This is a genomic window from Pseudomonas sp. RIT-562, assembly GCF_026241895.1.
Classification (GTDB): Bacteria; Pseudomonadota; Gammaproteobacteria; order Pseudomonadales; family Pseudomonadaceae; genus Aquipseudomonas; species Aquipseudomonas mandelii_F.
In genome coordinates this window covers 57,200-113,428 of sequence record NZ_JAPJIV010000006.1, presented here as the reverse complement: position 1 = coordinate 113,428, position 56,229 = coordinate 57,200, and the positions used below count along the sequence as shown (strand labels likewise).

Sequence of the window (56,229 nt, the reverse complement as noted above, 5' to 3'; positions counted from 1 at the left end):
CGATGTTGCTGACGAAATTCATGCTGCGCGCCACGCCGCTGGCCTTCACCAGGTCGATGGGGTACATGAGCAGGCTGCTGACGGTCCAGAACGCACCGGTACCCGGCCCGGCCACGCCGTCATAGAAGCCGAGGGTGAAGCCCTGGGTCGACTGCCACTTTTTCTTGATCGGCGCGTTACTGTCCAGCGGCGCCTTGGGTGTACCGCCGAACAGCAGGTACAGGCCGCAGGCGAACACGATCACCGGGAGCATTTTGTTCAACCACTCGGCCGGCAGGTAGTGCGCAACCACGGCGCCGGTCAGTGCGCCGACCAGGGTGCCGACGATGGCATGCACCCACTGGCGCGGGTGAAATAGCTTGCGCCGGTAAAACGTGAAACTGGCCGTGGCCGAGCCGAAAGTCGAGCTGAGCTTGTTGGTGCCCAGCACCAGGTGCGGCGGCAATCCCGCCGTGAGCAAGGCCGGCGTGGTCAACAGCCCGCCGCCGCCGGCAATGGCATCGATGAAACCGGCAATAAAGGCTACGACGGCGAGAATGGCCAGGGTGGTGAGGTCTACGCTGAGTTCGAAAGGCATGGAATCGGCTTATTCGGCGGGGTGCAGGACAGGGCTGCGGGGAAGGGGCGACATATTACCCAAATATTTGGCCGGTTGGGCACCTGCGGGGATTCTGTGGGCAGCTAGCGAGATTCTGTGATGGAGGTCCAGCCGCTGGCGAGATTCTGTGGGAGCAAGCTTTGCTCCCACAGTTGATCAGCAGATCAGCAGATCAGGTGTTCAGGCTGCGCTCCATCCTCGCGATACCTTCTTCAAGCAACGACCTTGGGCAGCCGAAGTTGAGGCGTACGAACTGCTGGTGCTCGTCGCCGAAATCCACGCCCGCACTCAGCCCGACCTTGGCCTGCTGCAGAAAAAACTGCTGTGGATCCGCCAGGCCCAGCGCCGAACAATCGAGCCACGCCAGGTAAGTGCTCTGCGGCACAGTCATGCTGACGCCCGGCAGACGGGTGCGCACGGCGTCCACCAGCCAGTCGCGGTTGGCCTGCAGGTAAGTCTTGAGTTCGGCCAGCCACGGACCGGCTTCGCTGTAGGCGACGCGAGTGGCCTCCAGCCCCAGGGGGTTGACGCTGTCGACCATGCCACACCGCGCGTGATTGACCCGCGAACGCACCGCAGGGTCCTCGATGATCATGAACGAGGTCTTCAGGCCGGCGATGTTGTAAGCCTTGCTCGCCGACATCAGCGTGATGGTGCGCCGGGAGATTTCCTCGCCCAGGGACGCCGTAGGAATGTGCACTCGACCGTCAAAACACAGTTCGGCGTGGATCTCATCAGAGATGATCCAGGCGTCCTGTTCAAGGCAGATATCGGCAATCGCCTGCAGTTCCTCGCGCGCGAATGCTTTACCCAGCGGGTTATGGGGATTGCTCAACAACAGGGCGCCGCCGCCTTGCAGCGACTGGCGCAAGCTGTCCAGAGGCGTGGCATAGGTACCATCCGCCTGCAGGTCAAACCCCAATTCAACCTTGTTCAGGCCCCAATGGCCCGGTGCATGGCGCAGTGGCGGATAGTTGGGCACCTGGACCACGACATTCTGTTGCGCCTGGACCAGCGCCTTCAACGCCATGTTGAAGCCCGATTCAACACCCGGCAGGAACACCAGGGCCTGGGGATCGACACGCCAGGCGTACTTGTTCCACAGATCGGCAACGATCGCCTGGCGCAGATTGTCCTGGCAGACGCTGTAGCCGAGCAGTGGATGCTCGAGGCGTTTTTGCAGGGCCTGGATGACCACCGGTGGTGCGGCGAAATCCATGTCGGCGACCCACATCGGCAACACATCGTCGGGGTAGCGGCTCCATTTGGTACTGCCGGTGGCGTGGCGGTCGTGGACCTGATCAAAATCGAAAGTCATGCAGGTGCTCATAGGAGGCAAGGGTGGTAAGGCACCATGATAAGCCCCCACCCCTGTAGGAGCGAGCCTGCTCGCGAAAATCCCCGGGACGGCGCGGAGCGTCAGGTGTGATCGCACTCGACCATCGCCAGCCCATCTCCAACCCTCTATCGAGCGTCTATGCTGAGCGAACGACCTTCGCCACCCGCATGGAGCCACCCATGGTGCCCACCCCGTTTAACGACAAGGCGTTGACCCGCACCCTGCTCGACGTGTTGATCCGTGCAGGCCTGATCACCGTCCTGGTGCTGTTCTGCTTTGAGATCTTCCGCCCGTTCCGCGACCTGATGTTGTGGTCGTTGATCCTGGCGATCACGTTGTACCCGCTGCAAACCCGGCTGATGCGCAAAGGCGGGCACAAGGCCGGGCACGTCGCGACGTTTATCGTGCTGGTGGCGATCGTGTTGCTCATGGTGCCGATCTACCTGCTGGGCACCTCGATTGCCGATTCTGTCGAGAAGGCGATGGTGCTGGTCAAGGACGGCGGGTTGCACGTGCCACCGCCGAATGCCTCGGTGGCGGACTGGCCGGTGATCGGCAAGCCTCTTTCCGCCTTCTGGTTGCAGGCCTCCACCGACCTGCCTGACCTCACGGCCAAATACATTCCGCAGATCAGGCACTTCAGCCTGGGCTTGTTGAGCAAACTCGCCGGCGTCGGCATGGGCTTCCTGATGTTCATCTTCGCCCTGATCATCGCCGGCATTTTCATGGCCCACGGCGAAGGCGGCAGCCGCAGTGCGGTGCAGATCGCCTCGCGGCTCAGCGGCCCGGTGCGGGGGCCGAAAATTGCCGAGCTGTGCACGGCGACCATTCGCGCGGTAGCCCTTGGGGTGGTGGGCATTGCTTTTATCCAGATGCTGCTGGTAGGCCTGGGGTTTGTGTTCAAGGGCGTGCCCGGTGCAGGCCTGCTGGCGCTGGCAGTACTGCTGCTGGGCATCATGCAGTTGCCCGTAAGTTTGATCACGCTGCCGGTGATTGCCTTCGTGTTGGCCACCGAGGGCGCGACCACCGGCACCATCATCTTCGCCATTTACGTGTTCGTCGCCGGGCTGGTGGATAACGTGCTCAAGCCTTTATTGCTGGGCCGCGGTGTCGATGTGCCGATGCCGGTGATACTCATCGGTGCCCTGGGCGGCATGGTGTCCAACGGGATCATCGGCCTGTTCATCGGGCCGGTGGTGCTGGCGGTCGGGTATCAATTGTTCTGGCAGTGGGTGCACGATCGGCCGGAAACCGAGCCTCAACCGGGGCCGCTGCCCTGAGCAAATACATTCTTTAAACCTTCTGATGACGCGAAGTGTCGATAACTGCAGACCTTACACTTCGCTCATCCGAGGGAACGCCAATGATCGGTGTTGTGATACCCGCCCACAATGAACAACAACACATCAGCGCGTGCCTGGAGTCCATCCTGGTCGCCGCGCGGCATCCAAAGTTGCGCGGCCGTGAGGTCAGCGTGCTGGTGGTGCTGGACGACTGTTCGGATGATACCGGCAGCTGCGTGCGGGCCATGGATGTGCCGACGCTCGATGTCTGCTTCAGGAATGTCGGCAAGGCACGGGCGACTGGGGCCGAAGAGTTGCTTGAGGCGGGGGTGCAGTGGCTGGCGTTCACCGATGCCGATACGGTGGTTCCCGCCGACTGGCTCGCCCGACAACTCGACTGCATGGCTGACGCCGTCTGCGGTACGGTCGAAGTGGACAGCTGGAGTGAGCACGGGGAGGGTGTTCGCGCCCGCTACCTGGAGCATTACCAGTTCATCGAAAATCACCGGCATATCCACGGTGCGAACCTGGGCCTGAGTGCCGCCGCTTATAAAAATGCCGGTGGCTTTCAACACCTGGCGGCCCATGAGGATGTGCATCTGGTGGCCGACCTCGAACGCATCAGTGCGCGGATCGTATGGACCGCGTCGAACCCGGTGGTGACCAGCGCGCGCAAGGATTACAAATGCCGGGGCGGATTTGGCGAGTACCTGGCGTCGCTGGGACAAGCCTTGAGTGCCGCGGCGCTGCCTGCCAGCGTTGACGCAGTGCGATGAACTCATCCAGTAAAACTGTTCAGTGGCACGCGTCGCTGACGGCTTTGGCGGCGCGGCGTAATTCCTGTTTGACGTCGACCGGGATGCGCTGCCGCACCATCCGCTGTTCCAGGAACGTCTGATCGCCCCCGGTCCCCACCTGCGCGTCAATCGCCGCACCCTTGGCCTCCAGCGCTGCAGCGTGGGCGTCGATCACCGCATCGACCTCGGCATCATTGTGCGCAGCATCAAGCTGCTCGATCAGCGCCGCCACTTCGTCCGCTTCAGCCTTGGCATAAGCCTCGACGGTCAATCCGGAGGCTAACGCTCGCGCACGGATCTCCAGGTTCTTCATCGCCTGTTTGGCGTCTTCGCACAGCGCGGCTTTTTTCCGGCTGTCGGCGACTTGCCAGTGAATCAATTGAAAGGACAGAACGCCGACCATGGCAATCACCAGGCCACCTGTGAGCAACGCAATCCTGGAGTTGTGATGTGCCGTCATGGTTCGTCCATGGTTGGGTCTTTAGCGGGTGCTGCAAATAGATTAGAGGGGCGTTTGAAAGTTTGTATTGAGTTGAGCGCATACCGACGACTGGCAGCAATTTTGTGAATATTTGCCGCCGGTCGCCAGCCTCCAATCTTTATCAAATTATCCCGCTGGCGATTGCTTCAGATAACTGTGGGCGGCGCATTCGGTGAACCTCCGGATGAGTAGCGGCGCCTTGAAGGCCTGAGGAGAATTGTCATGTTTCTACATAACAAACGACTTCAATACACCGTGCGTGTAGCCCAACCCAATCCGGGTTTGGCCAATCTCTTACTCGAACAATTTGGTGGAGCCCAGGGTGAGTTGGCGGCTGCGTCGCGCTACTTCACCCAGGCGTTGGCCGAGGAGGATCCAGGCAGGAAGGACCTGCTGATGGACATCGCTACCGAAGAGCTCAGCCACCTGGAAATCGTCGGTTCGATCATCGTGATGCTCAACAAGGGCGCCAAGGGACGATTGGCAGAGGGCGTGGAAGAAGAGGGCGAGCTGTATCGCGCCATTAATGGCGCCGGTAACGACTCGCACATCACCAGCCTGCTGTACGGTGCCGGCGCGCCACTGACCAACTCGGCTGGCGTGCCGTGGTCGGCGGCCTATGTCGACACCATCGGCGAGCCCACCGCTGACATGCGCTCCAACATTGCGGCGGAAGCCCGGGCCAAGATCGTCTACGAACGTTTAATGAACGTGACGGACGACCCTGGCGTGAAGGAGGCACTGGGTTTTCTCATGACCCGGGAGATCGCTCACCAGCTGTCCTTTGAAAAAGCCCTGCACTCGATCCAGCCCAACTTTCCCCAAGGCAAGCTGCCCGGCATGCCGGAATTCACCAACGTCTACTTCAACATGTCCCAGGGTGCCGAGAGCACTCGCGGGCCATGGAACCAGGGTGACGAGTGGGAATACGTGGAAGAACCGACGCCCGCCGTGGATGGCGGCGACGGCACGGCCAGTGTCGAGTTGAGTGCCGAGGATGAAGCGCTGCTCATGGACATGAAGGCGCGCACCATGTCGGACCCCGACAGCGATCCGGTGACGGGTGCTGACCTTGGTTCCGGCGGGCAACCGACCAACGATGCTTGATGTTGACGCCGCATGCCAGACGGCGTGCGGCGTTTTTTATAAAAGACCGAGGGTAAATACAATGAATGCAAAATCCAGGCGCATGGCGCTCGATCCCGCTGAAATTCTGGCCGATCTGTTCGACGCAACGGCGCGGTCCTTCGAATTGGAAGCGCTGCGCATCTCAAAACAGTTGCTACCGGGCGGCTCCCGGGCGCCCAATAAGCGGGCCAACCATCGATAGGAGTTTCCATGTCCGATCCCGTCTCGTCGAGCACCGGTTCTTCGCGATCCTGGCTGGAACTGGCCCGCAACAGCAGTTGGTCGGGCCTGTTGTTCTGGTTGACGTTGATCGTCGTGACCTGCCTGCTGCTGTTCAGTGGCTACAGCGCACTGACCGAGGCCGACTCCAATGTGCTGCACTACGCCATGCTGGGCGGTACCGCCGGGTTCGCGGCCACGGCGCTGGGCGCCTTGCTGGCGTTGGTGCTGCGTGACGTAGCCGTGCGCACCCAGGACATCATGCTTGGTTTTGCTGCAGGAATGATGCTGGCGGCCAGTTCCTTCTCGCTGATCCTGCCCGGCATTGCTGCGGCCCAGGGCATCACCGAGAACAAACTGGCGTCTGCGGCGGTGGTCGTGCTGGGCATGGCGCTCGGCGTGGCCTTGATGGTCGGATTGGATCGTTTTGTCCCCCACGAACACCAGGAGAGTGGCAGGCGCGGCCCCGAGGTCGAACGTCTGAATCGGGTATGGCTGTTTGTGCTCGCCATCACTTTGCACAACTTGCCAGAGGGCATGGCCATCGGCGTCAGTTTCGCCGACGCTGATATGAAGGTCGGGTTGCCCCTGACCACTGCCATCGCGATCCAGGATATTCCCGAAGGGCTTGCCATCGCGCTGGCGCTGCGGGTCACCGGGATCTCGGCTTTCAAATCGGCATTGGTGGCGATTGGTTCCGGTCTGATGGAACCACTGGGTGCGATCATCGGCCTGGGGGTGTCCTCGGCATTTGCCCTGGGCTATCCCGTTGCCTTGGGGTTGGCCGCCGGGGCGATGATATTCGTGGTGTCGCATGAGGTGATTCCCGAAACTCACCGCAACGGTCATGAAACACCGGCCACGCTTGGCTTGATGATGGGCTTTGGGGTCATGATGTTTCTTGATACGGCTTTGGGGTAAGACCCGGCACGCAGGGAGGCTCGATGAACAGCCAAATCAGGTTCGGGATCGAAGAGGAATACTTCATCACCGACCTGCAAACTCGATGCATGGCGGGACAGCCACCGGCGCAGGCCGTCGAGGAGTGCCGGACAGCCCTGGGCGATTGTTTTGCCTATGAAATGTTCCAGGGGCAAATCGAAGTGGCGTCGCCGATCTTCACGGGCCTGGCCCAGGCCGCTGACTATTTAACAGATGCCAGAAGCAAGCTGCGCAGCGCCCTGGAGCCTTTTGGCCTGGGGCTGCTCAGCACCGGCAGTCATCCGCTGGCGGATTGGCGAGCGCAACAGGCCACGGTACTGCCGCACTTCAACCAGTTGTTCGAAGACTTTCAACTGGTCGCCCGGCGCAGCCTGTGGTCGGGGCTGCATGTCCACGTCGAAGTGCCGGCTGCGGTGGATCGCATCCAGGTCATGAATGAGATCTTGCCCTGGACTCCTTTGTTGCTGGCGTTGAGTTGTTCCTCACCTTTTGCAGAGGGCGCCGACAGTGGCTTCATGAGTTATCGCCAGACCGCATGCGATGAGTGGCCGCGGATGGGCATACCCGAATATCTCGAAGACGAGCAGGCTTACAAAACCTACGTCGAATGGCTAATGGGCAATGGCTCGATTCGCCAGGCCAGCGAATGCTGGTGGGGCGTACGGCCGGCCACCCGGTATCCAACGCTGGAACTGCGCATGACCGATGCCTGCCCGCAGCTGGAACACAGCTTGTGCATTGCCGCCTTGTTCCGCCTGCTGGTCGCCTGCGCCATTGAGCAGGCGAACCCCGGCGCCAGCTATTCACCCACCTCGCGTCGGGTGGCGCAGGAAAACCGTTGGCGGGCCAAGCGCTCGGGAGTTCGTGGGGCGTTCATTGTGGAAGGCTTCGATCGGACGTTCTCTGCCGAGCAATGGCTGTTCAGGGCCGAGCAGCTGTACGGCGATGCGGCGCAGCAGTTGCTGATGCCCGATGTCTTCACCCAGGCTCGGCGTATTCTCGAGCAGGGCACCAGCGCCGAACGCCAGCGCGTGGTCTATACGCAAGCCTTGCACCAAGGCGCGGATGCCAATGCGGCGCTGGCGGCCGTGGTCGATCATCTGCTGGCAGAAGCTTCGCTGTAGGCGCGAGCGCGCTGGCGAAAACTGTTCAACATTGCGCTTGGCTCACCCACCACTGACCTTCCAATGCTTGATGTCTTCGGCGAACACCACTTGCCGCATCTCATGAGCGATGCCGTAGGCCAGGGACTCATGGGCGGCGATGACTTTTTCCTCGGCCGACAGGCAGTGGAAGATGTCCAGCTTGGTATCGGCATTGGCGGTCTCCAGCGCGTAGATCTGCACGTAGCGCGCCAGGTCGTTATCGAGGCTCGACAGGTACTCGCGTAAACGCTGGTGGTCTACCGAGCTCTGGCTGAAATACCAGTTCATGGGATGAATCAGGAAGCGCGAATGCGGTGAAGTGATCCGCCGGTCCGCCGCCAGGAACATGATGATGCCCATGGATTCGATGTTGCCGGCGTTGATCGCGCAAAGCGGTACGGGCAGCGACTTGAGGAAGGTATACAGGGTGAAACCGAAGTTGGTGCTGCCGCCGCTGGTCGACAGGTTAAGGAGCAGGGAAGTGGCGCCCTGTTCGATGGCCTCCAGGCAGCAATCGCGAAAGCGCTCCGTGGTCGACTGGTCGATCTGGCAGTGAAAATGAATGATGTGTTCGGTCATCGGATTTCCTCCGGTCGCAATCCCGTCGTGCCCCCAGCGGTTCACCCGGATTTAGAAACTATAGGCCCGGTTCCGTTCGTCGTGAAGCAGGCATATTCATTCAAACTTTCGAATTTCCCTGGCCTCGGAACTATACGAGCCCTGGCGCTCGTAACCCACAATAAGAGGTATGCAGAGATGGCTAACAGCGGAAGTGACAAACCCGGCAACTTCGCAAATGACCGGGATAAAGCCTCGGAAGCCGGCAAGAAAGGCGGCCAGGCTTCGGGCGGACGCCAGTCCGGTGAGGCCGGTAAGTCGACCGGCGGCGGACAAGGCAGTGGTCGCGGCGGCAACTTTGCCGATGATCCCCAAAAAGCCTCTGAAGCAGGCAAAAAAGGAGGACAACAGAGTCACGGCGGCGGCGGACGTAAATCCTGATGCCGTTTGATTGCGATCAAGCCCTGCGGCCATGCGGGGCTTGATTAATTCAGCCGCTTGTTTTCTTGCAGGTCAGTTCTTTCGCCCCGTAACCCCAGGTCACCCGCGCTTCACCCTGATGCTCCCAGAAACTTTCGTTGGCCCCCTGGTATCGCGCACCGCTGCCTGATTGCGCGATTAGCAGCAACGATTGCTGCCCTTTGTAAGTGCCCAGCATCGAAGCCGGTTCGGTCTGGAAAAACGTCGCATCGAGGCTGCCATCTTGGCCACAGTCGAAGGTCACCGGCCCCGTGCCTTTCACCAGCCCATAACCCGCCTGCAACTCGACCAGCCGTTGGCGGTAAGCGTCCTGCACGCAGGCCTGTTTGTCGTCCGACTTCCAACACTCGTCGCGACCCTTGATCCAGCCGCGCTGCTCGGCTTTGAGGGATTTGGCGCGGCTGCCGGCTTTCTTCAGCGCGGCGTCGTAAGTGGCGGCCAGATTGCGATCCTGGGTTGCCAAGTCAGGGTTGTGGCAGATCAAGTCCTCGATCGAGCCCTGGGTTTGTCCGCTGCACTTGAATGAGGGACCTTCCTGGGACGAGGCGTGAGCGGCGACTGCTAACAAGCTCAAGCCGGCGCTGGCCAGCAGCATGCGGTGGCTGAAGATCATGACTGACTCCTGGGTAAAGGTTGTTTTGATAAGGTCAACATACCGGCTCGTCAGCACAGCACCAGCGATTTCTACCCTGTTGCTTGGCGGTGTACAGCTGAGTGTCGGCCGCCTTCAACAGCGCCGCCGGCGTCACGTCTTCGACGCTTGGCTGGCAGCTGGTGATGCCTGCGCTTGCGGTGACTCTGCCCAGCGGATGCTCCAGATGCTCGATGTCGAGTGCCCGTATCGTTTGCAGAATATCCTCGGTCACCTGCTTGGCTCCGGCGCTATCAGTGTTGGGTAGCAAAACGGTAAATTCTTCGCCGCCGTACCTGACGGCCAAGTCTCCAGGGCGCTTGACCGCCTGCTGGATCGCCGTACCTACGGCACTCAGGCAGTCATCGCCGCCGGCGTGGCCATAGCGGTCGTTGTAGCGTTTGAAGTAATCGACGTCGAGCATGATCAACGACAGCCAGGAGCCCTGGCGCCGGGCCAGGCGGAGTTCGTCGATCAGTGCGGTGTCCAGGCGTCGACGGTTGCCGAGGCCAGTGAGGCTGTCCGTCAGCGCCATGTCGCGCATGGCCTGGTGGGCGTGTCGCAGCTCTCTTTCCATGACCATTCGCTGACGCAGCTGGTTGAGGACGATCAGGCCAAAAGTGCCCAGCACGCCAATCAGGCACAGCAGCACCCAGCCGGTCTTCAACAGGTCCCGGCGCCATGCTGCGGTGATCGAATCGCGCGACAGTCCGGCCTCCACTACCAGGGGGTAGGTGGTCAACGCGCGGTAAGCATAGAGGCGCTCCGTGTCATCGACCACGGCTTTGACTTCGGCGATGCCTTCATTGGAATTGGGCAGGTAACCCTTGAAGATCTCGCTGTTGGCCAGGCTCTTGCCGACGACCGAGGCAATGAACGGACGGCGCACCAGGATAGTCCCGCTGCGCATTGCGAGCACCAGCGCGCCCTTGTCGTCGATCTTGAAGTCGCCGTAGTAATCCACGAAATAACTGACCTTGATCGTGCCCAGCAAAACGCCGGCGAATGAGCCATCGGGGTAGTTCAGCCGGCGAGAGATGGGAATGATCAAGTCGTCGGTGGACCGGCTCCTGACCACTTCACCGATGCGCACGCCACGATCCGTATGGGTGCGGTGATATTCGAAGTAATCGCGATCGGCGTTGTTCGCGGTTTCGGGCGTCACTTCCTTGTCGGTGACGATCCACTGGCCGTCCGCCCCGTAGATAAATAGCCCGTGCAACTGCGGCATGATCTTTGATTGCTGGACCAGCAGTCGGTGAATCCGCGGCACGTTGATAGTGTGTATGCCGTCACCTTCCACCCGCTCACCGAGGGCTGCAGTGAGGATGTCGACCTGACGGATTGCATCTTCGGCGTGTTGGGCCGTAGCCCTGGCCAGGTTGGTCACCGAGTCCCTGGCTGCGGCAAAGGCTGCGTGATAGTCACGCCAGGTGCGCCAGCCTTCCACTGCCAGAAACGCCACGATCACCAGGAGCATGAAGCTCACAATGAGCCGGAAAGTAGCACCCGCCCGCCGGGTTTTCGAGGGGGGCTTCTCAATGGCGCCATTAGCCGAGGGCCGAGGCTGTTTGCGTCCGAGCATGCATTTCCCTTATACGGCTATCGACAGCTGCCGTGTACCGTACTCAATTGGTGCATGGATACGTATTCGATTAGTGAGACCTGAAAGCCGCAGTTTAGTGCCTGCACGGCATGATGTGGACGGCGGCTACACGGTCGGCGTAGATTTTTGTAGCAGCTGGCGAAGCCTGCGTTGGGGCGCGAAGCGGCCCTAGGGTTTCCAAGGCAAAAATTCAATCGCCTGGAATAGCGCCTGCTGCGCAGGCGGACGCAGCCTTCGGCAGCTGCTACAAGGTAGACGCAGATTTTTGTAGCAGCTGGCGAAGCCTGCGTTGGGGCGCGAAGCGGCCCCAGGGTTTCCAGGCAAAAATTCAATCGACTGAAATAGCGCCTGCTTCGCAGGCGAACGCAGCCTTCGGCAGCTGCTACAAGGTAGCGCAGATTTTTGTAGCAGCTGGCGAAGCCTGCGTTGGGGCGCGAAGCGGCCCTAGGGTTTCCAAGGCAGAAATTTTATCGCCTGAAACAGCGCCTGCTGCGCAGGCGAACGCAGCCTTCGGCAGCTGCTACACGTTCGTCGGCGCTGGTTTTTGTAGCAGCTGGCGAAGCCTGCGTTGGGGCGCGAAGCGGCCCCAGGGGTTCCAAGGCAAAAATTCAATCGTCGCGAATGGCGATTCCTCAAAATCTGCAGGCAATTTCGTTGAACGCGATCCGGCGGAAGTCGGCGTTGTCATCCAGCGGCGTGATTGCCGCCAGTTGATCCAGGCGCAACTCCCATTGGCGACCGTCCTGCTCGAAAACCATGAATTCTTCCTTGGTATCGCTGGTGCGTGTCGTCACGGCACGGGCGATCAGCCGCTGGCCGTCGATCAACTCGACGTCCAGCAGATAGCCGCGCATGCAGGCGATTTCCAGAAAGTCGTGCAGATCACAGTTCAGTGGCTGATAGCTCTCCATCTCAAACCTCCTTGCAGCCTTGCAGTTCAAGGATGTAGTAACCCTGCCGACTGATCGCCTGGGCGACCTCCGGGTTACCGGGCTCAACGTGACAAAAACGGCACTCGCTCTGGGCAATGTCCTCGTCATTCAAGCCTTTTTCCAGCAGGTATTCCCGGGCGTGAGCCTTGGCTTTGTCGGTGTCGTTACCTTCAATCAGCACATCAAAATGCAGGTAATGACCGGTTTTGGTCCGCACGTGGGTGTCGAATACTTTAATGCTCATTACTTGCTCTCCTCGAGTTTCCAGGTGCCGGGCAACGACAAGTCGCCCGAGGCAATGTCATACACACTGCTGACGCACAGCAACGGGCTGTGCAGATCGGCATTGACCTTGAGGGCCGCGGTCACGCCATCGAAATTGAAGCTTTGCGCATAGCCGACTGCCGCCAACGGTACGCGGATCTGCGCGGCGTTTTTTTCGACGCTGAGCTTGTAGCCCGGGGAGTCGATGTAGATAGGCGCACCGGGCCAGGTCGCTGGCAGCTTCGGTTTGGCATCCTTGGGAATGTCTCGCACCTTGAGACCGCCTGGGCCGCAGCTTTCATCCTTGCTCAAGACCACCCAGTGGGAGTGCCACAGGCCACCGTCATTGTCTTTTTTGCCGTCCTGGTTTTCGTCCGCCTGCGGGGTGTCATCGAAGTCAGGGTGCGAAGTGAGGGCAAGGGCGAGAATGCCGGAATTGGCCTCGAAGCCGACTACGCCGCTGTCGAGATTGGTCGGCCAGACATAGCTATACACTTCTGCCCCCGCGAACGAACCCTTGGCGCTGGGCACGCGGCTCCCGGCTTTGCCATCAACTAGCTGCTCGAATACCAGGTTGTTGCCTTCCTTGAAGACCCTTGTACTCACCAGGTCAAACGCGGCGTCGGTTTTGCCGGTGGTGCTGTGGATGTGGTTGGCTTCGTGGGCCCAGGCTTGCGAAGCGAGGAGGGCGCCGAGGGTGAAGGCGAGTGCGTTTTTCATGATGGCTCCTTACGGTTAATGGTATTGAGTCGATACCAATAGCCTAAAGGATGGACGCCGTTTGTCAATATAGTAGTTATTCGATACTATCTATCGACCCTATTGATCCGGATGTGACTGTGTTATTTGATCTGTTGGAACGACTCTCAAGCCTGACTCGCGTGTGGTTCCGCGAGCATCCCTTGCTCGCCGATCTGCAACCGATCCAGCTCAGCGCGCTGATGTACCTGGCGCGCTGCAATCGTTATTCCAACACGCCATTAGCGGTCACTGAGTACCTGGGGCTGACCAAAGGCACAGTGTCGCAATCGTTGAAGGCGCTGGAAGCCAAGGGCTTCCTGATCAAAGTGCAGGACGTGCGGGACAAGCGCAGCGTGCATTTGCAGCTGACTGCCAGTGCACGAGAGCTGATCGATGCGGTGATGCCACCCGACTTTCTGGTAGCCGCCGCACAAAGAATGGGCGCCCGCGCGGGCGATCTGGAGGGGCTGCTGCTGGAGCTGCTGCGCACTATCCAGCGGGGGGAGGACGTACCCGGTTTCGGCTTGTGCCGCACCTGCCGCTTCCATCAGTCATCAGCGAGCGGAGCGTTCTGCAAGTTGACGGATGAACCGCTGGAGGCAGTTGAGGTGGAGCTGATTTGCCGGGAGCATCAGTTCGACGAAGTATCTGGCTAGTCGTCATTTACTGTTTACGGAGTTCTTTTCATAAATATTCAGGTAGCAGCCGCCAGGTACCACTGAGCATAGGGCGTATTGGCAACTTTAAATCGGTTGTAGTCAGGGCTGCCATCGTCCCACCAGACCGGCCCACGTTCGCCAAGTGCGACTTTGGCCGAGTTGACATTGATGCGCGCGCGTTTCAATTGTGCGACATCGCCACTGGCCTTGGCAGCCTTGACCTCCCGTCGTGCATTCATCAACTCGTTGACCAGGAGTTGCCGCTCATCAACGGCCAGGGACGGGTCGGTACATCGCCACAGCTGGTCTTTGACCACGAAGTAGCGACCGTCCGGAGTGGTCAGCTTCATCGGTGCAGGTCTCCGTCGTTAGATGTCGGCGCGCAATTCTTAACATTCCCCACAACATGGCGGCCGCTATCGCCATCCAGGAGGCGATCATGCTGAAGATTGTCATTACAAGGCTCATAAATTCCTCCGCTGCTTTGGCGTCTTCCTGCTCTCTGAATAAATGACCGCGGGGTGCCTGGGGGATTCAAATTTTCTCGAAATGACAACTAAGTCCGCATCCTACTAATTCAAACTGTGTTTTTTGGTGTAATGTTAGGACACTCATCACGTAGAGATCTCCCATGTCCAAACTCGCAGAATTTCGCCAACTGGAAAAACACCTGGCAGAACAACTCCAGGCGCTGGAAGCATTAAAAGGTGATGCTGGCCTCAAGCAGGAAATTGAATTCGAAACCAAACTGCGCGCCTTGCTGGCCAAGTACGGTTACAGCTTGAAAGACATCGTCAACCTGCTCGATCCGCAAGCCGGTCGTCGTGCGCCTGCTGCCGAAGCCAAAACCGGCACGCGCAAGCCGCGCCAGGTCAAGGTCTACAAAAACCCTGAGTCGGGTGAAGTTGTGGAAACCAAAGGTGGCAACCACAAGACCCTGAAAGAGTGGAAAGCCAAATACGGCTCTGAAAAAGTCGAGTCGTGGCTGGCCAAGTAATTCTGGTTCGCGCCTGACGCGCAAGCTCGTTCAACTTGCAGCAGAAGCCCGCGAAAGCGGGCTTTTGTTATTTACCGCCTGACGCAAGTTTACGGCTGTCGACGGGCGGTTGGTCCGGCTCGGCGGAGTTCAGGGGCAAGGCCACGACAAACTTGGTGCCCGCCTTGTTTTCCGAAGACACTTCAATACGGCCACCATGGGCGCCTACTATCTGGTCAGCAATGAACAGGCCAAGCCCCAGGCTGGAGTACGGCCCGTGATCGATAGAAGACTGGGGGGAGTAACGTCCCATTGGATTGAAGATAAACGGCAAGATGTCTTGCGCAATGGCGCTGCCGCTATTGTGCACACTGAACAGCAATTTATCGGCCGTAACTTCCAGCGTGACGGTCACGGGATCGCGGCCATCACCGTGCTGAACTGCGTTGTTGATCAGGTTGGAAAATACCTGTTCCAGCCGATCCCCATCAAAATGACCAATTGCGCGGCCAACCGAATTCAAATGGATATCCGTGTCGGGATATACGGTGCGAGATTCATCGACAATCCGTTCGCAAATCGGACTTATATCAACCACCACTTTTTTTACCGGAATGCCGGGGCCAACCTGTGACCGGGTGAAGTCCAGTAGATCTCCGACAATCTGGCTGGCCCGTTTGACGCTGGAATATATCCGCGAAGCAATCTTGGTCGGCCGAGCCCCCAGTTCATCCATACGCAGTAAGACATCGGCCCCCAGCAGAATCGCGCTCAATGGCGTGCGCAGGTCATGACCGAGGATGCCCAGGAACACGTTGCGCGAAGCCTGCACAGCTTCGGCATAGCTGTTGATCGACTCCGAGAGCGCCTGGTCGATGGCTTCGTTGAAGCGAATCATGTCTTGCGCCTGGAACTGTGCGCCGGCCTCGACCTGACGCATCCAGTGGCGGATCACACTGGCCCGCAATGCGCGGAACTCTGACACCAGCTGATCAATGGTAAACCCTGACATCAACCGGGTCATTGCATGGGTCTTGGCGGCGGTTTTATCCTTGGATACGCCGTGGCCTTGGGACTTGTTGATTTGCTCTTGAGCAGATTGCTCGGTGCGTAAATCTGCGGCAATGGTGCGCAGCATCAACTCGGCGTGGTCACGTAGCGCTGCGGTGTCCAAGGGCTTGCCGGGGGTGTCCATGGTCCGCGCGAAATTCTCCCACTCCTGGACTATGGGCTCGATGTTCTCAAGGATAAATTCTGATAAACGCATAGCGGTCCAGACCTCAATGGTGAACCGTGCACGGCGCGGGCTCGATTGATCAGTAGATCATCAAACCATCCGGCCAGGGCAAAAAATGCATGGCAGATACACCCTGCGCCTTTCGATGCGAGCGTCTTTAAACTGTACGCTCATGTACATTTCGCCTGTGTGCAGAGTACAGTGACCCGAAATGATCAACACAAGGCGCACCCGCATGCCCCAGGCAGGACGAAGTAAAACCAAGGCTCAGGACTCCGGCTGGCGCGGCTCGGTTGATGTGTGGCTGGACGCCGCCTATGACGCGCTCAAGGAGTCGGGAGTGGACGCGGTGCGGGTGATGCCGCTGGCCAAGCGCCTGAATCTGTCGCGCACCAGTTTCTACTGGTTCTACGAGGACCGTGAGCAACTGCTCGCAGCGCTCCTGACCCGTTGGCGGGACAAGAATACCGGCGGCATGCTCAACCAGTGCGAGAGTTACGCCGAGAGCATTTCCGAGGCGATTCTCAACGTCTTCAAGTGCTGGTTGAACCCGCAACTGTTCGATTCGCAGTTCGAGTTCGCGGTGCGCAGCTGGGCGCTGCAATCGGACGAGGTGTCTGCAGAAATTGCGCTCGCCGATGAGACGCGGATGAGTGCCCTGGCAGCGATGTTCCGTCGATTCGGCTACGACGACGAAGGCGCCGACGTGCGGGCGAGAACGATCTACCTGACGCAAATCGGCTACATCTCGATGAAAACCACTGAAGACATCGTGGTGCGGTTCAAGCGCATTGCGCAGTACGTCGCCGTGTTCACCGGCAAAGCGCCGAAGCGCCGCGAGCTGGACCGCTTCTATGGCACCTTCGGCTACGCGCAGACGGAACCGGGTGTGTTCGTTCCGCTGGTGGAAACGTTCGAGGGAGCCACGAGCGATGACGAGTAGAACCCTGGGCATTATTGGCGGTACCGGTTGGTTGGGGCGTGCCATTGCCGAGGCGCTGCTCGACCGGCACTTCATCAAGCCTGAGTGCCTGTTGCTCTCCAATCGCAGCGGGGGCAGTGGGGTCGGGGCTGGCGTCAGGCTGCTGGCGGACAACCAGCAATTGGTCGACCAGAGCGATATCGTCATGCTGTCGATCCGTCCGGAACAGTTTCGTGAACTGCGGATCAATGCTCGCGGCAAACCCGTGATCTCCCTGATGGCGGGTGTGTCAGCGGCTGCGATCAGCGCGGCGACCGGGGCCGCGACGGTGGTGCGGGCCATGCCAAATGCCGCGGTGGAAATCCGCCAGGCGTACACCCCGTGGTTCAGCACTGCCAGCCTGGATGAACAGGATGCCCAGTGGATTCAAGGTCTGTTCGAGTGCGTCGGCAGCGCCGATGCCGTACCGGACGAAGCCTGCATCGATTATCTCAGCGCGCTGTCCGGGACCGGTCCGGCTTTCCCGGCCATGCTGCAACTGGCGCTGACCCGCCAGGCGATTGCCGCAGGCATTCCACCGGCCATTGCGCAACGTGCTGCCCAAGGCGTGGTAGTGGGTGGTGGGCAGATGCTCACCCGGCATGATCCACAACAGCTGATCGATTCTTTGCTCGGCTACCGGGGCGTGACGGCCGCAGCGTTACAATCCATGGTCGATGACGATATCGACGCGCTGATGGGGCGGGCAGTGGAAGCCGGCGCGCAGATCGCGCGCCGGGGTATGTAGCAGCCGCCACTGCCTGCGCGGTCAGATATCCTTCACCAGCCGCAGTGCGTCGTAGATTGCCGCGTGGGTGTTGCGCGCAGCGACTGCATCGCCGATGCGGAACAGCTGGAAGCGTCCATCGGGATGGGTGACGATGTTCTGCGCGTTGCCTGCTATCAGGTCATGCTGCTCTACCGCACCACCGTTGCGCGAGTGTGGTCGCAACTCAAAGTACAGATCATCCAGGGGCAGGGTGCCATGGTTCACGACTACCTGGTCGACCACGCGCTGCTTGTGCACCTGCCCGTAATCGCTGCCGAAAGTCGCTACCAGCGTTCCATCACGCTTCTCCACTGTCTCCACTCGATAGGTCACGGTAAAGGTCACGTCCAGATCCTGCAGGCTGCGCATGTAGGGCACCAGGTTCATGGCCATGACTTCCGGCGCAAATGATCGGTCCGGCGTGACGATTTCCAGGGTTGCGCCGCTCCTGGCGATGACCTCGGCGGCCTGCAGCGCGGCATGATCCCCGGCGTCGTCGAAGATCAGCACGTTGCGCCCGGGCTTGATATCGCCAGAGATGATGTCCCAGGTCGAGACCACCAGTTCGTTGCCCGCGCGCAACACCTCGGTGTGGGGCAGGCCGCCCGTGGCGACAATCACCACGTCGGGCTCGAAGGCCAGCACGGTATCGGCTTCGGCCCAGGTGTTGAAATGAAACTTGACCCCCAGCCGCGCACATTGCGCCATGCGCCAGTCGATGATGCTGATCATCTCGCGGCGCCGCTCGCTCAGCGCAGTCAGGCGAATCTGCCCGCCGGGCTGATCGGCCGCCTCCAGCACAGTCACGTCATGGCCACGTTCCGCGGCCACTCGCGCGGCTTCCAGTCCCGCCGGGCCGCTACCCACCACGACCACCCGGCGCTTGATGGTCGCCTTGGGAATGTCATGGGGCATGGTGGTCTCGCGACCGGTCGCCGCGTTATGAATGCAATAGGCGGCGCCGCCCTGGTAGATGCGGTCCAGGCAGTAGTTGGCGCCCACGCATGGGCGGATGTCCTCTTCGCGCTTCTCGATAATTTTGCGCACGATATGCGGATCGGTCATGTGCGCCCGGGTCATGCCGACCATGTCGACTTTGCCCGAAGCGATGGCGTAGCGCGCCGTGGCCACGTCGGGGATTTTCGCTGCGTGAAAAGTCGGGAAGCCGGTAGCGGAGCGAATTTCGCCAGCGAAATCCAGATGCGGCGAGTTGCGCATGCCCTGAATCGGAATCACGTCGGTGAGACCGGCATCCGTGTCGATGTGGCCGCGCACGACATTGAGGAAGTCAACCAGCCCGCTGTCCTTGAGCATGTGCGAGACCTGCATGCCCTCGCTGGCAGTGAAGCCACCAGGCAGTTCTTCATCACCGGTGTAGCGCACCCCCAGGAGGAAATTTTCCCCCACTCGCTGGCGGATCCCGCGCAGGACATCGAAGGTGAAGCGCATGCGGTTTTCCAGCGAACCGCCATACGGACCGTCGAGGTCATTGGTCAGCGGCGACCAGAACTGATCCATCAGGTGCCCGTACGCCTGCAGCTCCAGCCCATCCATACCGGCCGCGTGCATGCGCTCCGCCGCGTCGACGTAGTCCTTGATGATCCGCTCGATGTCCCACTCTTCCATTTTTTTCGGGAAGGAGCGATGCGACGCCTCGCGGCGGTGTGACGGCGACACCACCGGCAGCCAGTCGGCCTTGTCCCAACGGGTGCGGCGACCCAGGTGGGTCAGCTGGATCATCACCGCCGCGCCGTGCTCATGGCATTCATCCGTCAGGTCTTTCAACCAGCCGACCACCTCATCCTTGTAGGCCAGCACATTGTTGAACACCGGCGGGCTGTCCCGGGACACGGCTGCGGAACCGGCGGTCATGGTCAGCGCGACTCCAGCCTTGGCGCGCTCTACGTGATAGGCGCGATACAGGTCCTTGGGCATGCCGTCTACCGGATAAGCCGGCTCATGGGAGGTGGTCATGATCCGGTTACGCAGGGTCAGGTGCTTGATCTTGTACGGTTGCAGCAAGGGATCGCTGGACATCGGGAGGCGCTCCAGGGTTGGCTCATCAGGGCTCTTTGGCTGGAAATTAGGATAAATGTACATAGGTGTCAACAGCGAATACATAGGTGTACATTTTGCTTGCGCACGGTAAATCTCGCCGATAAGATTCACTTCGCTGCCTATCACTCCCCAATAGGAAGACGCCTGATGAATACTCATTCACCGAATAAAAAACCGCTGTTCGCCACGCTGCTCAGCGTCGTACTCGCCACCGGCGCGACGCTGGCCCAGGCGGCCGAGCAGCCGCCGGTGCGCATTGGCTGGGTCAACTGGTCCGATACCGAGATCACCGTCAAGCTGGCGACCACCGCATTACAGGATCGCCTTAAACAACCGGTGAAACTGGTCATGGCCGATATCGGCATTCAGTTCCAGGCCCTGGCCAATGGCAACATCGACCTGATCCCGATGGTCTGGCTGCCGAGCACGCACAAGGCGTTCTACGACAAGTACAAGGACCGGCTCGAAGACCTTGGCGTGTTGTATGAAGGGCGCATCGGCATGGCTGTGCCGAGTTCGGTGCCGTTGAGCGAAGTGGCCAGCGTGGAAGACCTGAACAAACCGCAGGTGAGGGCGAAGCTGGAGGGCAAGATCCTCACCTCGGAGGTGGGCAACGGCCAATACAAGCTCACGGTAAAAGCTATCGAGGAGTACAAGCTTGAGGGCTACAAGCTGGTGGCGTCCTCGGAAACCGGGATGCTCAACGAGTTGGATCGCAATCTCAAGCGCGATAAATGGTCATTGGTCAATGCGTGGAGTCCGCACTGGATGTTCTCCAAGTGGCCGCTGCGTTACCTGGATGATCCGAAGCAGATCTTTGGTGGCGCCGAGCAAATCCATGCCGTGGCGCGCAAGGGTTTCAGCCAGCAGTACCCGGAAGTGGCGTATTTCTTTGCCCATTACTCGGTGCCAAAGGCTGACCTGGAGGCGCTGATGATGCAGGCCCGGCAGAGTTCGTCGGATCAAGTGGTGGCCGCGTATTACGCCGCCAACAAACCGCGCTTCGACGCCATGTTCCAGCAGGGCGCAGAGGCCGTCAGCAGCCGTCAACCCTGAAGATCGCAGTGACGAAAGGCGGCCATGGAATGGCGCCATTCGGTCGCCCACGGGTGCCCGTCACGCAATTGGCCGCTACAATGCCTGCCTCGACCGTGACCAACCCATAAAAAAATCATGTCCCTACCCAAACATCAGCTGGAACTGCTCAGCCCCGCTCGTGATGTGAGCATCGCTCGTGAAGCCATCCTGCATGGCGCCGATGCCGTGTACATCGGTGGCCCAAGCTTCGGCGCCCGCCACAACGCCTGCAACGAGGTGAGCGAAATCGCCCAATTGGTCGAGTTCGCCCGTCGTTACCACGCCCGGGTGTTCACCACGATCAACACGATTCTGCACGACAACGAGCTGGAGCCAGCCCGCAAGCTGATCCACCAGTTGTATGACGCCGGGGTCGACGCGCTGATCGTCCAGGACCTGGGCGTGATGGAGCTGGATATTCCGCCGATCGAGCTGCATGCCAGCACCCAGACCGACATCCGCACCCTGGCGCGGGCAAAATTCCTCGACCAGGCAGGCTTCTCGCAGCTGGTGCTGGCCCGGGAGCTGAACCTGCAGGAAATTCGCGCAATCGCCGACGAGACCGACGCGGCGATCGAGTTCTTCATCCACGGCGCGTTGTGCGTGGCGTTCTCAGGCCAGTGCAACATCTCCCATGCGCAGAACGGTCGCAGCGCCAACCGTGGCGACTGCTCCCAGGCCTGTCGTTTGCCATACACCCTTAAAGACGACCAGGGTCGGGTAGTGGCCTACGAAAAACACCTGCTGTCGATGAAGGACAACAACCAGAGCGCGAACATCCGTGCGCTGGTGGAAGCCGGTGTGCGTTCCTTCAAGATCGAAGGCCGCTACAAGGATGTGGGTTACGTGAAGAATATCACGGCCTACTACCGTCAGCGCCTGGACGACGTGCTCGAAGATCGTCCGGACCTGGCCCGGGCATCCAGCGGCCGCACCGCGCACTTCTTTGTGCCTGACCCGGACAAGACCTTTCACCGTGGCAGCACCGACTACTTTGTTACCGACCGCAAGATCGACATCGGCGCCTTCGACTCGCCGACCTTCACCGGTTTGCCGGTGGGAGTGGTGGAGAAAGTCGGCAAACGGGATCTGCAGGTGGTGACCACGGACCCGCTGTCCAATGGTGATGGCCTCAATGTGCAAATCAAGCGCGAGGTCGTGGGTTTTCGCGCCAACATCGCCGAGCCCAAAGGTGAGTTTCTTGAAGACGGCCAGAAGCGTTATCGCTATCGAGTCGAGCCCAACGAGATGCCGGAAGGCATGCACAAGTTGCGCCCTAATCATCCTCTGAGCCGCAACCTCGACCACGACTGGCAGCAAGCCTTGCAGAAGACCTCTGCCGAGCGGCGCATTGGCCTGTCCTGGCTGGCAAGCCTGGATGAGCAACGTCTGCAGCTGACCGCCACGAGCGAGGAGGGCATCAGCGCCAGCCTGGCCCTGGACGGTCCATTCGGCCTGGCAAACAAGCCGGAGCAGGCGTTGGAGCAACTGCGTGACCTGTTGGGTCAGCTGGGCACCACCGACTACTACGCCACAGCGATCAAACTCGATGCGCCCCAGGCGTTCTTCATCCCCAATTCGCAACTCAAGACCCTGCGCCGAGGCGTGATCGAGGCGTTGACTGCGGCGCGCCTGGCAGCCCATCCACGGGGTAGCCGCAAGGCCGAAACCAGTCCGCCGCCGGTGTACCCGGAGTCGCATCTGTCGTTCCTGGCCAATGTCTACAACCAGAAAGCCCGCGACTTCTATCACCGCCATGGTGTGAAGCTGATCGACGCCGCCTTCGAAGCCCATGAAGAAACCGGCGAAGTGCCGGTGATGATCACCAAGCACTGCCTGCGGTTCTCCTTCAATCTCTGTCCGAAACAGGCCAAGGGTGTCACCGGCGTGCGCACCAAGGTCGCGCCGATGCAGCTGGTGCACGGCGACGAGGTGCTGACGCTGAAGTTCGACTGCAAACCTTGCGAAATGCACGTCATCGGCAAGATCAAGGGCCACATCCTCGACCTGCCACTGCCTGGCAGTGTTGCCGAGCCGGTGGTGGGATATATCAGCCCGGAAGACCTGCTGAAGACCATCCCGCGGGCGCCGCATTAAAATCCGCTGCGGCGCCGGTTGATCCGGGTGTACGCGGGATTTTGGCTTGGCACAAATCCGTAGGAGCCCTGCTTGCCGGCGATGGCGATTTTGCGGACGTCATCGCTGGCAAGCCAGGCTCCTACAGGGATTGGGGTGTACGCGGGATTTGGGTTTGGCACAAATCCGTAGGAGCCCGGCTTGCCGGCGATGGCGATTTTGCGGACGCCATCGCTGGCAAGCCAGGCTCCTACAGGGATTGGGGTGTACGCGGCATATGGGCTTGGCGCAAATCCGTAGGAGCCCGGCTTGTCGGCGATGGCGATTTTGCGGACGCCATCGCTGGCAAGCCAGGCTCCTACGGCGTTACCTGATAGCCGCGTTGCTGCATGCAAGTGCTGTAGGCGGATGCAGCCGTCGCAGTGCTCTGTTGCGTATTGCGGCGGTCCTCACGACGGTCCTGGCGTTGCCGCGAACCGCCCACCACAGCGCCCGCCACTGCGGCATCCTTGGCCTTGTTCTGGCGATATTGTTGTTTGACGTCGTCGTCTACCCGATCAGAAATTTCATCGTGCTGGCGTTCGCGCGCACCGGCCACGGCGGCGCCCGCAACGGCACCGGTAGCGGCGCCCCGAACCCGTCCTCCGGTTTGTGGCGAGGTGCTGGAACTGGTGGTACTGCCAGCCTGAGACTGGCAAGCGCTAATGTCCTGCTGGATGATCTCCTGGGATTGTCCTTTGAGTGGCGTTATGGTCTCAGCGCTGGCGCTCAGGCAGGCCACGGACAGGACCAGGGTAATAGGGGCGATGGCGATTTTCATGGTGAACCCCACTGCTGCAAGGGTGCGTTGGAGTTGCGGCTGATAGAGAAGCACGGCCCTGTTCGCGAAAGCGCCAGGCCCGGCCATTAGAAGATTAGTTCACCTGTATCGCCTGACCCGCACCTCTCATCACATTGCCTGAACATGCGTTACCCACTCCACTCGGGTGGGGCCAATCGCCGGGAACCGGGATTAACCTGCATACCTCATAAAACCCGTGCGTCGCACCTTCTGCCAGGCGGCGCGAATTCCAAGAGGTATCTGTCGTGAACCGTTCTCTATCCACTCTGACCGGTAGAAGTCGCAAACTTGATGGTGGCGTGATGTTCGGCAATACGCCGCGACAGCAGTGGGCTGACTGGATCAAACCTGACCAGGACAACCTGGTGGACCTGGCCTCGCGCGGGTTGCTGGTGCAGCAGGGAGGCAGGAACACCCTGGTGCTGGCGCTTCAATAGGCCTGAGAATCTACTGGTCGACTCAACTTCTTGCGCAGTTTTCGGACTTTTCCTACATTCCAGCGGGAGTCAACTGCTATCCAGATTTGGATGGAAAGGAAATAGTACAAGGCCAGGACTGGGGTGCAACGCCGGTAATGGGACAGCGGTTGCAACAGAGCTCATCGGCTGTCGAAAAATGCAGCCCTTGTATGGCCCGCTCAAACCCGAAAGGATTGCCCATGCGTCAAAACGATCGCGAAAATCTGGAACTCGATAAACTACAAGTAGAATTACGCAGATTCACCGCCGAAACCCGCAAGTTTATGGCTGAAGAAAGTAAACTGAACAGGAAGCGCTCTGGTATCCGTTTGCAGTGGGAGCAGGGGTTGTGACTGCCATCGTGGCTGCTGCGAGTCTCTGGTCCAAGTTTTGAGTGACAGTTCACGGCAGTACGGTCGTACATCGACGAAGCTTGAGTTTTTTTGTTTCGAAGCCTAGGTTGCCTGACACAGATCCACGCAAAAGGATTAAGCGTGGCCCAAAAAGGAAGAGACACCATGCCCTCAAAACCTACGCATCAAGCCAGCATTGAACAGTTACATCGAGAGGTAGCTGCTCTGGCAGAAGAAATGAGCAGGCCTACCCCAACTGCGGCCCGGGCCTCCCTGTTGCCTTTCAGCATCGGTGCTGCATTCGCCCTTACGACCTTTTTCATCGTCGCCATGGTGTCAAAGCTGATCTAACCTCCCGCCTCCAGCGTGCGTGGATGCGCTGAACACTTCGCCCGCTGGCGGTTTACCGAGGCAGTCTATACTCGGGGTCGCATTGCCAGCCAACCCCGGTAGTCGGGGCAGTGCTTCACGCTTCATGCGCATGAAATCAACGGAGTTGTTGCATCAACCATGGCCAGTAAACTCACATCCAGAATCGCGATCGTGACCGGGGCCGCCCAAGGGATTGGCGCAGCAATTGCGCGACTCTTTGCGCAGGAGGATTGTTTTGTCTACGTCACTGATATCAACGATGAGCTCGGCAGATCCGTTGCCGACTCACTCGGTGATCGCGCCCGCTATCTGCGCCTTGATGTACGGCGCGAAGATGATTGGCAACGAGTGACGGCGCAAATCCTCAAGGAGCACGGCAGGCTTGACGTACTGGTGAACAATGCGGGCATCACCGGATTTGAGCACGGCGCCGTGCCGCATGACCCGGAGCATGCGCGCCTGGAGGACTGGCACGCCGTGCATCAGACCAATCTTGACGGTGTATTCCTGGGTTGCAAGTACGCCATTCGCGCCATGCGCCATCACGGCACGGGCTCGATTATCAACATCTCCTCTCGATCGGGCCTGGTTGGCATTCCAGGCGCCGCGGCCTATGCGTCGTCCAAGGCCGCAGTGCGTAATCACACCAAGACGGTGGCACTGTACTGCGCAGAGCAAGGACTCAAAGTCCGGTGCAACTCGATTCATCCAGCGGCCATCCTTACACCCATGTGGGAGCCGATGTTGGGCACTGGCGAGGACCGTCAGGAACGAATGGCGGCACTGGTTCGAGACACTCCAATGCAAAGGTTCGGGATGCCCGAAGAGGTGGCGGCGCTGGCACTGCTACTGGCCTCGGATGAAGCGACGTACATGACCGGCAGTGAGCTCAACATCGACGGCGGCCTGCTGGCCGGCACGGCTGCGACGCCCACTGTACTGGGTGACAGCACAGACTAGCGCAAAGGGAAGGGCGCCTGTGTCGCAGCAAATGCCATCAACAGCAGCAAACTCCATGTCGCAAATTCAAGCGACAGCACTATCAGTTCTGCTAGTGGGCAGCGCTGGTCAATTAAGCGAGAGTAGGGACCTGAAACCACAGACCTTCCTGCGAGCCCCTTAATGCGAACAACTCGTGAAACGCCGCTCTGCTGCTACCACTACGACGCGCTGGATCGCCTGGCCGTTTGCACGCCAGCGGAGCTGGCAAGCACCCAACGCTTCTATCAGGAAAGCCGCCTGACCACCGAAATCCAGGGCTCGGTGCAGCATTCAGTCTTCCAACATGGCGATCAACTGTTGGCGCAACAACAGCGCCAGGGCGGCACGTTAGAGACAACCGTGCTCAGCACTGATCAGCAACGCTCGGTGTTGAGCGCGCTGGATGCAACGTCGCCGCGTTCCCTCGCTTATGCGCCTTACGGCCACCGTTCCCAGGGAAACGGCTTGCTCAGCCTGCTCGGCTTCAACGGCGAACCGGCGGATCCGGTGACAGGGCATTATCATTTGGGTAATGGCTATCGACAATTCAACCCCGTGTTGATGCGGTTTAACAGCCCGGACAGTTGGAGTCCGTTCGGGAAGGGGGGGGTGAATGCTTATGCGTACTGTGGAGGAGATCCAGTCAACAGGGTGGATCCAACGGGGCATCTAATAAAAGCTTTCAGCAAGTTAGTGGCCAAGACTGGAAGACTAGAATCATATAACAGTTTTAGTGATTTTTCTATGGCAGTTAATGAAGTGAGCGTCAAACTGGGGGGCACTAAAGGAATAAAGGCGATGGCATCTCAGACAGGTGAGGACCCTAGGACTTATTTATTCAGTGAGGTCGTAACATTAATGGCGAACAAATCAGAAAAGAGCCTGAAGAACTATCAACACAGTATTAATACGTCGACCACTGTGGATTTCTTCCTAGATGTCCATCGTGGGTATGCGAAAGAACTGGGCAGACATGAAGATAATGCAATCAATGTTTTGTACTTTGATGAATATTTGACTGAGACAGCTCGTGCTAGAGCCGATCTGTGGAGGTTAACTCTCGCTGAGTTGACGCGAGAAACTCGCATTATAGCTCGTAACAGAATCATGGTTTTGGCCCAAGCAACCGCTGGCCCGCTTCCCCCTTATACCAACCACCCTACGCCTCCTCCATACCCAGGCGACGCCCGGAACAACATTCGAAATCAATGACTACCCCAGCAGCCGCGACTGTGTGCCGGGCAACCAGCCTTATTCACTCGGACGCACTAGCGGTCAGTCAGCTAAACCCTGCATGAGCGAGCGTAGAACCTGATAACGCTGCGCATTGTCAGGCGAACAATGACATCGTTGCCGGCTACCTGGTGAACTTCGGCAATGAGCTGCAAAAGTAGACCTGGCTGCCGAGAATGGCGGCAGGCGAGGCCATTGGCGCGGTGGCCATGACCGAGCCCAATACCGGCTCCGACCTGCCGTCGGTCAAAAATCGCGCCTTGCTGGAAGGCGGCACCCGCTACGTGCTGCTGGCAGGGTTTCAATGCCGAAATACAGTTGTGTGGAATAGCGCCTGCTGCGCACGCGAACGCAGCCTTCGGCAGCTGCTACAAGGGTCCGCGCCATTGATTTTTGTAGCAGCTGGCGAAGCCTGCGTTGGGGCGCGCAGCGGCCCCAGTTCGCGTAATCGGTCTCGCAACGCGAGCCGCCGTGACGCAGCTGGCCAACCGGTTAATGTCGCGATAGGCTTGGTAATAAGCGTTATTAGCGAATGATTAGAAATACCAGCCTGAAAAACGGCCATGTTCATTTCTAATAGCGACGCTCCCTCTTTTTGCCCAAGAAGTCGCTGAGCAGTTCGATGACAAGGACCCGCTGCGCCATGGCTTTCAGCTAGCCTGATCGCACTGAACATACTTCTTCTGACACGCACCCGAGCCGACATGACATACCGAACAGGAACCGAAGCGTTTGTGCAGGGTGTAAGAACGCTCATCCCCCTGACCCCGGGCGTCATTCCATTTGGCCTGGTGACAGGGGTCATGGCGATTGAAATGGGCATGTCGCCCGGCATGAGCATTGGCATGACATTGCTGTTCTACTCGGGGTCAGCCCAGCTGGTGGCACTGCAGCTCCTGCAAAACGGCGCCCTGCCGGCGGCGATTATCGCCACCGCCTTGATCATCAACCTGCGCTTCATCATGTACAGCGCATCGCTGGCGCCCTACCTGCACCACTTGCCGCGTCGCTGGACGTGGCCGGTGTCGTACATGCTGTCGGACCAATCCTATGCCTTGTGCAGCCTCAAGTTCTCATCCGGAGAACTGGGTCGATTTGCCCCGCATTTTTACGCCGGTACGGCTGTCGCCATGTGGCTTACCTGGCAACTGTCGGTGTTGGCCGGCGTGTACCTGGGCGCAAGCATCCCGCAGACGTGGTCGCTGAGCTTTGCCGTGCCGTTGTCATTCCTCGCGCTTCTGGTGCCCAACGTGCGCAGCGCGGCGACGCTGGGGGCCGCGACCGCAGGAGGGCTGATTGCGGTGTTGGCGGTGAACTTGCCTTACAACCTGGGGTTGGTCACGGCTTCCATTGGCGGAGTCGCCGCTGGGGTGCTGATCGAAAGCATTCGCGCGAAAAGACTGATGAAGTCCGGGGGTGAACGCTATGAGTGATCTGGCCTTGTGGGGGATGTTCCTGGCTGTCGGCCTGGGGACGTTTATCATGCGACTGTCCTTCGTCGAGCTGTATGGCCGCTGGCGAATTCCTCCGTTGCTGAGTCGCGCCCTGGCGTATGTCCCTGCCAGCGTGCTGGCGTCGCTGGTCTTGCCCGCCGTGGTGTATCCCGGTGGCCAGGGTGATTTTGTCTGGCAGAACCCACAGATTCCGGCGGCCTTGATTGCCGCCTGGATCGCCTGGAAAACCCGCAGCACGGTGCTGACATTGGCTGCAGGCATGGCCGTGCTGTGGGGACTCAAGATGATGGGGGCGTAGATTTTGTTGGAGGGTGGCGCCGCTACAGTCCCAGGTCCGACAGCCCAGGATGATCATCAGGCCGGCGCCCCAGCGGCCAACGGAATTTGCGCTCCGATTCCTTGATCGGCATGTCGTTGATGCAGGCAAATCTATGCGCCATCAAGCCGTTGTCGGCGAATTCCCAGTTCTCGTTGCCGTAGGAGCGGAACCAGTTCCCCGAATCGTCGTGCCACTCGTAGGCGTAGCGCACGGCAATTCGATTATCGGTGAACGCCCATAGCTCCTTGATCAGGCGATATTCCAGCTCCTTGTTCCATTTACGCGTAAGGAAAGCCGCGGCTTCATCCCGGTTGCTGGCGAAGTCGACTCGATTGCGCCATTGAGTATCCGGGGTATAGGCCAGGGAAACTTTCTGCGCATCGCGGCTGTTCCAGCCATCCTCGGCCAGGCGAACCTTCAGCAGCGCTGTCTCTCGGGTGAACGGAGGGAGCGGGGGACGGGTTTCGGAATCAGCCATGGTTGATGCTCCGATGGAAAAATGGGCGGATCTTTGTTGAACGACCCTGCAGGCAAAAAATTGTAGTCGAAACGAGCTCAATCGTAGTGAGAGCCTGATTCAGCCATTCTTGCTGGTCAGTTAAGAAAAAATCAGGATAATCGCCTAAAGTTAAGATTTTCTTGGTGCGGTGAAGAAAATTGCGCGCCAAAACCAAAAAATGAAGGATTTACCCATGATCTCTGCTGGTTATGCCTGGCTCCAGGACTCTCTGCGGCTCTGCGCTTTCCCCTTGGCCCGCTCGGCAAAGGTTCAGCCGGTAACCCGGATCCAGCGAATCGGGGAAACCTTGGCCGTACCCTCAAATATAGTACCTGCCCCGGATGATCTGCTTGGTCATCTATTATTCGCGCTCAAGCATGAAGGTATCAACCTTGCCATTCTCGCCCAGGCGCTGCCGCGAATCCCTGCCGCGACTCTGGAAGCAGAACTGGAACGAGCCCCCAACGGTATCTACATCCGCAAAGCCTGCTATTTACGCGAAGCCTTTACCGGTGAAGAACTGCGCCAGCATTCGCCCGTGCGAGGCGCGTTCGTCCCTTTGTTCGATCCAAAACTGTACGTGACCATGGCGGGAGAGCGAAATTCTCGCTGGCGGGTGGAATTCAACGGCATCGGGACGATCGCGTATTGCGCCACTGTTGAGCGCACTCCCGAGATTGTCGCACTCATCGAACACGATATTCTTGGCCGCGCACAGGACTTCATACAAAGACTGCCGTCGGGGATGATGGATCGCGCTATCCAATGGGCGTACTTGCATGAAACCCAGGATTCGTTTGCGATAGAGAAGGAGTCACCTAGTGAAGACAAAGCGCGCAAATTCATCAAATTGCTTCGCCAGGCCCACGAGGGTATTCCACTGAGTGAGGACTACCTAGTCCACCTGCAGAATGCGACTATTTCGAATCCCTTTGACATGGCCGCGGGGTTTCGTCATGAGCAGAATCATTTAGCCAGTGGCTTGCAAGGCGCTGCGGGCGTCACTTATGTCCCCCCCGGACCAGATCTGTGCCGTGAGCTGATGGAACAACTCATGGCTCTGGGGAATGACGCACCAGCGCGCATCGATCCTTTGATCGCTGCAGGAATCATCTCGTTCGGCTTCGTTTTCCTTCATCCATTCATGGATGGGAACGGCCGCCTATCGCGTTTTCTGATCCACCAGACACTATGCCGCGCCGGTGCACTGGATAATGGCTTGTTGCTTCCCGTCTCTGTCGCCATGAAACGCGAGGAACGCCAGTACCTGGAAACGCTGCAGCAGTTCTCCCGCCCGGCGCGAGAGTTTTGGGATGTGCGGTGGATCGATCAGGGTCAGTACTCGTTTACCTTTACCGGTGATTGCGCAATCTATCGCTACTGGGATGCCACTCCCGGGGTTCGGTTCACTCTGGAAATGGCGCAGCGGGCACTCGAAGTTGAGCTTCGTGAGGAAACGATATTCCTTGAAAATTACGACAAGGTAGTGAGTGCGGTCAATGACGCCTACGACGTGCGCGGGAGCGACTTGGCCACCCTTGTGATGATGTGCTTGAGCAACAATGGGATAATTTCCAAGAACCGCCGCAAGCAGTACCAGTATTCGGTGCAGACTGAGGTACTGGATTACATTGAGCAGGTCACACAAGCTCTCATCAGGCAGAGAGAGTTGGAAAAACAACCCATTGAGGGCGGCGATTAATGTCCATCTTCGATAGGGTTCATCTGTTTGTTTCTCTGGATGGCCCCAAGGGCGCTGGCAAAACCACTCTTTTAGAGGCCGTCACAAAAGCACTGAGGGCAGACAACAAAAAAGTTATCCGGATTTGCGAGAAAAAAAGCGATCCGTTCAGGGGCGAAACCATGGCCCTGGTGAACAAGCTCGTCAGACATCCCGACCGCGACCTGGAGCTACAGGTGTGTGAGCGCCTGGCGGATAGCCGTGCCTGGATCTCCCGGCATGTGCTGGCCAAGCAGCCACAAGACAGCATCATCCTGATCGATCGCTGGTACCCCTCTGATGCGGCATTTCGCCGGATGGTCCCATTTGCCGAGATTTTGCAGCTGAACCTTGAGCGAAACGTGCGAGTTCCCGACCTGCACGTCGGGGTGGTTACTGCACCTGAGGTTTCATGGGCGAGGGCCGCAGCCCGACAGCGCGGGCTGGGTAGTACCGTGATTCACAAGCTCGAAGAGCATGTCGCCTGCACCAAAGCGTTCGAACGAGCGGTTACCGATCAAGGCTGGGTTCTATGCCGTAATGAAGGATCGATCGAAGACGCTACGATGCAGGTGGTTGGCGAGATCCATAAAGTGCTCGCTCGCCTTGATGCGCTTGAGATGGTCGTCTCGAATTAATCAGCTGGCGCCGTTTCCCGACCGAAAACGTTTTGCAGCGCCTGCGCGATAGCCAGTAGCTGATCGTCACTGTTGGGCAGTCCGTCGATTTCCAGGCCGACGGGCAGGGACGGCGTGCCGGCGAGCCCGATGGGCAGGCTGATCCCGGGGAGCCCGGCGTTTGCACCAGGGTCGGTATTGCGGATCATGCGGGCGAACGCAGCAAAGCTGGTCGCTTCCAATGAGCTGGGTAGGGCGAGATCTGGAGTGGTCGGAAATACCAGTGCGTCCAAGTGGTGTGTCTTCATCAATGCCTGGTAGTCGGCAATCATCTGCGCACGCCCAGTCTCGATGGCCCAGCGATAGGCCGGAGCCAGGTCTTCCAGGTCCCCGTTCCCGCCCGGCGCTTTCCTCGGCAAGATGAACTGTTCGAAAATCGCTTTGACGTCTGTGCTGGAAATTTCTGCAACCAGGTTAGAAAGCGTTACGCCGGCGCCACTGCGCTGCAGATAGTCTTGCAGCGCATCGAATGTCTCATAGAGCACAACCGGCATGCTGACTTTTGCGTTAAGCGCCAGTATCTCCGGAAGGGACACCGTAACGATTGTTACGCCGGCTCGCTTCAGTTGAGTCAGAGCCTCTGTGGCCCGGAACGCTACATCCGGCGAAAGCTCCGTCCAAAACTCCTCGACCCTGCCCAATCGAATGTCCTGAAGCGCGGGGACGGGGGCCGGTGGCAGGCCGGTGATTATCTGATCGAGCACAATCACGTCCTCCACGCAGCGCGCCATCGGCCCTGGGGTGTCGCGTGTCGGCGATACCGGGACTACACCGTCTGTGCTGTAACGGCCCATGCTGGGGCGAAAGCCTACGCAGCCGTTAAGCGCGCAGGGCAGGCGCATCGACCCGCCCGTGTCCGTCCCCAGTGCTGCCGGCACTAGCCGGGCTCCCACTGCGCTGGCACTTCCGGAGGATGAACCACCCGCTATGTAATCGGGATGATAGGCATTGCGCACGCCCACGATGCCGGGCACATGGTAGGCCGTGTTGTAGCCCGACGTTCCGTACGCCAGCTCATGCATGTTTGCCTTGCCAATGACGATCGCGCCTGCCGCCTCCAGTCGATCGATTATTGCGGCATTACGGGCCGCGTAGTGATGCTTGAGTGCGGGCGTTCCGGCGGTGGTATTGAAGCCCTTGACCGCAATATTGTCCTTGATCGCAAGAGGTACGCCACCTAACGGCAGGCAGGCTTCACCTGCGGCGATTCGTTGGTCGTAAGCATCTGCTTTGGCGAGCGCGCTCTGGGCGTCGACAGAAATAAATGCGTTGAGGTGCGAGTGGGTGCTGATTCGCCGCAGACAGGTCTCGACCAGTTGGCGACTGGTGACAGTTCCACAGCTTACCCGTGCGGCAGCATCGATAACCGTCAGTTCGTGCAGCGCATCGTCTGCTGGCGCAAACGAAATTGTGCTGGCCTCTGCCGACGCCAAGGCACCTTTAATCGATTTAGAGTCTTGCATGGCCCGTCTCATGAATTCATCGGCGAAGGTGCCGTGCGAATTAACTTAACGAGCTTGGCGCTCGGTGCCTCTCCTCAAAATTGAGGAGGCCGTGCGGTTATGTCAAAAATAGCGGGACAGTTGCGTACGGTTAGCGCAGTCAAGTTTGTCCATTGCACTGTTCAGGTGGGTACGTACAGTCGTGAAGGCAATACCCAGTTGACGGGCAACCTCCTTGTCGCTCGCACCGCTGGCGACCAGCCTCGCCACGTCAGACTCACGTTTGGAGAGTTTTGCCTGGCAGGCGGAGCCCATCGCGAGTGACTTCACAAAGTAGGGGGTCAACTCATTGAGAATGCACTCTTCACGCTCGGCGAAAGGGCGATCGTTGGGGCTGCGCCACAGGCGGAAATCGCCGAGGTCGCGCCCCTGATCAGTGAAATAGACGTTGATCCCGTGGTGCATGCCCGCAGGCTGCAGAAAGTCGCGATAAAATTCGCTGTGCACTAGATGGCTGCGCTGGATGACTCGATCCACGCGGGTGGCTAGTGCTACGGAGCGCAATACCGGCGTAACCAAGTCGATCTCATGGAAGTAGCTGTCGTAGGCATCAAGCCACCGATCATCGATGTTGACCGAACAACGGCGTGTTGAACGATTTGCCCGCTCATCCCAAATGAACGACGCCGCGTACTCTGCGCCAACCAACTGCGAGACCAGCGGCAAGACCGCAGCTCTGGCCTCTGGTTTGCCGCGATATTCACACAGCTGCCAGACGATCTCCGCAATGCAATCGACCTCGACACGGCGCAGCGTTGTGCTCATAGACGTTGCCTCTTCGCTTTATTTTTATTTGGCCTGACTCACCAGCAAGATATATGAACTTTGCTCAGTCGAGAATTTCCATTGCTTGAGAATGCCCACCTGGCGCCCAGCCCGGTCGATGCATTTCGCAGCCTCCAGCCAGGAAATTGAATGTGACCAGCCCAACACCCAAGACATCCCTGCGCCGAGCCGTCACCGGCCCGATGCTTTTTCTTTTCATCCTCGGCGATGTTCTCGGCGCCGGAGTGTATGCCCTCGCCGGGACGATTGCGGGAGAGGTGGGCGGAGCGATCTGGGTGCCGTTGCTGGTTGCCCTGTTTTTCGCGATGTTGACTGCCGGCTCCTACGCGGAGCTGGTCACCAAATATCCTCACGCAGGCGCGGCTTCGGTCTTCGCTGAAAAAGCCTTCAGGTCACCGCTCATTTCTTTTCTGGTGGGTTTTTGCATGCTGTCTGCTGCTGTGACAAGCGCGGCAGGCTTGTCGCTGGCATTCGCAGGTGACTACCTGGCAACGTTCATCCGCGTATCACCTCACATTGCTGCGTTGCTGTTCCTGTTGGTCATCGCGCTCCTCAATGCAAGGGGAATCAAGGAGTCCTTGGGAGCCAATCTGGTGATGACAGTCATTGAACTGTCGGGGCTGATTTTAGTGGTTGTCGCCGCTGCCTGGTTTTTCCGAACCGGCGAAGCGGACGTTGGGCGCGCCCTGGAATTCAAGCCTGGAATCAGCCCGACGCTGGCCGTACTGGGCGCCGCATTGCTCGCGTTTTACTCTTTCGTAGGATTCGAAACGTCCGCCAATCTCGCCGAAGAAATTCGAGATGTGCGCAAGGTTTACCCTCGTGCGTTGTTTGCCGCGTTATTAACCGCCGGAGTCATTTACATGGCTGTCGGAGTGGCTGCATCTTCTGTGTTACCCATGGACAAGTTGATTGCGACCTCGGCACCTCTGCTTGAAGTGGTTCGAGCGTCAGGCCTGAATATTCCGCCTCGGGTGTTTGCGTTCATCGCACTGGTAGCAGTAGCCAACGGCGCGCTGTTGACCATGATCATGGCCAGCCGTCTCACCTACGGCATGGCCCGCCTCGGACTCTTGCCCGACGTACTGGGCAAAGTACTGCCCAAGCGGCGCACTCCGTGGGTGGCCATTATCGCGACCACGCTGATAGCCATTGGACTGACACTGACAGGCACGCTCGCCACATTGGCACAAACCGTGGTGCTTCTTTTACTTTTCGTTTTCCTCAGCACTAACCTGGCGGTACTGATCCTGCGCCGTGACGAAGTTGCACAAGATCACTTCCGGGTTCCGACCTGGGTGCCCATACTCGCTATCGTCTCGTGCCTGGTATTGCTCAGCCAGCAAAGCCTGGAAACCTGGCTGCGCGGGGGCGTCTTGATCGTGATTGGAATGCTGCTGTTCGCCTGCACTCGCGTTGCGATGCCGGCGGCCGTGAAGCAAGGCTAGTGGGGGGAGGGTGGCGCAAGCACCAAGAAACGGCTTCGAAGTCGCAAGGATGGGCATTGCGGAACTCAAGAAGAGTATGGGTGGGGATGGCGTCAGTCTTTCAGTCACAATCGCCGAATGGATCGAAACTCACGCCTGAAGGTTCTTTTTCGATTTAGATTGGTCAGCATTTTTTTCTTTGAGGTAACGGACCTGCATCTACAGGAGATCGGAGGTGGTCATGACGCCTTTACGTTTCAAATTGACGAGCAGCTGCTCGACCGTGTCCAGAATGATCGTGTCACCGGACAATGAAGTGATGCACTGGGCCATGCGGCTGACGCTATCTCGCTCGGCAGTGACCTTGTGAGCCCTGGCCAATTTGCGGACTTCACTGGCGACGCTTTGGGTGGCAGGTTTGGTCATTTGGAATGCCTCTTGCTCGGTACAATATCATTGTACTGTACTACAAGATTTTTGTACTTCTACAGGGTGTGGTCCTGGTCAGCTGCTCCACTGAACGTCCGGCTGTCGGAGTGTAAGTAGAGAGGCTTGCTGCAAGAAATGCTGGGCGCTGAGTTCACATCGACTCCCCGGCATCCAGCTTGCCGAGCAGCCTCTGGCCCCGCTCCCACAGCGCCTGCTGCTTGGACTCAGACATGCGGTCGAGGTTTTTGTAGACCATGCCCATACGCTGGTTGCTGCGCAGCAGGTCGCCGTGACGCATCACAAAATGCCAGTAAAGTGAGTTGAACGGGCAGGCGTCGTCGGTCGTGCTTTCGCTGACTTTGTAGGCGCAGTTGCGGCAGTAGTCGGACATGCGCTTTATATATTGGCCGCTGGCACAGTACGGCTTGGAGCCCAGGTAACCGCCGTCGGCATGCATCACCATCCCCAGCGTGTTGGGCAGTTCGACCCAATCGAAGGCGTCCATGTAGATTGCCAGGTACCAGTCGCAAATTTGGGTCGGCACGATGCCGGCCAGCAGCGCAAAGTTGCCGGTGATCATCAGCCGCTGGATATGGTGGGCATAGGCGTGTTTCAACGTTTGGCCGATGGCTTGGCCCATGCAGTTCATTCTGGTGTCGCCGGTCCAGTAAAACTCCGGAAGGGGCCGGCTGTTGCCGAACAGATTACCGCCCGCGTAGTCGGGCATTTTCAGCCAGTAGACGCCCCGTACGTATTCACGCCAGCCGATGAGTTGGCGGATAAAGCCTTCGGCGGCATTCAGCGGGATCTGGTGTGCCCAATACGCAGCCTCGACGTCGCTGCACAACTGGCGCAGATCCAGCAGGCCAATGTTGAGCGCCGCACTGATACGAGCGTGAAACAGGAACGGCTCATCACTGGCCATGGCGTCCTGATAATCGCCGAATCCTGCCAGTCCATAATCCACAAAATACTCCCACAGCGCCTGCGCCTCGGCATGGGTGACCGGATAGTTGAAGTCGTCGAGGGTGCCGTAGTGATGACTGAAACGCGCCCTGACCAGCGCAAGCACGTCGCGGGTGATGGCGTCTGCGCTGAAGCGAGCCGGGTAGGGGGCTTTCACCCCTTTTGGCAGCGCCTTGCGGTTGTCGGCATCGAAGTTCCACGCACCGCCCACCGGAGAGCCGTCGCCATTGAGCAGCAGCCCGCTCTTGCGGCGCATCTCGCGGTAGAAGAACTCCATGCGCAACTGCTTTTTACCTTCCGCCCAGGCGCCAAATTCTGCGCGACTGCACAGAAAGCGCGTGTCGAGGTGCCAATGAATCGGCAAGCCACATTCCTTTAGCGCCTGTTCCAGCCGCCAGTCCCCACACTCGGTGACGTGCACTTCGTCTGCCTGCAGCAGCGTTTGCCAGCGGCGCAATTCACTGGCAACCGAACCGCTGTTGTGCGGATCATCCAGGGTGACGTACTCGACCGGTATTCCCCGCTCTCGCAGCGCCCCGGCGAAATGACGCATGGCACTGAAGATCAGGGCGATCTTCTGCGGATGGTGAGGCACATGGCTGGCTTCTTCCATGACCTCGACCAGCAGCACCGTATCGCACCTGGCATCCAGTTCGCGTAATGACGCCAGGTCGAAAGACAGTTGGTCGCCCAGTACCAGGCACAACCGACGGCGCTTGTTCATTCAGTTCACTGCGCTGTTCATTGGCCTTCTCCCGAGCCCTGGCGGCGGAAGAACAAGGTCACCTGGCCGACCTCTACGCCGAGCTTGGACATGCTGGTGCGGTTGATCAACGTGTCCTCGTCCATCAGATACATCCAGTCGTCCATGCTCATTTCATACGTTGTGCCGTCCACCGGCACGTTCAGGCGATATCGCCAGTGCAGCGCATTGCCGGCGACTTCGCCCTGGGCGACACCCACGACATCATGCGCGCGACCACTCCAGCGCCCCTGGCCCTCGGGCGTAAGCGTCCAGATCCGGCCTTGGCGGGTGCCGTCGCTGTAAAGGAAGCGCTCATCGAGAATCAGGTTGTTGCCCTCACGACGGCTGACGATATTGACCTCGAAGCGCTTGGTGACTTCCCCTGAGCGCTTCTGCACCATCCCCCAGGCTTTCACCGGTTTGCTGAAAAAGCGCTCCAGGTTCAATGTCGGTTGCTGATCGGCATAGCGGGTGACATCCACGCTGCCGCAGCCCGCAATGCTGAGCGCCAGAGCCAGTATCACTAGAATTCGGGTCATTGCCTTTCTCCTGAGAGCGCAGGTGATGAGGATGAAATGCTGAAACAGCACCTGTACAGTAATTTTTGTTTGTACAGGATTACGCGGCCAAGCGAGACCTATGAGTCAGCCATCTCAAGCAGCAGAAGAATGCGCGGAGCCGAGTGATAGGCGTCGATCGGCTGTCAAATAGTTATACAGATATGATTTAGATGTACAGGAATTATTCAAGATAGGCGGAAAAAATCCACCTGACAATCAGTCGGCAAACTTTTTGTGTAGAAACGTTGATCGAGCAACAAACAGGGGAGGGGCGCCCAACCTCGGCTGGGCGCCTGGTATTCAACCAGCGTGATGGCTTTCGGCAAGGCCGTAGACAGAGGTGTCGAGACCTTCGAAGCGGGCTTTCAACTGCAGCGCCAGGTACAGCGAATAATGCCGTGACTGATGCAGGTTGCCTCCGTGGAACCAGAGGTTCTGCTGCTGTGTGGGCTTCCACATGTTGCGCAGTTCGCCCTCGTAAGGGCCAGGATCATTGGTGGTTCCGGAACCGAGGCCCCAGCAGCGGCCCACTTTGTCAGCGACTTCCTGGGAGATCAGCTTCGCGGCCCAACCGTTCATTGAGCCATAGCCGGTAGCGTAGACGATCAGGTCGGCGGGCAGCCGGCTGCCATCGTTGAGTACTACGGCATCGGCTTCGATGCGTTCGACGCCCAAGCCGGGCGCGCTTTTGAGCTTGATCGTGCCATTGGCGATCAGTTCGCAGGCGCCGACGTCGATGTAATAACCCGAACCGCGGCGCACGTACTTCATGAACAGGCCAGACTCGTCGTCACCGAAATCGAGCATGAAGCCGGCCTTGGTCAAGCGCTCGTAGAATTCCTTGTCACGCTGCTTGATCGCGTCAAAGATCGGTCGGTGAAAGCTCGGCATCACCTTGTAGGGGATCGAGGCGAACAACATGTCAGCCTTGTCCGTGGTCAAGCCTGTTTCCAGGGCGTCTTCCGAGTAGAGCCCGCCGAAGACCAGGTCCATCAAACTGTCGGAACGCACGATGTGGGTGCTGGAGCGTTGCACCATGGTCACCTCGACGCCGTTCTCCACCAGGTCCGCGCAGATATCGTGAGCCGAATTGTTGGCGCCGATGACCACCGCGCGTTTGCCGCGCCAGGCATCTCCGCCGGGATGACGGCTGGAATGATGCTGCTGGCCCCTAAAAGCCTCAGCCCCCGGATACACCGGCACATTGGGTACGCCAGACATGCCGGTGGCAAGGATCAACTGGGCAGGCTGGAGAGTCATCCGCTCGCCATCGCGCTGGACTTCCACCTGCCAGGTGCCACTGTGCTCGTCGAAGCTGGCGCTCACGCATTCCGTGCGCGGCCAATAATTGAGCTCCATGACTTTGCTGTACATTTCCAGCCAGTCACCAATCTGGTCTTTGGGGGTGAAGACCGGCCAGTGATCGGGGAAGGGCAGGTAAGGCATGTGGTCGTACCAGACCGGGTCGTGCAGGCACAGCGACTTGTAGCGCCCGCGCCATTGATCGCCCGGACGCTCGGCTTTGTCGACGATCAACGTGGGTACGCCCATGCGCTTGAGCCGCGCAGCGAGCCCCAGCCCACCTTGACCGCCGCCGACGATCAGGCAATAAGGTTGCGTGGTGATGCCCAGCGCCGCTTCTTCGTCACGCCGGCGTTCCAGCCAGTTGCGTTTGTCGGCATGGGCGTGGCCATGATTGGCGCCCATCGGACGGCGGCGGCCGCTGGGTTCTTCAAAGCCTTTGAGCTCGCGCATGGTCGTCAGCAATGTCCAGCACAAGCCGTCCTTTAGCCGCACATAACCTTTGCCTCGCGCCGCATCGGTTTCCAGGCTGATCCAGCCTTCGAGCACTCCGTCATTCAGCGTCGCGTCACCTTCCAGTTTCCAGCCCTCGGGACGAGTCTGGTCGAGCCGTGTTTCGAGCATGGCGCGGATCGCAGGCTTGCCTTCCAGGGTCACCAGGTTCCAGCTGAAAAGCAGCAGGTCACGCCAGTGACACTCTTCGGCAAACAGTTCCAGCACGCCCTCCACATCGTGTTGGGCGAGACGCCCGCCGAGGGTCTCGACCCAGGCCGCGAGCTGGGCAGTGGGCGTTTGCAGGGGTGTTTCGACAGCGATGTTCATGGGCTTCTCCCGTTCTTGTTGTTTTCGTAACCACTTGGCCTGGAGCAAGGGCCGGGCCATGTCCGCGAAAGGCCCGTTGCAGAGCGGCAGGCGCGGTATTGCCCAAGCCTTTGCGTGGATCTGTGTCACGAATTCGGGAATGGCGGATGACAGAGTGTCACGTGGGACATAAAACGCTCTGCGCAGCCTTTTCGTATAAGCTTCGAACAGCCCCGTGTCCTCACCGTAGCGGAGAACAAGAACAATGAAGCCGGCCTTTATCAACGCCCATGCACAACAAGTGCTGCAAGCCGTACAGGGCATTTCTGCCAGCCACGGCCCTTCGACAGATCTGGCGATTACACGGTCCTGGCGCCGTTGCCTGGACCAGCACCAGCTCGATCCCGCCAGCCGCCGCGGGCCTAACGTAGTTGAGCACCCACGCCTGCAGGATCACCGCGCGCCCCTGGAACACATCATCCGCGTGGCGCACTGGCAGATGACCAGCTTGCACCAGCAGCTTGGGTGTGACGGCCACGTGGTGCTGCTCACCGATGCTCGTGGAGTGGCGATCGACAGTGTGTTCAACGACTCCGAACGCGCCGAGTTCCAGCGCTCCGGACTGTGGCTCGGCTCGGTGTGGAGCGAGGACTGTGAGGGTACCAACGGAGTCGGCACCTGCCTGGTGGAACGCCAGCATGTGACCATCCGCCGTGATCAACATTTCCGTGGCAAGCACGCCGGCCTGACCTGTTCGGCCAGCCCGATATTTGATGCCAGCGGTGAGTTGCTCGCCGTGCTCAACCTCTCTTCTGTGCGCGAGGAACAAAGTCTTCAGCAGCACTTCAAAGCCATGGCGCTGACCAACCACACCGCCAATTTGATCGAGAACTGTTATTTTCTCGGGCATGATCCGCAGCGATATTTGCTGCGCTTTCACCCAGAAGCAGGCTTCGTCGGGCTGTTGGGTGAAGGGCTACTGAGTTTCGACGAGGGCGCCTGCGTCCGTTCAGTCAATCATGCGGCGCTGCAGCTGCTGGGCCTCAGCCGCGAGCAGGTGGTTGGGCAGTCGCTGACGATGCTGCTGGAAACCCCTCTCGATCAGGTGCTGAGCCAGGCCAGCGCCCAGCCAAATGTCTGCTGGCCAATGCGCCTGGTGGACGGACGCCAGCTCTACGGACAGCTGCGCGAGCCTTTACGCCAGCTGCCCTCAGTCACTCCGGCAATAGCCAAAATCAACGACGTGCAGGTGTGCCTGGAAGATCCGCGCCTGCAACGCGGCATTGCTCGCGCCTTGCGTGTGTTGGAACATGACGTACCGGTGTTCCTGCAGGGCGAAACCGGGACCGGCAAAGAAGCCTTCGCGTCGGCGCTGCATCGCGCCAGCTCCAGGGCCAGCCAGCCGTTTGTGGCGATCAACTGCGCGGCCATTCCGGAAACGCTGATCGAGAGCGAGTTGTTCGGTTATCGCGGCGGCAGCTTCACCGGCGCACGCAAGGATGGAATGATCGGCAAGCTGGAGCAGGCCCATGGCGGCATTCTGTTTCTCGATGAAATCGCCGACATGCCCCTGGCGTTGCAGACTCGCCTGCTGCGTGTGCTGGAGGAACGCCAGGTGGTGCCCCTAGGCGGCGCAACGCCCCGGCCGCTCGATGTGCGCCTGGTCAGTGCCAGCCACCAGGACCTGCAGGCGTGTGTGGCGCAAGGGCGTTTTCGCGAAGATCTGTTTTATCGAATTGCCGGATTTTGCGTGCAGCTCCCGCCATTGCGCGAGCGGTCAGACAAGGGGCGTTTGCTCGACCTTCTACTGCGCGAGGAGACCAAAGGTGCGCGGATTCGCCTGGACGCAGGCGTTAGAGAGCGCTTGCTGACACATCCGTGGCCGGGCAATGTCCGCCAGCTGCGTACGTGTCTGCGCACACTGATCGCGTTGTCGATGCAAGGGCGCATCACCCTGGAAGACTTGGCAGAGTTGCTGCCGGCAGCGCCCGCCGTGTTGGCCGAAAACCCACTGGAAGAATCGGAACGGCAAACCCTGCTTACGCTGATTGAGGCAGAACACTGGCACATCGCGCGAGTTGCCGCCCGACTGGGGATTAGCCGGAATACGTTGTATCGCAAGCTGCGGCAACATGGGATTTCGCGACCGGGTTGAAATGTGCAGTAGCTGTACCACTGCTGCAATCAGATTGGAAAAGTAAGTAGATGAGGGCTCAATGTTACGGCGTCGGACGCTACTGATTTTTTGGTTATGCCTCATATACGAGGCATCTAGGGCTAAAACGACTCATATATAGGTCAAATTCAAAGTTTCCGCTACACTGAGATTGTCTCTTGCTAACCATGAAAGGTCGGGGCCATGGCTAACCGAACATATTCACCTGTGACGTTGAACGCGCTGCAAATCTTCAGCCAGCTCATTCAGGTCAAGCGCAAAGAACGGGGTATGACTCAGCAAGCTTTGGCTGAACGAGCAGGGGTTTCCCGTAGCTTGGTGCAGCGGGTCGAATCCGCAGACGCACGATGCGAGATCGGAGTCGTATTCGAGATGGCGCAGCTCCTGGGAATTCATTTATTCCAGGCCTCTGATAGCCATTCGACTTTGCTTGCAAGCCTGCAAGACAAACTGGCACTGCTTCCAGCGCATGTCGTGGTACCGAAGCAAGAGGTAAGCAATGACTTCTGAGCATATTGCAAAGAACTGCTTCGTCTGGATCTGGCTTCCGGGAAGTGCTGAGCCGGTGGTTGCCGGCCGTCTGATCCGGCAGGGCCGCCACGACCGGTTCGCCTTCATCTACGGTCAGAGCTACCTGGCTAATACGCAAGCTATTGCAGTGAATTCTTTCGAGCTGCCCCTAGGTACCGAGGTAATTGCCCCTCCAGAAGGCATGAAGCTAGCCAGTGGGCTGCGCGATGCATCACCAGACGCCTGGGGCCGTCGCGTGATTATAAACCGGCTGCTCGGTAAAGCAGGACCTGATGCGTATAACCAGGACCTTGATGAGCAGACCTACATGCTCGAGTCAGGCTCTGACCGAATAGGTGCCCTCGACTTTCAGCAGTCAGCGACGGAGTACGTTGCTCGGAGCAATGACAATGCTACATTGGCCGAGCTGCTCGACGCGGCTCGACTCGTGGAGCAGGGAATCCCATTGACGCCCGAACTCGAACAAGCGCTTCGTCATGGCACCTCGATTGGAGGGGCTCGTCCAAAAGCGCTGATTCAAGCGAACGACCGCAAGTATGTCGCGAAATTCTCAGCCTCCAACGATACCGTCAGCGTAGTGAAATCCGAGTTCATCATGATGCGGTTGGCTGGCCTAGCGGGACTGGACGTCGCGCCAGTGCAGCTACAAAGCGTGCTGGGCAAGGATGTTTTGTTGATCGAGCGGTTTGATCGATACAGGGTCGCTACCAGCGGATGGGCGAGAAAACTGATGGTGTCAGCACTCACTCTCCTAGGTCTGGATGAAATGATGGCTCGCTATACCAGCTATGAAGCTTTGAGTCATATCATCCGCCGCGATTTTCACGACCCCAAGAAAGATCTGCGAGAGTTGTTCGGCAGGTTGGTATTCAACATCCTCTGCGGCAACACTGACGACCACGCCCGCAATCACGCTGCGTTCTTCGACGGCAAAAGCTATTCACTAACACCTGCGTATGACATATGCCCCCAGGCGCGAACAGGGAATGTGGCAAGCCAGGGCATGTTGATAATGGGACAGGCAAATCAAAGTCAGATCGCGCTCTGCCTGGATGCTGCGCACCTGTTCTTGCTCGACCGGCGTGCAGCTCGGTCTATCGTGCTCGCGCAGCTGGAAACTGTGCGGCAACATTGGCCGACTGTGTGCAACGAGGCGGGTATCAGCACCGTCGACAGGAACGTCCTGGCGACTCGGCAGATGTTAAATCCGTTTATTTTCGAGCAGTTGCGGGAAGAGGATATGGATATTGCGCTAATGGCGGATGGGATCAGGCCAGGACTGATTTCAGTAGGTTCGTGAACCCTGGGAGCGATAGACAGCCGCCAACTGGCAGGTCTTGACGCGCAACACGCCCAAGTCGTTGAATGACCGACTTCAATTCGCGTCCAACAACGCGCTCATGCAAATGCCAGAGAGATAAACGGATTGGTCGGGCGACCATCAAGGTATTAAGGCAGGTATAGGTGCAGGGGCCGCAGATAGCACTAAAATTGATCCTGATAATACTCTATGGGGTCAGAACCCTGATGGTAGTTGGAAAAATCACGGTCCTGCAGGCAATTTTACCGGGTCAGGAAAACCTTCCGGCCGGAAAGGGAAAAATAGGGGACCGAAGTGGTAGCAAATACGGAAAATTCCACGTTGATTTTTCAATATCGCATCCAACCATGAATGATAATTGACGCGCTTGAAGTCATCGACATCGAGCATCACGACTATTGAACGTTCATGCCCAGGCGTTGAAGAGTCCTGCTTTGACGCCGCAGCGCTACTCGATCAGGCGAATTAATCAGAAAACAATTCGAACATCAGCTGGCGAAGCCAACGATTGGCGGGGTCCTTGTTATAGCGTGCATGCCAGAACAGGTTTATTTCGATGTTGGGCAGTTCCACTGGCGTCGGTAGCACCGCGAGACCAAAGGGTTGTTCGCAACTGCTGGCGAATCGTTCAGGCACTGTGGCCATCAGGTTGGTGCGTTGAAGGATGTGCCCCACGGCGACGAAATGGGGCACCTCCAGGCGAATGTTTCGCTCGATGCCGGCCCGCGCCAGGAACGAATCGACTTCGCCGTGCCCGGTGTTCGCCGCTACGACACGAACGTGCTCGTAACTGCAAAAACGCTCAAGCGTCAGCGGTTCCCTGGTAGCAGGGTGGTCTTTGCGGCACATGCAGACATAGCGATGGTGGAACAGGCGCTGCTGGAAAAAACCTGCCTGCAAGTGCGGCAGTAAGCCAACGGCGAGGTCGATAGCACCGTTCTGCAACCCTTCGGCCAAAGTATCGGAGGTATTGCGCAGTGTGCTGATCGAGCACCCCGGCGCGCGTTCAGCCAGGGCGTCCATCAGCCGCGGCATGAAGTAGATTTCGCCAATGTCAGTCATCGCCATTGTGAAGCGACGGTTGCAGTTGAGCGGGTCGAACGTGTCCTGTCGGCTCAGGGCATCGCGCAAGGTCTGAATCGCCAGTGAAATGGGTTCAGCCAATTGCTCAGCGTAGGGTGTGGGCTCCATGCCTTGATAGGTACGAACGAACAATTCGTCGTTGAACGTGACGCGCAGTCGCTTCAGCGCATTGCTGACCGCGGGCTGGGTCAGATCGAGATTGTCCGCCGCCGTCGATACCCGACGATCAATCAACAGTTGGTTGAAGACCAGAAGCAGATTGAGATCAAGCTCACGTAATTCCATAAAGCCTCGTGCAGATTGCGCACTCATAAGGGCGAAAGAGCTTTGCGCGTTGATGGGCTGCACCGCTCTGCAATCCCCGCTGCAAGAGTCCCAAGCCTAACAAGCGCCAGAGCGCTGAGTCCATCGCAAGCGCGAAGGGGCTCTTGCTCGTTCTCGAGCTGTATTCACCCTCGAAATAATGCCTATTCATCTGGCTGCATTTATCACGCTCGATCGTTTGCCCATGATCGACTCCATGCCCGTTTCTGCACAGTCTGTGTAACACCAATGGGCACCGCGCAATAACCGGGGGCATCAGATCTCCGGCTCTTATAACAATGACAAGAAGAGCGATGCCATGCGTACGATAGATGTATCAGCCCTGATTGACGGGGCACGTTTTAATACCTTCCATGCACGCGTGCTGCTCTGGTGCGCGCTGATCATCATTTTCGACGGTTACGATCTGGTCATCTATGGGGTCGTGTTGCCCTCACTGATGGCCGAGTGGGGGCTCAGTTCGTTGCAGGCTGGAGCGCTAGGCAGTTGCGCGCTGGTGGGCATGATGCTGGGTGCGTTGTTCTTCGGTTCATTGTCGGATCGTATAGGCCGACGCAAGACCATCATGATGTGCGTCGCGATCTTCAGCGGGGTCACGGCGCTCAATGGCCTGGCCCAGAGCCCCGAGGCGTTTGCGTTATGCCGGTTCCTCGCCGGTCTTGGGATCGGCGGGGTGATGCCCAACGTTGTGGCGTTGATGAATGAGTACGCGCCAAAGAAATCTCGCAGCACCCTGGTCGCGATCATGTTCAGCGGCTACTCGTTGGGGGGCATGCTATCGGCGAGCCTTGGCATGGTGCTTATCCCTCAGTGGGGCTGGCAAGCCGTGTTCTATGTAGCGCTGATTCCTCTATTGGCCTTGCCATTGCTGATACGTCAACTGCCTGAGTCGATGGACTTCCTGTTGCGCACCGGGCAGACCGTCAAAGCGCAAAACCTGTTGGCACAAGCCGCGCCGTCTTATGAACCGAGCGCAAATGACCAGTTGAACCAGATGGTCGCCAAAGGCACGAAAGTGTCGATTGCGCAGTTGTTCCAGGACGGGCGCAAGCTGAACACCTTCATGCTGTGGCTAGCGTTTTTCTGTTGCTTGCTGATGGTTTATGCACTGAGCTCCTGGCTGCCAAAACTCATGACCGCCGCCGGCTATGGACTGAATTCCAGCCTGGCGTTTCTACTGGTGCTCAACGTCGGCGCGATTGTTGGCGCGGTGGCCGGAGGATGGTTGGGGGATCGGATTGGCATAGCGAAAGTGCTGTTCGCGTTTTTCAGTTGTGGCGCGTTAGCCCTGAGCCTGTTGGCGCTCAAGGCGCCTTTACCTGTTCTTTATCTGCTCATCGCCATCGCAGGGGCGTGCACCATTGGCACGCAGATCCTGGCGAATGCCTGCGCGGTGCAGTATTACCCCGCGCACATACGCTCTACAGGACTTGGTTGGGCGATGGGCGTAGGGCGCACCGGTGCCATTATCGGTCCTTTGTTGGGCGGCGCACTGCACGCTTCATCACTGCCGCTGCAAGCCAGCTTTCTCATCTTCGCAGTACCCGGCCTGATCGGGGCTGTCGCCATTCTGGTCTTTCTTCTTCAGAACGCTTCAGGCGAGCGGGCTGCTTCATCCAGACAAACCGTGTCGCAGTAACGCTGGCAGGTGAGCTCAAGGAAGAGCTCGCTTGGCGAATGGCTGCTCGAGCGCAACAGTAATATTCACACGCATGATGGGATGTATGGGAGTTGCGATATTTATCAATAGCGCTCGGATGGCGATGATTCGGTTACTCCAATAACAATCAACCTCATGGGTAACTTGCTATGCCTACTTCTCAATCCAAACTGCAAATCGGCATTGTTGGCGGCGGTATTGCCGGCGTGGCCTTGGCCCTGGACCTGTGCCGTCATTCCCACCTTAGCGTGCAGTTGTTCGAATCGGCGCCGGCCTTTGGCGAGGTCGGCGCCGGTGTTTCTTTTGGCGCCAATGCCGTTCGTGCCATCGCGGGCCTGGGTATTGCCGAACCCTACCGCAAGATTGCCGACCAAACCCAAGACCCCTGGCAAGACATCTGGTTCGAATGGCGTCGTGGTGAAGATGCCGGTTATCTGGGCGCCAGCCTGGCCGAAGGGGTAGGGCAGTCATCGGTACACCGTGCCGACTTCCTTGACGCCTTGGCCAGCCAGTTACCCGAAGGAATCGCCCAGTTCGGCAAGCGTGCCGTCAGCGTGGAACAGGATGCCGAACAGGCTCGCGTGGTGTTCACCGATGGCACTGAGCATCGCTGCGACCTGTTGATCGCCGCCGACGGTATCAAGTCATCGATTCGTGACCATGTGCTCAACGGTCTTGGTCAACCCCTGGTGGCGCCGCGTTTCAGCGGTACCTGCGCCTACCGCGGGATGATCGACAGCGAACAGCTGCGCGCGGCCTACCGGGCTCGGGGGGTCGATGAGCACTTGATCGATGTCCCACAGATGTACCTGGGGCTTGATGCCCATATCCTCACGTTCCCGGTCAAACAAGGCCGACTTATCAACGTCGTGGCCTTCATTTCCGATCGCAGTCGTCCTGATCCAACCTGGCCAAGCGATGCGCCGTGGGTGCGCAATGCCAGCCAGGAAGAAATGCTCTCTGCCTTCAACCGTTGGGGCGACGCCGCACGCGTGCTACTCGAATGCATTCCTGCACCTACCCTTTGGGCGCTGCATGAACTCGATGAGTTGCCAGGCTACGTGCACGGTCGCGTGGGGCTGATCGGCGACGCTGCACACGCCATGTTGCCGCACCAGGGTGCTGGCGCGGGGCAGGGGTTGGAGGACGCCTGGCTTCTGGCCCGCTTGCTGGCCGATCCGCAGGTCCTGGACAGCCAGGCACAAGCGGTGCTCGCAGCTTACGACGCCATCCGTCGTCCGCGTGCCTGCCGTGTTCAGCGCACCTCCTGGGAAGCCGGGGAGCTGTATGAAATGCGTGACCCCGCTGTAGCCGATGATGAACAACTGCTGGGCAAGACCCTCGCCGAGCGGTTCGACTGGCTGTGGAATCACGACATGCAGTCCGACCTTCAAGAGGCTCGTGCTCAGTTGGGTTGGCGCGCACTCGCGTAATGATTTGAACCGACGAACCGCAGGGCTGCGCAACGCAACTGAACCTGACGTTCCACGACCCATCAGATCGGCGACGGGGAAGTTATGATTCTCGCGGCCGTCGCCGGCACAGGCCTGTGCCAGATGCCACGCAGCCTGTTCCAGGAGGATATCCAGGCCGGCAGGCTGGTGGAGGTTTTGCAGGGGTATGAACCCGACGCAGTCGATGTGCATGCCGTGTGGCCAAAGGTGTCGCACCTGCGGCCGAAGGTCAGGTATGTGGTCGATGAGCTGGTCAAGCTGTGTGCGCATTGGCAGTGATTCAGTACAGGTGACTGTATTCGCCACCATTCGTATTATCCTATTTAACTTATGGGCCATGTCATATGTTCATAGGCAGGCCGTTACTATGTTTTGCGGCAGGTCCGAAGGCTATTGGCGTGGAAATGTTCATCGGGCCATGTTCATGGAAACCGGGCTGCAGCTTCAGGACTGTCCGGCCAGCAGAACATCAAAACGGCCAAGCACCCCGACCATTCCAGCCAAGCGGCGGCAATCTGATACTGTTTTTTATGTTGGATCTGAGCCTTTTATTAGTTAGCTGGCGCTCTATAGAGTGCGCGTCCGACGCACTAGTGGACAGTGATCGGCCGCTTACTATTCAGGCTCTCTGAAGACCGGACGACCTCGAGAGTCTTCAGGAACCACCATGAATACTCGTCCAAGCTTTCACAGCAAGACCTTCCCCGAGTCGCAACGTGACATTCTCGGCATGATCGCGACCGATCATCACCTGGGCGACATACTCTGCGCCATCTGCCAGATGCTTGACGATCAGGCCCCCGAAACCTTCTGCTCTATCCTGCTCACTGATGCCGAGGGCAAGCACTTGCTGAGCGGCGCGGCGCCTAGCCTGCCGGTCGAATACAGTGACGCGATTCATGGAATGGCCATTGGTCCACACGAAGGAACCTGCGGCACCGCAGCGTTCCGGCGCGAGCTTGTGGTCACCGAAGACATCGCCCGAGATCCAAACTGGGAGCGTTTTCGCGGCCTGGCGCTGGGGCATAACCTGCGTTCCTGCTGGTCGGTGCCTTTGCTCTCCCATCAAGGAAGCGTGTTGGGTACATTTGCCCTGTACCAGAACCGGGCCCACGCGCCGGACGAGGCGCAGATTCAACGACTGGCCTTTGCCGCCCAACTGGCCGTCATTGCGATCCGCCATGAGCGTGACGGCCAACGACTGGAGGCAAGCGAACAACGTTTTCGGTCATTGTTCACCTACAACCCCAATCCGGTGTTCGCCCTCGATCTGGCCGGCAACATCCAGAGTGTGAATCCAGCAGGCCTGAAGCTGAAACCGCACACTGCAACCAATTTCATTGGTCATCACTTTTCCCATCTGGTGCTCGAAGAAGACCTGCAACGGGTCAGTCAGCATTTTTCCGCAGCCCGCGCCGGAGTGCCTCAGCGCTTCGAGGCGCGGGTTCGCGACGAGAGTGAAAAACTGTTGACCATGGACATCTCTAACCTGCCGATCATGGTCAACGGAGAAATCGTCGGGGTATTTGGCATTGCCCGGGACATCAGCGAGCAGAAGCATTTCGAGCGCCAATTGAGCTTCAATGCCAGCCATGATCGGCTGACCGGTTTGCTTAACCGTGTTTCGCTTGAAGACCGGCTTGTTCTGGATTGTCACATCAGTCGTCGGCGTAAGCGTCGTCTGGCGGTGATGTGCATTGATCTGGATGGATTTAAGTCCATCAACGATTCGATCGGGCACTACTTCGGTGATCAGGTGCTGATCGAGGTGGCGCAGCGTATGACCCAGCAGGTTCGTCCGGGGGATACCATCGTGCGCATGGGTGGTGATGAATTTATCGTTCTGCTACCAGACCTGCTTCATGATGAGGACGTTGTTCCAGTAGCCGAGCGATTGATGGCCAGCATTTCCAGACCCTACTGCATCCAGGGCATTGACCTGCACGTGAGTGCAAGTGTCGGCATCACCCTGAGCGATGGGCACATCGAGCAGCCGATGCAACTGATCCAGCAGGCTGACATGGCCATGTACAAAGCCAAGCAGCACGGGCGCAACAACTTTCAGTGGTACACCAGCGATCTCAATCAGCGCGTTTGCGAGCATGCGGGCCTGCGCAATGACCTGCAAAAGGCAATCGAAACTCAGTCGTTGCAGCTGCATTACCAACCGCAGCTAGACGCGCGCACGGGGCGGGTGGTCGGGATCGAAGCGTTGCTGCGCTGGGAGCATCCGGAAAAAGGATTTATCTCACCCGCGGTGTTTGTGCCGGTGGCAGAGGACAGTGGTCAGATCATCCCGCTAAGCCTTTGGGTCCTCGATACGGCCTGCGCGCAGCTGCGCGAGCTAGGCGAGCAGGGCATCACCGGCATCTCAATGGCGGTGAATATTTCACCGATGCATTTTCAGCGTGGCCAGTTCGTCCAGTGTGTCCAGGCCACCCTGGAGAAACATGGTCTGTGTGGTGAGCAGTTGGAGCTGGAGATCACCGAGTCACTTCTGTTGCATAACGCTGAACAGGCGATCGACACGTTGCACCGGCTCAAGGCATTGGGGGTGCGCATTGCGCTCGATGATTTCGGCACTGGTTTTTCCAGCCTCAGTTACCTCAAGCGCTTGCCCATCGACAAGATCAAGATTGACCGCTCGTTCATCCAGGATATCGCCACCGACCATCACGATGCAGCGATCACCCAAGGCATTATTTCCATGGCCCATCACCTCAGCCTGACGGTGGTCGCCGAAGGCGTGGAAACGGCTTCCCAAGTGAATTTCCTGAAGGGCTGTCGCTGCGATGTTTTTCAGGGGTATTACTTTGCCAAACCGATGCCCTGCGCAGAAATCGAAGCTTTCCTGAGCCATCCCGCCTCACATCCCTGACCGCCAATTCTGTCTGGATCCAGACCTGAAAATCAGACGCTAAGGCAAATTTTCAGACCCCAGCGCAGAACTCCCTCTCCTCAGGCAAGGCGCTCCCCGCGCCTTTCTCACACACTCGGCTCTAACGCTATCGCGCTGCACAACAACAAGAGCCGCGAAAAAAATGACTAGTTTCCAGCCTGCTACCGAAAGCCAGACCGGCCATATCGGCGCCCGTCAGACCCGTGTCGAGGACGCCGCATTGTTGCGTGGCCTCGGCTGCTATGCCGATGACGCGGCGATTCCTCCGGGTACGCTACATGCGGCGATTATCCGTTCACCCCACGCTCATGCGCGGATTACCTCGGTGGACTTTTCCCGTGCGCTGCTGATGAAAGGTGTGCACGGCGTGCTGGTCGGCGAAGACGTCAAACGCTGGGCGCTACCGTTCCCGGTGGGTGTGCGTCAGCCGATGGAGCACTGGTGCGTCGCCGTCGACAAAGTGCGTTATGTCGGAGAGCCGGTGGCCGTGGTGATCGCTGAGAGCCGCTATCTGGCCGAGGACGCGATCGAAGGGGTGCGCGTTGAATACGAGCCGTTGCCGCCGATCATCGATCCGGAACTGGCCACCGCCGAACAGGCGCCGATCCTGCACGAAGCCGTCGGCAGCAACGTGGTCAACGAGCGGCACTTTCGTTATGGCGAGCCGGAGCAGGCGTTCGAGCAGGCGCCGCACAAGGTCTCGCTCAAAGTGAAGTTTCCGCGCAGTTCCTGCACACCCATTGAATGCTATGTGGTGCTGGCTCAGTACGAGCGCGCCACAGGCATTTATGACGTGCTGGCCAATTTCCAGGGTCCCTATGCGCTGCACACGGTCATGGCCCGGGCACTGAATGTGCCCGGCAACCGCCTGCGTTTGCGCACACCGAAAGATTCCGGCGGCAGCTTTGGCATCAAGCAAGGGGTTTTCCCTTACGTGGTGATGATGGGCCTGGCGTCACGCAAGGTCGGTGCACCGGTGAAGTGGGTCGAGGACCGTCTGGAACATCTTCAGGGGGCTTCTTCGGCGACCAATCGGGTCACCGAAATTGAAGCGGCGGTAGAAGCCGATGGCCGCATCACCGCGTTGCGTTATGACCAGATCGACGATTGTGGTGCCTACCTGAGAGCGCCGGAACCGGCGACTTTCTACCGCATGCACGGCAACCTGACGGGTGCCTACGCGATCCGCAATTTGCAAGTGCGCAACCGGGTGGTGCTGACCAACAAAACCCCGTCCGGCCTGAACCGTGGTTTCGGTGGCCCGCAGGTGTATTTCGCCCTTGAACGGCTGCTGCAACACATCGCCGTGCAGTTGAAGCTTGATCCGTTGGACGTGATCCGCCGCAACCTGGTGCCGGCCGATGCCTTCCCTTATCGTGCGGCGGCCGGTGCGTTGCTCGATTCCGGCAATTACCAGGCAGGCATTGCCTTGGCGGCGGCTGATGGCGGTCTCGACGAGTTGCTCAAACGTCGTGATCAGGCGCGTGCCGAAGGCCGGATCTATGGCATTGGTTATGCCGCGGTCATCGAACCGTCGATTTCCAACATGGGCTACATCACCACCGCGATGACACCCGAAGAGCGGCGCAAGGCCGGTCCGAAAAACGGCGCTGTCGCCACCGCCACCATCAACGTCGGACCATTGGGTGACGTCAGTGTGCACGTGTCCTCGGCACCGCAAGGGCAGGGCCATCAAACCACCGTCGCTCAGGTCGTCGCCGAAGTGCTTGGGGTTGCGCTGGAGTCCATCGTGGTCAACGTCGAGCTCGATACCCAGAAGGACGCCTGGTCGATTGCCTCGGGCAACTATTCCAGCCGCTTCGCCGGCGCCGTGGCCGGTGCCGTCTACAAGGCCGCGCTGAAGATCCGCGATCGCCTCGCCGCGATTGCCGCCGAGCAATTACAGGCCAGTCCCGAAGATATCCGTTTCGCCGGCGGCAAGATTTTTGTGGTCAATGGCGGGGCGGTGGCGCCATTCCATCGGATTGCCGGTGCGACCCACTGGTCGCCGGGCCTGCTGCCGGAAGGGGAAAACGGCGGTCTGCGTGAAACCGCCTTCTGGAGCCCGCCGCAATTGGAGGCACCGGACGACCAGGATCAGGTCAACAGCTCGCTGTGCTACGGCTTTGTCTTCGACATCTGCGGTCTGGAAATCGACCGCATGACCGGCGAGATCCACATCGATCGCTACGTCACCTGCCATGACGCCGGCCGCCTGCTCAACCCGGCGCTGGTCGATGGCCAGATTCGTGGCGGCTTCACCCAAGGCCTCGGCGCGGCGCTGATGGAAGAGTTCGCCTATGGCGAGGACGGTAGTTTCCTCTCCGGGACCTTCGCCGATTATCTGGTGCCGACCGCACCGGAAGTGATCGAACCGGTGATTCTGCACATGGAAACGCCATCGCCATTCACCCCACTGGGCGCCAAGGGTGTAGGCGAGGGCAACAATATGAGCACGCCGGTGTGCATCGCCAACGCGGTGGCCGATGCCCTCGGTCGCTCGGACATCCGTTTGCCACTGACGCCATCAAAAGTACGCACGCTCATCGGCATCGACGAGCCGCCACGGCCCGCCGGTATGGAGGCCGATGACAACCTGGACGCACCTGCCGGTGGACCGGCACTGCGGGCCAACGACTCGGTGGTGATTCCTGCTTCGCCGCAACAGGTCTTCGACACCTTGCTCGACCCGCAGACGCTGGCGGCGATCATTCCCGGTTGTCACGACCTCGTGCTTGAAGGCGAAAACCGCTACCGCGCAGATGTCACCGTCGGCGTCGGCATGATCCGCGCGCGCTTCGAGGCCAAGGTTGCCCTGAGTGATCTGGACCCACCGCATTCATTGCGTCTGTCCGGTTCCGGCAGCAGTTCGATGGGCTCTGCTCAAGGCCAGGCCAAGGTTCGTTTCGTCGAACTGGAAAATGGCCACACACGTCTGGAATACCAATACCAGGTGGCGGTCAGCGGCAAAGTCGCCGCGGTCGGCGGCCGAATGTTGCAAGGGGCCTCGAAGGTGATCATCGGACAAATATTTACTCGCCTGTCACAACGGGTCAGCGGCCAAGCCATCTCCACCGGCTGGTGGGCTCGCCTGCGGGCCTCGCTTGGCGCGCTGTTTGGCAAGGGAGGTGCGCAATGAAACCGGCTGCTTTCGATTACGTTCGGGCTGAAAACCGTCGTCAGGTCGTTGAGTTGCTCGCCGAGTATGGCCAGGAAGCTCGCATCATCGCCGGAGGCCAATCGCTGATGGCGGTGCTAAACATGCGCCTGGCTCAACCCAAGTTGCTGATCGATATCAATCATGTGGCTGACCTGGCCTATATCGAACTGCGCAAGGATTGTCTGGCGGTAGGTGCCGGGGTACGGCAGGCGCAGTTGCTGGCGCGTTCGACCCTGATGGACGAGGTGCCTTTATTGGCACTGGCGATGCCCTGGATCGGTCACTTCCAGACGCGTAATCGCGGCACAGTCTGCGGCTCGGTGGCTCATGCCGACCCGAGCGCCGAGTTACCGCTGTGCCTGGTGACGCTGGGTGGCGAGATCGTTCTTGAGTCGAAAAAAGGCAAGCGCATCGTCAAGGCTGCCGACTTCTTCCAAGGCATTCTCACCACCGACAAGCGTGCGGATGAACTGGTTGCCGAGGTGCGTTTTCCGCTCAAGCGCGAAGGCATTACCTATCGCTTCCGCGAGATCGCCATGCGCCACGGCGACTTTGCAATTGTCTCCCTGGCCGCGGCCATCGGCGCGGACCAGGTCGAACTCGGCATCGGCGGGGTCGCCGACCGCCCGCAACGTCGCAGTCTGCCTCGTGGTGCGGGGCTGCCGGAAGCGCTCAATCAAACCGCCTGGTCGCTCGACGCACAAGACGACGTGCAGGCCAGCGCTGCCTATCGCCGCCAACTGATTCGCGAGCTGGGTCATCAGCTGATCGAAGGAGTCTGAACATGCGTGTAACTGCCGACCAAACCTTTCCGATTCGCCTGGAACTCAACGGCCGCTCCCGCGAAGCCCTGGCTGAACCGCGGACCCAACTCTGCGACTTCCTGCGCCACGACCTCGGCGCCACCGGTGTCCATGTCGGATGCGAACACGGTGTCTGCGGTGCCTGCACGGTGCTGGTGGACGGAGTCGCGATGCGTTCCTGCCTGATGCTCGCAGTACAGGGGCACGAGCGGCGTATCGAGACCGTCGAGTCCCTGGCTGACGACGACACTCTGAGCGACCTGCAACAAGCCTTTCGCCGTCATCACGCCTTGCAGTGTGGCTTTTGCACTGCGGGCATTCTCATGTCCTGCGTGGATTTTCTCGAGCGGGTACCCAACCCGGACGAGACCCAGGTACGCGACATGCTTTCGGGGCACCTATGTCGCTGCACGGGTTACACCGGCATCGTTCAGGC

General features: G+C 59.1%; 52 protein-coding genes and 3 pseudogenes (2 of these 55 only partly in view). 33 read left to right on the top strand and 22 right to left on the bottom strand.

Annotated features, from left to right (window positions below):
• Positions 1-577, bottom strand: the 5' portion of a protein-coding gene (locus ORL50_RS10300; RefSeq protein WP_266013605.1) for a TSUP family transporter. It extends 203 nt beyond the left edge of the window; only the first 577 of its 780 coding nucleotides appear in the window; it begins with the start codon at positions 575-577; its stop codon lies off the left edge, out of view.
• Positions 578-770: 193 nt separating this feature from the next.
• Entirely contained in the window at positions 771-1,916 is a 1,146-nt protein-coding gene (locus tag ORL50_RS10295) for a MalY/PatB family protein (RefSeq protein WP_266013602.1), read from the bottom strand.
• 200 nt (positions 1,917-2,116) lie between these two features.
• Between ORL50_RS10295 and ORL50_RS10290 the strand changes: the two genes are divergently transcribed.
• Both ORL50_RS10290 and ORL50_RS10285 read left to right on the top strand, forming a co-directional pair.
• Entirely contained in the window at positions 2,117-3,217 is a 1,101-nt protein-coding gene (locus ORL50_RS10290) for an AI-2E family transporter (RefSeq protein ID WP_266013599.1), read from the top strand.
• Positions 3,218-3,300: 83 nt separating this feature from the next.
• Positions 3,301-3,996 (top strand): glycosyltransferase family 2 protein, encoded by a 696-nt coding sequence (locus ORL50_RS10285; RefSeq protein WP_266013596.1) that lies wholly within the window; start codon positions 3,301-3,303, stop codon positions 3,994-3,996.
• Between the two features lie 19 nt (positions 3,997-4,015).
• On the opposite strand, the gene ORL50_RS10280 is transcribed toward ORL50_RS10285, so the two are convergent.
• On the bottom strand, positions 4,016-4,477 hold the full coding sequence (locus ORL50_RS10280) for a hypothetical protein (RefSeq protein WP_266013593.1): 462 nt from the start codon (positions 4,475-4,477) through the stop codon (positions 4,016-4,018).
• 243 nt (positions 4,478-4,720) lie between these two features.
• Between ORL50_RS10280 and ORL50_RS10275 the strand changes: the two genes are divergently transcribed.
• The 4 genes from ORL50_RS10275 to ORL50_RS10260 all read left to right on the top strand — a co-directional run bounded on the left by ORL50_RS10275 (position 4,721) and on the right by ORL50_RS10260 (position 7,911).
• A complete protein-coding gene (locus tag ORL50_RS10275; RefSeq protein WP_266013590.1) occupies positions 4,721-5,605 on the top strand; it encodes a manganese catalase family protein in 885 nt (294 codons plus the stop codon).
• 61 nt (positions 5,606-5,666) lie between these two features.
• The gene (locus ORL50_RS10270) at positions 5,667-5,828 is read left to right on the top strand and encodes a hypothetical protein (RefSeq protein ID WP_266013586.1); all 162 of its coding nucleotides are present in this window, start codon (positions 5,667-5,669) and stop codon (positions 5,826-5,828) included.
• 8 nt (positions 5,829-5,836) lie between these two features.
• Positions 5,837-6,766, top strand: coding sequence for a ZIP family metal transporter (locus ORL50_RS10265; protein ID WP_266013583.1), 930 nt, complete (start codon positions 5,837-5,839; stop codon positions 6,764-6,766).
• Between the two features lie 23 nt (positions 6,767-6,789).
• Positions 6,790-7,911 (top strand): carboxylate-amine ligase, encoded by a 1,122-nt coding sequence (locus ORL50_RS10260; RefSeq protein ID WP_266013580.1) that lies wholly within the window; start codon positions 6,790-6,792, stop codon positions 7,909-7,911.
• A gap of 42 nt (positions 7,912-7,953) precedes the next feature.
• Here ORL50_RS10260 and ORL50_RS10255 read toward each other — a convergent pair whose 3' ends face one another.
• Positions 7,954-8,511 carry an ATP-dependent Clp protease proteolytic subunit gene (locus ORL50_RS10255; protein WP_045058582.1) on the bottom strand — a complete coding sequence of 186 codons (558 nt, stop codon included), beginning with the start codon at positions 8,509-8,511 and terminating at the stop codon, positions 7,954-7,956.
• 177 nt (positions 8,512-8,688) lie between these two features.
• On the opposite strand from ORL50_RS10255, the gene ORL50_RS10250 reads away from it, so the two are divergent.
• Positions 8,689-8,931: a con-10 family general stress protein gene (locus ORL50_RS10250; protein ID WP_266013975.1), complete on the top strand. Its 243-nt coding sequence runs from the start codon at positions 8,689-8,691 to the stop codon at positions 8,929-8,931.
• 49 nt (positions 8,932-8,980) lie between these two features.
• On the opposite strand, the gene ORL50_RS10245 is transcribed toward ORL50_RS10250, so the two are convergent.
• The 5 genes from ORL50_RS10245 to ORL50_RS10225 all read right to left on the bottom strand — a co-directional run bounded on the left by ORL50_RS10245 (position 8,981) and on the right by ORL50_RS10225 (position 13,123).
• Complete coding sequence (locus tag ORL50_RS10245; protein WP_266013575.1) at positions 8,981-9,583, bottom strand: MliC family protein; 603 nt, start codon at positions 9,581-9,583, stop codon at positions 8,981-8,983.
• A gap of 34 nt (positions 9,584-9,617) precedes the next feature.
• Positions 9,618-11,186 carry a sensor domain-containing diguanylate cyclase gene (locus tag ORL50_RS10240; protein WP_266013572.1) on the bottom strand — a complete coding sequence of 523 codons (1,569 nt, stop codon included), beginning with the start codon at positions 11,184-11,186 and terminating at the stop codon, positions 9,618-9,620.
• Between the two features lie 653 nt (positions 11,187-11,839).
• Positions 11,840-12,118, bottom strand: a complete 279-nt coding sequence (locus ORL50_RS10235; protein ID WP_266013570.1) for a Rho-binding antiterminator — start codon at positions 12,116-12,118, stop codon at positions 11,840-11,842.
• 1 nt (position 12,119) lies between these two features.
• Positions 12,120-12,383 (bottom strand): DUF2024 family protein, encoded by a 264-nt coding sequence (locus tag ORL50_RS10230; protein ID WP_266013567.1) that lies wholly within the window; start codon positions 12,381-12,383, stop codon positions 12,120-12,122.
• The gene (locus ORL50_RS10225; RefSeq protein ID WP_266013564.1) at positions 12,383-13,123 is read right to left on the bottom strand and encodes a hypothetical protein; all 741 of its coding nucleotides are present in this window, start codon (positions 13,121-13,123) and stop codon (positions 12,383-12,385) included. The genes ORL50_RS10230 and ORL50_RS10225 overlap by 1 nt, the downstream gene beginning before the upstream one ends.
• Positions 13,124-13,236: 113 nt before the next feature.
• Here ORL50_RS10225 and ORL50_RS10220 point away from each other — a divergent pair, with 113 nt between their 5' ends.
• Positions 13,237-13,800 (top strand): MarR family winged helix-turn-helix transcriptional regulator, encoded by a 564-nt coding sequence (locus ORL50_RS10220; protein ID WP_266013561.1) that lies wholly within the window; start codon positions 13,237-13,239, stop codon positions 13,798-13,800.
• A gap of 38 nt (positions 13,801-13,838) precedes the next feature.
• On the opposite strand, the gene ORL50_RS10215 is transcribed toward ORL50_RS10220, so the two are convergent.
• Positions 13,839-14,153, bottom strand: coding sequence for a hypothetical protein (locus tag ORL50_RS10215; protein WP_266013559.1), 315 nt, complete (start codon positions 14,151-14,153; stop codon positions 13,839-13,841).
• On the bottom strand, positions 14,071-14,271 hold the full coding sequence (locus ORL50_RS10210) for a hypothetical protein (RefSeq protein ID WP_266013556.1): 201 nt from the start codon (positions 14,269-14,271) through the stop codon (positions 14,071-14,073). Before ORL50_RS10210 ends, ORL50_RS10215 begins: the two co-directional genes overlap by 83 nt.
• A 163-nt stretch (positions 14,272-14,434) precedes the next feature.
• Between ORL50_RS10210 and ORL50_RS10205 the strand changes: the two genes are divergently transcribed.
• Complete coding sequence (locus ORL50_RS10205; RefSeq protein ID WP_045058578.1) at positions 14,435-14,800, top strand: histone-like nucleoid-structuring protein, MvaT/MvaU family; 366 nt, start codon at positions 14,435-14,437, stop codon at positions 14,798-14,800.
• A gap of 67 nt (positions 14,801-14,867) precedes the next feature.
• Here ORL50_RS10205 and ORL50_RS10200 read toward each other — a convergent pair whose 3' ends face one another.
• Positions 14,868-16,046 carry a sensor histidine kinase gene (locus tag ORL50_RS10200; RefSeq protein ID WP_266013545.1) on the bottom strand — a complete coding sequence of 393 codons (1,179 nt, stop codon included), beginning with the start codon at positions 16,044-16,046 and terminating at the stop codon, positions 14,868-14,870.
• Between the two features lie 205 nt (positions 16,047-16,251).
• Here ORL50_RS10200 and ORL50_RS10195 point away from each other — a divergent pair, with 205 nt between their 5' ends.
• Together ORL50_RS10195 and ORL50_RS10190 are read left to right on the top strand one after the other, a co-directional pair.
• Positions 16,252-16,959, top strand: a complete 708-nt coding sequence (locus tag ORL50_RS10195) for a TetR/AcrR family transcriptional regulator (protein WP_266013971.1) — start codon at positions 16,252-16,254, stop codon at positions 16,957-16,959.
• On the top strand, positions 16,949-17,725 hold the full coding sequence (locus ORL50_RS10190) for a pyrroline-5-carboxylate reductase family protein (protein WP_266013542.1): 777 nt from the start codon (positions 16,949-16,951) through the stop codon (positions 17,723-17,725). Before ORL50_RS10195 ends, ORL50_RS10190 begins: the two co-directional genes overlap by 11 nt.
• Positions 17,726-17,746: 21 nt before the next feature.
• On the opposite strand, the gene ORL50_RS10185 is transcribed toward ORL50_RS10190, so the two are convergent.
• Positions 17,747-19,783: an NADH:flavin oxidoreductase gene (locus ORL50_RS10185; protein ID WP_266013539.1), complete on the bottom strand. Its 2,037-nt coding sequence runs from the start codon at positions 19,781-19,783 to the stop codon at positions 17,747-17,749.
• A 168-nt stretch (positions 19,784-19,951) separates the two neighbouring features.
• Between ORL50_RS10185 and ORL50_RS10180 the strand changes: the two genes are divergently transcribed.
• Complete coding sequence (locus ORL50_RS10180; RefSeq protein ID WP_266013536.1) at positions 19,952-20,860, top strand: glycine betaine ABC transporter substrate-binding protein; 909 nt, start codon at positions 19,952-19,954, stop codon at positions 20,858-20,860.
• A gap of 117 nt (positions 20,861-20,977) precedes the next feature.
• Positions 20,978-22,978 (top strand): peptidase U32 family protein, encoded by a 2,001-nt coding sequence (locus ORL50_RS10175; protein ID WP_266013533.1) that lies wholly within the window; start codon positions 20,978-20,980, stop codon positions 22,976-22,978.
• Between the two features lie 337 nt (positions 22,979-23,315).
• On the opposite strand, the gene ORL50_RS10170 is transcribed toward ORL50_RS10175, so the two are convergent.
• On the bottom strand, positions 23,316-23,777 hold the full coding sequence (locus ORL50_RS10170; protein WP_266013530.1) for a YMGG-like glycine zipper-containing protein: 462 nt from the start codon (positions 23,775-23,777) through the stop codon (positions 23,316-23,318).
• Between the two features lie 266 nt (positions 23,778-24,043).
• Between ORL50_RS10170 and ORL50_RS10165 the strand changes: the two genes are divergently transcribed.
• From ORL50_RS10165 to ORL50_RS10130, 7 genes and pseudogenes are all read left to right on the top strand, one after another.
• Positions 24,044-24,235 (top strand): MBL fold metallo-hydrolase, encoded by a 192-nt coding sequence (locus ORL50_RS10165; protein WP_416236016.1) that lies wholly within the window; start codon positions 24,044-24,046, stop codon positions 24,233-24,235.
• 221 nt (positions 24,236-24,456) lie between these two features.
• Positions 24,457-24,650 (top strand): annotated as a pseudogene (locus ORL50_RS10160) (hypothetical protein).
• Between the two features lie 124 nt (positions 24,651-24,774).
• Positions 24,775-24,960: a hypothetical protein gene (locus ORL50_RS10155; protein WP_266013526.1), complete on the top strand. Its 186-nt coding sequence runs from the start codon at positions 24,775-24,777 to the stop codon at positions 24,958-24,960.
• Positions 24,961-25,119: 159 nt separating this feature from the next.
• Positions 25,120-25,941, top strand: a complete 822-nt coding sequence (locus tag ORL50_RS10150) for a glucose 1-dehydrogenase (RefSeq protein ID WP_266013523.1) — start codon at positions 25,120-25,122, stop codon at positions 25,939-25,941.
• A 162-nt stretch (positions 25,942-26,103) separates the two neighbouring features.
• Positions 26,104-27,174 (top strand): RHS repeat-associated core domain-containing protein, encoded by a 1,071-nt coding sequence (locus ORL50_RS10145; protein WP_266013521.1) that lies wholly within the window; start codon positions 26,104-26,106, stop codon positions 27,172-27,174.
• A 725-nt stretch (positions 27,175-27,899) separates the two neighbouring features.
• Positions 27,900-28,628, top strand: coding sequence for an AzlC family ABC transporter permease (locus ORL50_RS10135; RefSeq protein ID WP_266013518.1), 729 nt, complete (start codon positions 27,900-27,902; stop codon positions 28,626-28,628).
• Positions 28,621-28,947, top strand: a complete 327-nt coding sequence (locus ORL50_RS10130; RefSeq protein ID WP_266013515.1) for an AzlD domain-containing protein — start codon at positions 28,621-28,623, stop codon at positions 28,945-28,947. The genes ORL50_RS10135 and ORL50_RS10130 overlap by 8 nt, the downstream gene beginning before the upstream one ends.
• A 22-nt stretch (positions 28,948-28,969) precedes the next feature.
• Here the strand turns inward: ORL50_RS10130 and ORL50_RS10125 are convergent, their stop codons facing one another.
• Positions 28,970-29,446, bottom strand: a complete 477-nt coding sequence (locus ORL50_RS10125) for a nuclear transport factor 2 family protein (RefSeq protein ID WP_266013512.1) — start codon at positions 29,444-29,446, stop codon at positions 28,970-28,972.
• Between the two features lie 214 nt (positions 29,447-29,660).
• Between ORL50_RS10125 and ORL50_RS10120 the strand changes: the two genes are divergently transcribed.
• A complete protein-coding gene (locus tag ORL50_RS10120; RefSeq protein ID WP_266013509.1) occupies positions 29,661-31,169 on the top strand; it encodes a Fic family protein in 1,509 nt (502 codons plus the stop codon).
• Entirely contained in the window at positions 31,169-31,825 is a 657-nt protein-coding gene (locus tag ORL50_RS10115; RefSeq protein WP_266013506.1) for a dTMP kinase, read from the top strand. The genes ORL50_RS10120 and ORL50_RS10115 overlap by 1 nt, the downstream gene beginning before the upstream one ends.
• Here ORL50_RS10115 and iaaH read toward each other — a convergent pair.
• Together iaaH and ORL50_RS10105 are read right to left on the bottom strand one after the other, a co-directional pair.
• A complete protein-coding gene (iaaH, locus tag ORL50_RS10110; protein WP_266013504.1) occupies positions 31,822-33,327 on the bottom strand; it encodes an indoleacetamide hydrolase in 1,506 nt (501 codons plus the stop codon). The two genes, ORL50_RS10115 and iaaH, sit on opposite strands and share 4 nt — an antisense overlap.
• 102 nt (positions 33,328-33,429) lie before the next feature.
• Entirely contained in the window at positions 33,430-34,131 is a 702-nt protein-coding gene (locus ORL50_RS10105; RefSeq protein WP_266013501.1) for a helix-turn-helix transcriptional regulator, read from the bottom strand.
• Positions 34,132-34,334: 203 nt separating this feature from the next.
• On the opposite strand from ORL50_RS10105, the gene ORL50_RS10100 reads away from it, so the two are divergent.
• A complete protein-coding gene (locus tag ORL50_RS10100) occupies positions 34,335-35,600 on the top strand; it encodes an APC family permease (RefSeq protein WP_266013968.1) in 1,266 nt (421 codons plus the stop codon).
• A gap of 129 nt (positions 35,601-35,729) precedes the next feature.
• On the opposite strand, the pseudogene ORL50_RS10095 reads toward ORL50_RS10100, so the two are convergent.
• From ORL50_RS10095 to ORL50_RS10080, 4 genes and pseudogenes are all read right to left on the bottom strand, one after another.
• Positions 35,730-36,005: pseudogene (locus tag ORL50_RS10095) on the bottom strand (hypothetical protein).
• 154 nt (positions 36,006-36,159) lie between these two features.
• The gene (locus tag ORL50_RS10090) at positions 36,160-37,698 is read right to left on the bottom strand and encodes a cryptochrome/photolyase family protein (protein WP_266013495.1); all 1,539 of its coding nucleotides are present in this window, start codon (positions 37,696-37,698) and stop codon (positions 36,160-36,162) included.
• A 17-nt stretch (positions 37,699-37,715) separates the two neighbouring features.
• Complete coding sequence (locus tag ORL50_RS10085) at positions 37,716-38,258, bottom strand: DUF3833 domain-containing protein (RefSeq protein ID WP_266013492.1); 543 nt, start codon at positions 38,256-38,258, stop codon at positions 37,716-37,718.
• Between the two features lie 321 nt (positions 38,259-38,579).
• Entirely contained in the window at positions 38,580-40,403 is a 1,824-nt protein-coding gene (locus ORL50_RS10080) for an NAD(P)/FAD-dependent oxidoreductase (RefSeq protein ID WP_266013467.1), read from the bottom strand.
• Positions 40,404-40,647: 244 nt separating this feature from the next.
• Here ORL50_RS10080 and ORL50_RS10075 point away from each other — a divergent pair, with 244 nt between their 5' ends.
• From ORL50_RS10075 to ORL50_RS10065, 3 genes are all read left to right on the top strand, one after another.
• On the top strand, positions 40,648-42,537 hold the full coding sequence (locus tag ORL50_RS10075; protein WP_266013465.1) for a sigma-54-dependent Fis family transcriptional regulator: 1,890 nt from the start codon (positions 40,648-40,650) through the stop codon (positions 42,535-42,537).
• Between the two features lie 204 nt (positions 42,538-42,741).
• Complete coding sequence (locus ORL50_RS10070; protein WP_266013463.1) at positions 42,742-43,068, top strand: helix-turn-helix transcriptional regulator; 327 nt, start codon at positions 42,742-42,744, stop codon at positions 43,066-43,068.
• Positions 43,058-44,389 (top strand): type II toxin-antitoxin system HipA family toxin, encoded by a 1,332-nt coding sequence (locus tag ORL50_RS10065; RefSeq protein ID WP_266013461.1) that lies wholly within the window; start codon positions 43,058-43,060, stop codon positions 44,387-44,389. Before ORL50_RS10070 ends, ORL50_RS10065 begins: the two co-directional genes overlap by 11 nt.
• Positions 44,390-44,875: 486 nt before the next feature.
• Here the strand turns inward: ORL50_RS10065 and ORL50_RS10060 are convergent, their stop codons facing one another.
• Entirely contained in the window at positions 44,876-45,778 is a 903-nt protein-coding gene (locus ORL50_RS10060) for a LysR family transcriptional regulator (RefSeq protein WP_266013459.1), read from the bottom strand.
• 337 nt (positions 45,779-46,115) lie between these two features.
• Between ORL50_RS10060 and ORL50_RS10055 the strand changes: the two genes are divergently transcribed.
• The 7 genes and pseudogenes from ORL50_RS10055 to ORL50_RS10025 form a co-directional block, all read left to right on the top strand.
• Complete coding sequence (locus ORL50_RS10055) at positions 46,116-47,456, top strand: MFS transporter (protein WP_266013456.1); 1,341 nt, start codon at positions 46,116-46,118, stop codon at positions 47,454-47,456.
• Positions 47,457-47,626: 170 nt separating this feature from the next.
• A complete protein-coding gene (gene salA, locus ORL50_RS10050; protein WP_266013453.1) occupies positions 47,627-48,910 on the top strand; it encodes a salicylate 1-monooxygenase in 1,284 nt (427 codons plus the stop codon).
• 54 nt (positions 48,911-48,964) lie between these two features.
• Positions 48,965-49,210, top strand: a pseudogene (locus ORL50_RS10045) (LysR substrate-binding domain-containing protein); the annotation flags it as partial.
• 388 nt (positions 49,211-49,598) lie between these two features.
• A complete protein-coding gene (locus ORL50_RS10040) occupies positions 49,599-51,809 on the top strand; it encodes a putative bifunctional diguanylate cyclase/phosphodiesterase (RefSeq protein WP_266013450.1) in 2,211 nt (736 codons plus the stop codon).
• 163 nt (positions 51,810-51,972) lie between these two features.
• Positions 51,973-54,969 carry a xanthine dehydrogenase family protein molybdopterin-binding subunit gene (locus ORL50_RS10035; RefSeq protein ID WP_103406138.1) on the top strand — a complete coding sequence of 999 codons (2,997 nt, stop codon included), beginning with the start codon at positions 51,973-51,975 and terminating at the stop codon, positions 54,967-54,969.
• A complete protein-coding gene (locus tag ORL50_RS10030) occupies positions 54,966-55,772 on the top strand; it encodes an FAD binding domain-containing protein (RefSeq protein ID WP_266013443.1) in 807 nt (268 codons plus the stop codon). Before ORL50_RS10035 ends, ORL50_RS10030 begins: the two co-directional genes overlap by 4 nt.
• Positions 55,773-55,774: 2 nt before the next feature.
• Positions 55,775-56,229 carry the 5' portion of a (2Fe-2S)-binding protein gene (locus ORL50_RS10025; RefSeq protein WP_008060977.1) on the top strand. It continues 46 nt past the right edge of the window, so 455 of the gene's 501 nt are visible here — the first part of the coding sequence; its start codon is at positions 55,775-55,777; its stop codon lies off the right edge, out of view.

Bases quoted from the DNA above. Each gene is read 5' to 3' on its own strand.
- ORL50_RS10040 (WP_266013450.1), top strand. From the start codon at position 49,599: ATGAATACTCGTCCAAGCTTTCACAGCAAGACCTTCCCCGAGTCGCAA.
- ORL50_RS10225 (WP_266013564.1), bottom strand. From the start codon at position 13,123: ATGAAAAACGCACTCGCCTTCACCCTCGGCGCCCTCCTCGCTTCGCAA.
- salA (WP_266013453.1), top strand. From the start codon at position 47,627: ATGCCTACTTCTCAATCCAAACTGCAAATCGGCATTGTTGGCGGCGGT.
- ORL50_RS10100 (WP_266013968.1), top strand. From the start codon at position 34,335: ATGCTTTTTCTTTTCATCCTCGGCGATGTTCTCGGCGCCGGAGTGTAT.
- ORL50_RS10185 (WP_266013539.1), bottom strand. From the start codon at position 19,783: ATGTCCAGCGATCCCTTGCTGCAACCGTACAAGATCAAGCACCTGACC.
- ORL50_RS10195 (WP_266013971.1), top strand. From the start codon at position 16,252: ATGCCCCAGGCAGGACGAAGTAAAACCAAGGCTCAGGACTCCGGCTGG.
- ORL50_RS10255 (WP_045058582.1), bottom strand. From the start codon at position 8,511: ATGACCGAACACATCATTCATTTTCACTGCCAGATCGACCAGTCGACC.
- ORL50_RS10060 (WP_266013459.1), bottom strand. From the start codon at position 45,778: ATGGAATTACGTGAGCTTGATCTCAATCTGCTTCTGGTCTTCAACCAA.
- ORL50_RS10125 (WP_266013512.1), bottom strand. From the start codon at position 29,446: ATGGCTGATTCCGAAACCCGTCCCCCGCTCCCTCCGTTCACCCGAGAG.
- ORL50_RS10245 (WP_266013575.1), bottom strand. From the start codon at position 9,583: ATGATCTTCAGCCACCGCATGCTGCTGGCCAGCGCCGGCTTGAGCTTG.
- ORL50_RS10180 (WP_266013536.1), top strand. From the start codon at position 19,952: ATGAATACTCATTCACCGAATAAAAAACCGCTGTTCGCCACGCTGCTC.
- ORL50_RS10260 (WP_266013580.1), top strand. From the start codon at position 6,790: ATGAACAGCCAAATCAGGTTCGGGATCGAAGAGGAATACTTCATCACC.
- ORL50_RS10175 (WP_266013533.1), top strand. From the start codon at position 20,978: ATGTCCCTACCCAAACATCAGCTGGAACTGCTCAGCCCCGCTCGTGAT.
- ORL50_RS10240 (WP_266013572.1), bottom strand. From the start codon at position 11,186: ATGCTCGGACGCAAACAGCCTCGGCCCTCGGCTAATGGCGCCATTGAG.
- ORL50_RS10070 (WP_266013463.1), top strand. From the start codon at position 42,742: ATGGCTAACCGAACATATTCACCTGTGACGTTGAACGCGCTGCAAATC.
- ORL50_RS10275 (WP_266013590.1), top strand. From the start codon at position 4,721: ATGTTTCTACATAACAAACGACTTCAATACACCGTGCGTGTAGCCCAA.
- ORL50_RS10080 (WP_266013467.1), bottom strand. From the start codon at position 40,403: ATGAACATCGCTGTCGAAACACCCCTGCAAACGCCCACTGCCCAGCTC.
- ORL50_RS10270 (WP_266013586.1), top strand. From the start codon at position 5,667: ATGAATGCAAAATCCAGGCGCATGGCGCTCGATCCCGCTGAAATTCTG.
- ORL50_RS10075 (WP_266013465.1), top strand. From the start codon at position 40,648: ATGAAGCCGGCCTTTATCAACGCCCATGCACAACAAGTGCTGCAAGCC.
- ORL50_RS10170 (WP_266013530.1), bottom strand. From the start codon at position 23,777: ATGAAAATCGCCATCGCCCCTATTACCCTGGTCCTGTCCGTGGCCTGC.
- ORL50_RS10155 (WP_266013526.1), top strand. From the start codon at position 24,775: ATGCCCTCAAAACCTACGCATCAAGCCAGCATTGAACAGTTACATCGA.
- ORL50_RS10115 (WP_266013506.1), top strand. From the start codon at position 31,169: ATGTCCATCTTCGATAGGGTTCATCTGTTTGTTTCTCTGGATGGCCCC.
- ORL50_RS10295 (WP_266013602.1), bottom strand. From the start codon at position 1,916: ATGACTTTCGATTTTGATCAGGTCCACGACCGCCACGCCACCGGCAGT.
- ORL50_RS10215 (WP_266013559.1), bottom strand. From the start codon at position 14,153: ATGAAGCTGACCACTCCGGACGGTCGCTACTTCGTGGTCAAAGACCAG.
- ORL50_RS10145 (WP_266013521.1), top strand. From the start codon at position 26,104: ATGCGAACAACTCGTGAAACGCCGCTCTGCTGCTACCACTACGACGCG.
- ORL50_RS10200 (WP_266013545.1), bottom strand. From the start codon at position 16,046: ATGCGTTTATCAGAATTTATCCTTGAGAACATCGAGCCCATAGTCCAG.
- ORL50_RS10105 (WP_266013501.1), bottom strand. From the start codon at position 34,131: ATGAGCACAACGCTGCGCCGTGTCGAGGTCGATTGCATTGCGGAGATC.
- ORL50_RS10135 (WP_266013518.1), top strand. From the start codon at position 27,900: ATGACATACCGAACAGGAACCGAAGCGTTTGTGCAGGGTGTAAGAACG.
- ORL50_RS10205 (WP_045058578.1), top strand. From the start codon at position 14,435: ATGTCCAAACTCGCAGAATTTCGCCAACTGGAAAAACACCTGGCAGAA.
- ORL50_RS10285 (WP_266013596.1), top strand. From the start codon at position 3,301: ATGATCGGTGTTGTGATACCCGCCCACAATGAACAACAACACATCAGC.
- ORL50_RS10065 (WP_266013461.1), top strand. From the start codon at position 43,058: ATGACTTCTGAGCATATTGCAAAGAACTGCTTCGTCTGGATCTGGCTT.
- ORL50_RS10250 (WP_266013975.1), top strand. From the start codon at position 8,689: ATGGCTAACAGCGGAAGTGACAAACCCGGCAACTTCGCAAATGACCGG.
- ORL50_RS10055 (WP_266013456.1), top strand. From the start codon at position 46,116: ATGCGTACGATAGATGTATCAGCCCTGATTGACGGGGCACGTTTTAAT.
- ORL50_RS10130 (WP_266013515.1), top strand. From the start codon at position 28,621: ATGAGTGATCTGGCCTTGTGGGGGATGTTCCTGGCTGTCGGCCTGGGG.
- ORL50_RS10235 (WP_266013570.1), bottom strand. From the start codon at position 12,118: ATGGAGAGCTATCAGCCACTGAACTGTGATCTGCACGACTTTCTGGAA.
- ORL50_RS10230 (WP_266013567.1), bottom strand. From the start codon at position 12,383: ATGAGCATTAAAGTATTCGACACCCACGTGCGGACCAAAACCGGTCAT.
- ORL50_RS10280 (WP_266013593.1), bottom strand. From the start codon at position 4,477: ATGACGGCACATCACAACTCCAGGATTGCGTTGCTCACAGGTGGCCTG.
- iaaH (WP_266013504.1), bottom strand. From the start codon at position 33,327: ATGCAAGACTCTAAATCGATTAAAGGTGCCTTGGCGTCGGCAGAGGCC.
- ORL50_RS10030 (WP_266013443.1), top strand. From the start codon at position 54,966: ATGAAACCGGCTGCTTTCGATTACGTTCGGGCTGAAAACCGTCGTCAG.
- ORL50_RS10090 (WP_266013495.1), bottom strand. From the start codon at position 37,698: ATGAACAAGCGCCGTCGGTTGTGCCTGGTACTGGGCGACCAACTGTCT.
- ORL50_RS10085 (WP_266013492.1), bottom strand. From the start codon at position 38,258: ATGACCCGAATTCTAGTGATACTGGCTCTGGCGCTCAGCATTGCGGGC.
- ORL50_RS10265 (WP_266013583.1), top strand. From the start codon at position 5,837: ATGTCCGATCCCGTCTCGTCGAGCACCGGTTCTTCGCGATCCTGGCTG.
- ORL50_RS10150 (WP_266013523.1), top strand. From the start codon at position 25,120: ATGGCCAGTAAACTCACATCCAGAATCGCGATCGTGACCGGGGCCGCC.
- ORL50_RS10035 (WP_103406138.1), top strand. From the start codon at position 51,973: ATGACTAGTTTCCAGCCTGCTACCGAAAGCCAGACCGGCCATATCGGC.
- ORL50_RS10120 (WP_266013509.1), top strand. From the start codon at position 29,661: ATGATCTCTGCTGGTTATGCCTGGCTCCAGGACTCTCTGCGGCTCTGC.
- ORL50_RS10290 (WP_266013599.1), top strand. From the start codon at position 2,117: ATGGTGCCCACCCCGTTTAACGACAAGGCGTTGACCCGCACCCTGCTC.
- ORL50_RS10190 (WP_266013542.1), top strand. From the start codon at position 16,949: ATGACGAGTAGAACCCTGGGCATTATTGGCGGTACCGGTTGGTTGGGG.
- ORL50_RS10210 (WP_266013556.1), bottom strand. From the start codon at position 14,271: ATGAGCCTTGTAATGACAATCTTCAGCATGATCGCCTCCTGGATGGCG.